At 72.4% G+C, this 54,672-nt stretch carries 56 protein-coding genes and 3 pseudogenes; 32 read left to right on the top strand and 27 right to left on the bottom strand.

Features of this window, described 5'->3' with window-relative positions; all coding sequences use genetic code 11:
• Positions 1–189 precede the first annotated feature (189 nt).
• The 3 genes from AC07A6_RS10200 to AC07A6_RS10190 all read left to right on the top strand — a co-directional run bounded on the left by AC07A6_RS10200 (position 190) and on the right by AC07A6_RS10190 (position 3,112).
• Positions 190–846 (top strand): hypothetical protein, encoded by a 657-nt coding sequence (locus AC07A6_RS10200; RefSeq protein WP_362467485.1) that lies wholly within the window; start codon positions 190–192, stop codon positions 844–846.
• A 148-nt stretch (positions 847–994) separates the two neighbouring features.
• Positions 995–2,317, top strand: coding sequence for a family 43 glycosylhydrolase (locus AC07A6_RS10195; protein WP_478776778.1), 1,323 nt, complete (start codon positions 995–997; stop codon positions 2,315–2,317).
• Positions 2,318–2,428: 111 nt separating this feature from the next.
• Positions 2,429–3,112 (top strand): GNAT family N-acetyltransferase, encoded by a 684-nt coding sequence (locus AC07A6_RS10190; RefSeq protein ID WP_478776777.1) that lies wholly within the window; start codon positions 2,429–2,431, stop codon positions 3,110–3,112.
• A 13-nt stretch (positions 3,113–3,125) separates the two neighbouring features.
• On the opposite strand, the gene AC07A6_RS10185 is transcribed toward AC07A6_RS10190, so the two are convergent.
• A complete protein-coding gene (locus AC07A6_RS10185; RefSeq protein WP_478776776.1) occupies positions 3,126–3,422 on the bottom strand; it encodes a hypothetical protein in 297 nt (98 codons plus the stop codon).
• A complete protein-coding gene (locus tag AC07A6_RS10180) occupies positions 3,422–3,853 on the bottom strand; it encodes a DUF6924 domain-containing protein (protein ID WP_478776775.1) in 432 nt (143 codons plus the stop codon). The genes AC07A6_RS10185 and AC07A6_RS10180 overlap by 1 nt, the downstream gene beginning before the upstream one ends.
• Positions 3,854–3,930: 77 nt before the next feature.
• Here AC07A6_RS10180 and AC07A6_RS10175 point away from each other — a divergent pair, with 77 nt between their 5' ends.
• From AC07A6_RS10175 to AC07A6_RS10160, 4 genes are all read left to right on the top strand, one after another.
• The gene (locus AC07A6_RS10175; protein ID WP_478776774.1) at positions 3,931–4,401 is read left to right on the top strand and encodes a hypothetical protein; all 471 of its coding nucleotides are present in this window, start codon (positions 3,931–3,933) and stop codon (positions 4,399–4,401) included.
• Positions 4,402–4,596: 195 nt separating this feature from the next.
• Positions 4,597–5,085, top strand: coding sequence for a F0F1 ATP synthase subunit B family protein (locus AC07A6_RS10170; RefSeq protein ID WP_478776773.1), 489 nt, complete (start codon positions 4,597–4,599; stop codon positions 5,083–5,085).
• A gap of 16 nt (positions 5,086–5,101) precedes the next feature.
• Complete coding sequence (locus AC07A6_RS10165) at positions 5,102–5,590, top strand: hypothetical protein (protein WP_362467492.1); 489 nt, start codon at positions 5,102–5,104, stop codon at positions 5,588–5,590.
• Between the two features lie 84 nt (positions 5,591–5,674).
• Positions 5,675–6,172, top strand: coding sequence for a hypothetical protein (locus AC07A6_RS10160; protein WP_478776772.1), 498 nt, complete (start codon positions 5,675–5,677; stop codon positions 6,170–6,172).
• 23 nt (positions 6,173–6,195) lie between these two features.
• On the opposite strand, the gene AC07A6_RS10155 is transcribed toward AC07A6_RS10160, so the two are convergent.
• The 7 genes from AC07A6_RS10155 to AC07A6_RS10125 all read right to left on the bottom strand — a co-directional run bounded on the left by AC07A6_RS10155 (position 6,196) and on the right by AC07A6_RS10125 (position 15,373).
• Positions 6,196–6,771 (bottom strand): Uma2 family endonuclease, encoded by a 576-nt coding sequence (locus AC07A6_RS10155; protein WP_125600171.1) that lies wholly within the window; start codon positions 6,769–6,771, stop codon positions 6,196–6,198.
• Between the two features lie 157 nt (positions 6,772–6,928).
• Positions 6,929–8,938, bottom strand: coding sequence for an ATP-binding cassette domain-containing protein (locus AC07A6_RS10150; RefSeq protein ID WP_478776771.1), 2,010 nt, complete (start codon positions 8,936–8,938; stop codon positions 6,929–6,931).
• A 330-nt stretch (positions 8,939–9,268) separates the two neighbouring features.
• Entirely contained in the window at positions 9,269–9,712 is a 444-nt protein-coding gene (locus AC07A6_RS10145) for a hypothetical protein (RefSeq protein ID WP_478776770.1), read from the bottom strand.
• A 252-nt stretch (positions 9,713–9,964) separates the two neighbouring features.
• The gene (locus AC07A6_RS10140) at positions 9,965–11,308 is read right to left on the bottom strand and encodes an FAD-dependent oxidoreductase (protein WP_478776787.1); all 1,344 of its coding nucleotides are present in this window, start codon (positions 11,306–11,308) and stop codon (positions 9,965–9,967) included.
• A 217-nt stretch (positions 11,309–11,525) separates the two neighbouring features.
• The gene (locus AC07A6_RS10135; RefSeq protein ID WP_362467498.1) at positions 11,526–12,746 is read right to left on the bottom strand and encodes an MAB_1171c family putative transporter; all 1,221 of its coding nucleotides are present in this window, start codon (positions 12,744–12,746) and stop codon (positions 11,526–11,528) included.
• Positions 12,747–13,054: 308 nt separating this feature from the next.
• Positions 13,055–13,738 (bottom strand): helix-turn-helix transcriptional regulator, encoded by a 684-nt coding sequence (locus AC07A6_RS10130; protein ID WP_362467499.1) that lies wholly within the window; start codon positions 13,736–13,738, stop codon positions 13,055–13,057.
• 177 nt (positions 13,739–13,915) lie between these two features.
• Positions 13,916–15,373, bottom strand: a complete 1,458-nt coding sequence (locus tag AC07A6_RS10125; protein WP_478776769.1) for an FAD-dependent oxidoreductase — start codon at positions 15,371–15,373, stop codon at positions 13,916–13,918.
• A 388-nt stretch (positions 15,374–15,761) separates the two neighbouring features.
• On the opposite strand from AC07A6_RS10125, the gene AC07A6_RS10120 reads away from it, so the two are divergent.
• The 4 genes and pseudogenes from AC07A6_RS10120 to AC07A6_RS10105 all read left to right on the top strand — a co-directional run bounded on the left by AC07A6_RS10120 (position 15,762) and on the right by AC07A6_RS10105 (position 17,772).
• Positions 15,762–16,370: an HhH-GDP family DNA glycosylase gene (locus tag AC07A6_RS10120; protein WP_478776768.1), complete on the top strand. Its 609-nt coding sequence runs from the start codon at positions 15,762–15,764 to the stop codon at positions 16,368–16,370.
• A gap of 50 nt (positions 16,371–16,420) precedes the next feature.
• A complete protein-coding gene (locus tag AC07A6_RS10115) occupies positions 16,421–16,666 on the top strand; it encodes a barstar family protein (protein WP_478776767.1) in 246 nt (81 codons plus the stop codon).
• 59 nt (positions 16,667–16,725) lie between these two features.
• Positions 16,726–17,139: pseudogene (locus AC07A6_RS10110) on the top strand (DUF4259 domain-containing protein); the annotation flags it as partial.
• Entirely contained in the window at positions 17,140–17,772 is a 633-nt protein-coding gene (locus AC07A6_RS10105) for an SMI1/KNR4 family protein (protein ID WP_478776786.1), read from the top strand.
• On the opposite strand, the gene AC07A6_RS10100 is transcribed toward AC07A6_RS10105, so the two are convergent.
• Positions 17,769–18,188 carry a MerR family transcriptional regulator gene (locus tag AC07A6_RS10100; RefSeq protein ID WP_386272270.1) on the bottom strand — a complete coding sequence of 140 codons (420 nt, stop codon included), beginning with the start codon at positions 18,186–18,188 and terminating at the stop codon, positions 17,769–17,771. The two genes, AC07A6_RS10105 and AC07A6_RS10100, sit on opposite strands and share 4 nt — an antisense overlap.
• Positions 18,189–18,290: 102 nt before the next feature.
• On the opposite strand from AC07A6_RS10100, the gene AC07A6_RS10095 reads away from it, so the two are divergent.
• The 3 genes from AC07A6_RS10095 (at position 18,291) to AC07A6_RS10085 (ending at position 20,867) form a co-directional block, all read left to right on the top strand.
• Positions 18,291–19,118 carry an oxidoreductase gene (locus AC07A6_RS10095; RefSeq protein ID WP_478776766.1) on the top strand — a complete coding sequence of 276 codons (828 nt, stop codon included), beginning with the start codon at positions 18,291–18,293 and terminating at the stop codon, positions 19,116–19,118.
• 86 nt (positions 19,119–19,204) lie between these two features.
• Positions 19,205–20,371, top strand: coding sequence for a serine hydrolase domain-containing protein (locus AC07A6_RS10090; RefSeq protein ID WP_478776765.1), 1,167 nt, complete (start codon positions 19,205–19,207; stop codon positions 20,369–20,371).
• A 25-nt stretch (positions 20,372–20,396) separates the two neighbouring features.
• Entirely contained in the window at positions 20,397–20,867 is a 471-nt protein-coding gene (locus tag AC07A6_RS10085) for an SCO4402 family protein (RefSeq protein WP_478776764.1), read from the top strand.
• Between the two features lie 64 nt (positions 20,868–20,931).
• Here the strand turns inward: AC07A6_RS10085 and AC07A6_RS10080 are convergent, their stop codons facing one another.
• From AC07A6_RS10080 to AC07A6_RS10065, 4 genes are all read right to left on the bottom strand, one after another.
• Positions 20,932–21,348 carry an NUDIX hydrolase gene (locus AC07A6_RS10080; protein WP_478776763.1) on the bottom strand — a complete coding sequence of 139 codons (417 nt, stop codon included), beginning with the start codon at positions 21,346–21,348 and terminating at the stop codon, positions 20,932–20,934.
• A 217-nt stretch (positions 21,349–21,565) separates the two neighbouring features.
• Positions 21,566–22,126, bottom strand: coding sequence for a DUF6624 domain-containing protein (locus tag AC07A6_RS10075; RefSeq protein ID WP_478776762.1), 561 nt, complete (start codon positions 22,124–22,126; stop codon positions 21,566–21,568).
• Positions 22,123–22,416 carry a hypothetical protein gene (locus tag AC07A6_RS10070; protein ID WP_478776761.1) on the bottom strand — a complete coding sequence of 98 codons (294 nt, stop codon included), beginning with the start codon at positions 22,414–22,416 and terminating at the stop codon, positions 22,123–22,125. The genes AC07A6_RS10075 and AC07A6_RS10070 overlap by 4 nt, the downstream gene beginning before the upstream one ends.
• Before the next feature lie 66 nt (positions 22,417–22,482).
• Entirely contained in the window at positions 22,483–23,016 is a 534-nt protein-coding gene (locus AC07A6_RS10065) for a DUF3995 domain-containing protein (protein ID WP_478776760.1), read from the bottom strand.
• 435 nt (positions 23,017–23,451) lie between these two features.
• On the opposite strand from AC07A6_RS10065, the gene AC07A6_RS10060 reads away from it, so the two are divergent.
• Positions 23,452–26,535 (top strand): hypothetical protein, encoded by a 3,084-nt coding sequence (locus AC07A6_RS10060; protein ID WP_478776759.1) that lies wholly within the window; start codon positions 23,452–23,454, stop codon positions 26,533–26,535.
• A 140-nt stretch (positions 26,536–26,675) separates the two neighbouring features.
• Positions 26,676–26,801, top strand: a pseudogene (locus AC07A6_RS10055) (IS5/IS1182 family transposase); the annotation flags it as partial.
• Between the two features lie 338 nt (positions 26,802–27,139).
• On the opposite strand, the gene AC07A6_RS10050 reads toward AC07A6_RS10055, so the two are convergent.
• From AC07A6_RS10050 to AC07A6_RS10040, 3 genes are all read right to left on the bottom strand, one after another.
• Positions 27,140–28,675: a S1 RNA-binding domain-containing protein gene (locus AC07A6_RS10050; protein WP_478776758.1), complete on the bottom strand. Its 1,536-nt coding sequence runs from the start codon at positions 28,673–28,675 to the stop codon at positions 27,140–27,142.
• On the bottom strand, positions 28,626–29,234 hold the full coding sequence (locus AC07A6_RS10045; protein ID WP_478776757.1) for a GNAT family N-acetyltransferase: 609 nt from the start codon (positions 29,232–29,234) through the stop codon (positions 28,626–28,628). Before AC07A6_RS10045 ends, AC07A6_RS10050 begins: the two co-directional genes overlap by 50 nt.
• Positions 29,235–29,297: 63 nt before the next feature.
• The gene (locus AC07A6_RS10040; protein WP_478776785.1) at positions 29,298–31,232 is read right to left on the bottom strand and encodes a pentapeptide repeat-containing protein; all 1,935 of its coding nucleotides are present in this window, start codon (positions 31,230–31,232) and stop codon (positions 29,298–29,300) included.
• A 152-nt stretch (positions 31,233–31,384) separates the two neighbouring features.
• Here AC07A6_RS10040 and AC07A6_RS10035 point away from each other — a divergent pair, with 152 nt between their 5' ends.
• Both AC07A6_RS10035 and AC07A6_RS10030 read left to right on the top strand, forming a co-directional pair.
• Positions 31,385–31,789 (top strand): hypothetical protein, encoded by a 405-nt coding sequence (locus AC07A6_RS10035; protein ID WP_478776756.1) that lies wholly within the window; start codon positions 31,385–31,387, stop codon positions 31,787–31,789.
• Positions 31,786–32,445 (top strand): nucleotidyl transferase AbiEii/AbiGii toxin family protein, encoded by a 660-nt coding sequence (locus AC07A6_RS10030; protein WP_386274154.1) that lies wholly within the window; start codon positions 31,786–31,788, stop codon positions 32,443–32,445. The genes AC07A6_RS10035 and AC07A6_RS10030 overlap by 4 nt, the downstream gene beginning before the upstream one ends.
• A 254-nt stretch (positions 32,446–32,699) precedes the next feature.
• On the opposite strand, the gene AC07A6_RS10025 is transcribed toward AC07A6_RS10030, so the two are convergent.
• The 5 genes from AC07A6_RS10025 to AC07A6_RS10005 all read right to left on the bottom strand — a co-directional run bounded on the left by AC07A6_RS10025 (position 32,700) and on the right by AC07A6_RS10005 (position 38,272).
• Positions 32,700–33,086 (bottom strand): DUF6009 family protein, encoded by a 387-nt coding sequence (locus tag AC07A6_RS10025; RefSeq protein ID WP_042804613.1) that lies wholly within the window; start codon positions 33,084–33,086, stop codon positions 32,700–32,702.
• Positions 33,087–33,315: 229 nt separating this feature from the next.
• On the bottom strand, positions 33,316–34,953 hold the full coding sequence (locus AC07A6_RS10020; protein ID WP_478776755.1) for a DNA primase family protein: 1,638 nt from the start codon (positions 34,951–34,953) through the stop codon (positions 33,316–33,318).
• Positions 34,950–36,092, bottom strand: coding sequence for a bifunctional DNA primase/polymerase (locus AC07A6_RS10015; RefSeq protein ID WP_478776754.1), 1,143 nt, complete (start codon positions 36,090–36,092; stop codon positions 34,950–34,952). Before AC07A6_RS10015 ends, AC07A6_RS10020 begins: the two co-directional genes overlap by 4 nt.
• A 986-nt stretch (positions 36,093–37,078) precedes the next feature.
• Entirely contained in the window at positions 37,079–37,498 is a 420-nt protein-coding gene (locus AC07A6_RS10010; protein WP_362467517.1) for a hypothetical protein, read from the bottom strand.
• Positions 37,499–37,561: 63 nt separating this feature from the next.
• The gene (locus AC07A6_RS10005; RefSeq protein WP_362467518.1) at positions 37,562–38,272 is read right to left on the bottom strand and encodes a hypothetical protein; all 711 of its coding nucleotides are present in this window, start codon (positions 38,270–38,272) and stop codon (positions 37,562–37,564) included.
• A gap of 999 nt (positions 38,273–39,271) precedes the next feature.
• Here AC07A6_RS10005 and AC07A6_RS10000 point away from each other — a divergent pair.
• The 10 genes from AC07A6_RS10000 to AC07A6_RS09955 all read left to right on the top strand — a co-directional run bounded on the left by AC07A6_RS10000 (position 39,272) and on the right by AC07A6_RS09955 (position 47,354).
• Positions 39,272–40,363 carry a hypothetical protein gene (locus AC07A6_RS10000; RefSeq protein ID WP_478776753.1) on the top strand — a complete coding sequence of 364 codons (1,092 nt, stop codon included), beginning with the start codon at positions 39,272–39,274 and terminating at the stop codon, positions 40,361–40,363.
• Positions 40,364–40,475: 112 nt separating this feature from the next.
• Entirely contained in the window at positions 40,476–40,703 is a 228-nt protein-coding gene (locus AC07A6_RS09995; protein WP_478776752.1) for a hypothetical protein, read from the top strand.
• A 406-nt stretch (positions 40,704–41,109) separates the two neighbouring features.
• Positions 41,110–41,574, top strand: a complete 465-nt coding sequence (locus AC07A6_RS09990; RefSeq protein ID WP_478776784.1) for a DUF2199 domain-containing protein — start codon at positions 41,110–41,112, stop codon at positions 41,572–41,574.
• Positions 41,571–42,236, top strand: a complete 666-nt coding sequence (locus AC07A6_RS09985; RefSeq protein ID WP_478776751.1) for a hypothetical protein — start codon at positions 41,571–41,573, stop codon at positions 42,234–42,236. The genes AC07A6_RS09990 and AC07A6_RS09985 overlap by 4 nt, the downstream gene beginning before the upstream one ends.
• A gap of 73 nt (positions 42,237–42,309) precedes the next feature.
• A complete protein-coding gene (locus AC07A6_RS09980; protein ID WP_478776750.1) occupies positions 42,310–42,642 on the top strand; it encodes a metalloregulator ArsR/SmtB family transcription factor in 333 nt (110 codons plus the stop codon).
• Entirely contained in the window at positions 42,639–43,385 is a 747-nt protein-coding gene (locus AC07A6_RS09975; RefSeq protein ID WP_478776749.1) for a DUF2071 domain-containing protein, read from the top strand. The genes AC07A6_RS09980 and AC07A6_RS09975 overlap by 4 nt, the downstream gene beginning before the upstream one ends.
• A 360-nt stretch (positions 43,386–43,745) precedes the next feature.
• On the top strand, positions 43,746–44,408 hold the full coding sequence (locus AC07A6_RS09970) for a GDSL-type esterase/lipase family protein (RefSeq protein ID WP_478776748.1): 663 nt from the start codon (positions 43,746–43,748) through the stop codon (positions 44,406–44,408).
• Between the two features lie 186 nt (positions 44,409–44,594).
• Positions 44,595–45,755: a ParA family protein gene (locus AC07A6_RS09965; RefSeq protein ID WP_362467526.1), complete on the top strand. Its 1,161-nt coding sequence runs from the start codon at positions 44,595–44,597 to the stop codon at positions 45,753–45,755.
• Positions 45,752–47,008, top strand: coding sequence for a ParB/RepB/Spo0J family partition protein (locus AC07A6_RS09960; protein ID WP_478776747.1), 1,257 nt, complete (start codon positions 45,752–45,754; stop codon positions 47,006–47,008). Before AC07A6_RS09965 ends, AC07A6_RS09960 begins: the two co-directional genes overlap by 4 nt.
• Positions 47,009–47,111: 103 nt before the next feature.
• On the top strand, positions 47,112–47,354 hold the full coding sequence (locus tag AC07A6_RS09955) for a DUF6188 family protein (RefSeq protein ID WP_478776746.1): 243 nt from the start codon (positions 47,112–47,114) through the stop codon (positions 47,352–47,354).
• A 248-nt stretch (positions 47,355–47,602) separates the two neighbouring features.
• Here the strand turns inward: AC07A6_RS09955 and AC07A6_RS09950 are convergent, their stop codons facing one another.
• On the bottom strand, positions 47,603–48,592 hold the full coding sequence (locus AC07A6_RS09950) for a helix-turn-helix transcriptional regulator (RefSeq protein ID WP_478776745.1): 990 nt from the start codon (positions 48,590–48,592) through the stop codon (positions 47,603–47,605).
• Between the two features lie 94 nt (positions 48,593–48,686).
• Between AC07A6_RS09950 and AC07A6_RS09945 the strand changes: the two genes are divergently transcribed.
• Complete coding sequence (locus AC07A6_RS09945) at positions 48,687–49,085, top strand: VOC family protein (protein ID WP_386275356.1); 399 nt, start codon at positions 48,687–48,689, stop codon at positions 49,083–49,085.
• 116 nt (positions 49,086–49,201) lie between these two features.
• Here the strand turns inward: AC07A6_RS09945 and AC07A6_RS09940 are convergent, their stop codons facing one another.
• A complete protein-coding gene (locus AC07A6_RS09940; RefSeq protein ID WP_478776744.1) occupies positions 49,202–49,402 on the bottom strand; it encodes a hypothetical protein in 201 nt (66 codons plus the stop codon).
• Between the two features lie 195 nt (positions 49,403–49,597).
• Here AC07A6_RS09940 and AC07A6_RS09935 point away from each other — a divergent pair, with 195 nt between their 5' ends.
• From AC07A6_RS09935 to AC07A6_RS09925, 3 genes are all read left to right on the top strand, one after another.
• On the top strand, positions 49,598–49,885 hold the full coding sequence (locus AC07A6_RS09935) for a hypothetical protein (protein WP_478776743.1): 288 nt from the start codon (positions 49,598–49,600) through the stop codon (positions 49,883–49,885).
• Between the two features lie 95 nt (positions 49,886–49,980).
• Positions 49,981–50,556, top strand: a complete 576-nt coding sequence (locus tag AC07A6_RS09930; protein ID WP_478776742.1) for a S1 RNA-binding domain-containing protein — start codon at positions 49,981–49,983, stop codon at positions 50,554–50,556.
• 117 nt (positions 50,557–50,673) lie between these two features.
• Positions 50,674–51,168, top strand: a complete 495-nt coding sequence (locus AC07A6_RS09925; protein ID WP_362474201.1) for a hypothetical protein — start codon at positions 50,674–50,676, stop codon at positions 51,166–51,168.
• A 200-nt stretch (positions 51,169–51,368) separates the two neighbouring features.
• Here the strand turns inward: AC07A6_RS09925 and AC07A6_RS09920 are convergent.
• The 3 genes and pseudogenes from AC07A6_RS09920 to AC07A6_RS09910 all read right to left on the bottom strand — a co-directional run.
• Positions 51,369–51,521 (bottom strand): annotated as a pseudogene (locus AC07A6_RS09920) (DUF2199 domain-containing protein); the annotation flags it as partial.
• Between the two features lie 838 nt (positions 51,522–52,359).
• Complete coding sequence (locus tag AC07A6_RS09915) at positions 52,360–53,112, bottom strand: hypothetical protein (protein WP_478776741.1); 753 nt, start codon at positions 53,110–53,112, stop codon at positions 52,360–52,362.
• Between the two features lie 425 nt (positions 53,113–53,537).
• Entirely contained in the window at positions 53,538–54,437 is a 900-nt protein-coding gene (locus AC07A6_RS09910; RefSeq protein WP_478776740.1) for a DUF6000 family protein, read from the bottom strand.
• Positions 54,438–54,672: the final 235 nt, after the last annotated feature.

Raw genomic sequence — 54,672 nt, 5'->3', positions numbered from 1 at the left:
CTCCCCTCCGCCTCTCATGACTAGATGTCACCCTCCTCCCCCCCCCCCCCCCCCCTCCCCCGCCCCCCCCCCCCCCCCCCGCGCTTTCACCGCGACTTCAAACATTGCGCGGATCCGTGATCGCCCTGCCGGCGCAGCGGGCTACGGTGGCGTCCACCTGCACCAACCCCCTCTGGCGAAAGGCAACTTGTGAGCACACGGGACGACGCTCCGCACCAGGACCTCACGCAGCTGCTGGTCACGGCCGCGGACCTGCCCGCGGCGGGCCTCGACGACTTCACCGAGCTGGCATCGCCCTCGTCCGACGAGGACCCGCCGCCGATGACCGCGCAGACCCCGGAACTCACGGCCGTGCTGAACCGGGCGTTCGGCGACAAGGCCGCGCGGGAGGTCAGGACCTCGTTCATGAACGCCGACTCCTCGATCGTCGTCGACGAAGGGGTCTCGGAGCGGGTGGCGGGTGCGGCCGCGGCCTGGATGGCCGACATGCGGCGCGTCTACACCGAGTGCGCCTCGTGGACGATGAGCATCGGCGACGACGAGATCACCGTCCAGGTGGTGGACCCGGCCGGCGACCCGAGCGAGCCGCTCAAGGTGGAGCAGCTCTTCGGCAACGAGGGCGACGGGGGCTATGAGGCCCTGATGCGCACGATGCTGGCCGGATCGCCCGGGCAGCAGGCACGGATCACCACCCTGCTGGTGCGCCACGGCGACCGGGCCCTGGAACTGACGTTCCGCAGCCTGGCGGGCGACCCGGACGGGCCCGAGGCGGCCCGCCTGGCGGCCGAGACGTCGAAGTTCCTCGCACTGGCGCCGTCGAAGTTCCTGGGCCTGCCGCCCCGCTAGGGGGTCGACGGGGTGGGGCGGTCGCGGGCCGTGCGCAACTCGTCGCGCGTCGGGGCGTTGGTCAGTGCCGACCGGCCAGACACCGAAGACCCGCAGGATCGGAGCCCCCGTGCGCCCCGTATCACCTCACCCCCTCAGGCGCCGCGTCATGCGCTGCCTCGCGCTCGTCACGGTCACCGCTGCCACGGCCCTGGGCCCCGCCATGGCCGCTCCGGTGCCCGATGCTCCGGTGCTCGACCGGGAGTTCGCCGACCCGGACATCGTGAAGGTGGGCAGTACGTACCACGCGTACGCCACCAACGGCGACGGCAGGAACGTCCAGCACGCCACCTCCCGCGACCTGAAGCGGTGGCAGGCCGGCAGCGGCGACGTCCTGCCGGTGCTCGGCGGATGGGCAGCGCCCCGGCGCGACCTGGTGTGGGCGCCGGAGGTGTACGACAGCGGCGACGGCTTCACCCTGTACTACACGGCCCATGACCGGGCGAGCGACCGGCAGTGCATCGGCGTCGCGCGGTCGCCGTCGCCGGACGGCCCGTTCCGGCCGGTCGGGGACGGGCCGCTGGTGTGCCCGGCCGCCGAGGGCGGCGCGATCGACGCCTCCACGTACACCGAGGGCGGGCAGCGCTACCTGCTGTGGAAGAACGACGGCAACTGCTGCGGCGCGGACACCTGGCTGCACCTGCAGCCCGTCTCGTGGGACGGCACCCGTACCACCGGCGACCCGGTCAGGCTGCTCAGGCAGGACCCCACCGGGGAGGGGGGCGTGGTGGAGGCCCCCACCCTCGTCAAGCGCGCGGGGCGGTACGTGCTGTTCTACTCGGCCGGCGACTACAGCGGCGACCAGTACCGGACCGGCTACGCGGTGGCCCCGGCCCTCACCGGCCCGTACACCAAGGCGGCCAAACCGCTGATGACGACGGAGACCCTCTCCGGCGCGGTGCGGGGCCCCGGCGGACAGGACGTGGTGACCGGCCCCGACGGCCGCGACCGCATCGTCTTCCACGGCTGGCGCGACGACCCGCGCCGCCGGGTGATGTACGCGGCCGACCTGGGCTTCGCGAACGGCTACCCCGTCGTGCGCGGCAGCAAGGTCGTCTACCAGGCGGAGAACGCCCTCGTGCACCACGCGGCGGTCCGGGACGCGCCGTCCGCCTCGGACGGCAGGGCGGTCGGCGGCATCGACCATGCCGACAGTCACGTGGAGTTCACGGTCTTCGCGGCGTCGCCAGGCGAGCACCGGCTGTCGGTGTGGTTCGGCAACGGCTCCCGGGACGGCGCGCAGGCCCCGGTGGAGGCCACGCACGGCCTCACGGTCAACGGCAGGGCCGCGGGCACCGTCCGCTACCGGCACACCGGCTGGGACAGCTGGGCGACGGCGGAGGCCTCCGTCGCCCTGAGGGAGGGCTGGAACACGATCCGCCTGTCGAAGGGCGAGTACTTCGCCGAACTGGACGGCGTGGAAGTGGCCTGACGAACGGCCGGACGCCCAGCGCCCCCTTATTGCAACTCACTCGCAATAAGGGCAGGCTGTGCCGTGCCAGAACGATCAGACGATCCCCCACCCGGAAAGGGGGCGTGCCCGATGGGCGGCACCTCCGCGGTTCCCGACCTCCCCCACGGCCAGGACGACACGGCCTGGGCCGTGCACGCGTGGGTCCACGGCTGGGCCGTGTCGCGCGGCGCCGCCGACCCCGTCCCCGCGCCCTGGGGCTTCACCCTCGACGTCGGCCTCCCCGGGCACGTCGCGCGCCACGTGCTGACGGCCGCGGACGAGGCGGCCGTCCGCAAGATCACCGAGAACCCGGCCGCCCCCGGCACATGGCTGAAGGCACCCGCACCGCCGGAGGAGTTCGAGTCCTGGCTGGGGCCCGGCTGGTCCCTGGCCGGCGGGCCCGGCTTCCTGATGTCCGCCCCGCCGCGCGCCGCCCGCGCCGGGGCTCCGCGGGCGGTCGCCGACGGCTACCGGCTGGACACGTGGATCCGGGACGGCGTCGCCCGCGCCCTGGTCCGCACCGCCGAGGGCGCCTTCGCCGCACGCGGCCAGGCCGGCATGGCCGGTCCCGTCTTCGTCGTCGACCAGGTCGAGACCGACCCCGCCCACCAGCGCCGGGGCCTGGGGCGCCTGCTGATGCACGCCCTCGCCGACGCCACCGCCGACCGGGGCGCCACGGAGGGCGTGCTGGTCGCGACCCCGGAGGGCCGGGCCCTGTACGAGAAGACGGGCTGGCGGGTACTGGCCCCGCTGACGGGCGCCGTCCGCAGCTGATCCGAACGGCCGCTCACAGTCCGCGGATGGCCTCCGCCAGGTCGGAGCCGTACGACGCCCAGCAGACGACCGACCCGTCGGTGTCGAGCTGCCCCATGAACCACTCCCCCTCGGCCAGCACGAGGCACAGGCCGTGGAACGAGAGGATCACCTCGGGCCGCAGGATCGCGTAGTCGCTACGCCCGTGCTCCTCGACGACCACGAGCCGGCCGAGGTCGAGCGGGGCGGCACTCCGGTCCTGCGACAGCTCGCGGATCCGCTCGATCGTCCAGCCGGCAGGCAGGTCCGCGGTCCCTGTCGGACGGTGCATCAGACCGCGCCGAAGCCGCGGAAGGTCCCCGACCCGTCGGCGGCATCGGCGAAGTCCGCGAAGTCCATGTTCGAGATGACGAGGTTCGCGGACACGTCGGGAAACCACCGGGCCGGCACCCTGAACGTCCGCCCGGGTTCCTCCCAGAGGTCCACGGCCAGGAGCGGGTGGGCCGGATCCGCCATCGTCGTCGAGTCCGCCAGAAACATATGGACGACCACCTCGCCCTCGTCCTCGTCCGCGGCGGCCTCCTCGGCCAGCAGTGCGCGGACCTCCACGCCCGCGAAGCGGGGGTCGCTGACGTAGGTGGCGTTGGAGTCGCCGCCGCCGGCGGCGGCGAGCGCGGCCCGGACCGCGTCCCAGGCCCCCTCGTCGTCGAAGTCGGTACGTACGACCAGTGAGGTCAGGTCATCGGGCTGGGGCAGCGGCATGGACGGATCCTCTCACCCGGCACCGACTTCCGGGCAGGATAGGCTGCTGCCCCACCGAGCGAGGGGAACGCACCGCCGTGCCCGAAAGACCGCGGCCGGAGGACGCCCTCGACGCGCTCCGCACCGAACTGGCGCCAGCAGCCGTACGACCGCGAACGGCCGGGGCGACCCTCCGGGACGCGTGGCCGGCCTTCGCGCGTTTCGGACGGAGGCGCTTCGCGACGGCGTCCACCCCCGACTCCGACGGCTTGCTCTTCCAGTACGGCACGTACGCCTTCAGCGGGCGGCCGATGTTCACCGTGGACCTCACCCGACAGTTCGGCATCGGCGGCGACGACGACGAACACGACCACTACATGCAGGTCCACTGCGAGTTCCGCTACGAGCCCGCACCGGACCTCGACGCCTTGGAAAGCTTCGGGTCCTGGTACTTCCACGACGCCGACGAGAACCTCGACGAGTGGTTCGCCGCCATGGCGAACCGTCTCGGACCGCTGCTACTCGACCGCACGCCCTGCGAAACCGACCTGTACGAGGAGACGCTGTAGCCCCTGGCCCCGGCACCGAACAGGCCGGCGGACATCCAGCCCCCCTTGCCCAGGTCGACCATCAGGCCGCCCAGCAGCGCCGCGACCCCGTTCCGACGACGCCGACGACCGTCAGGGGCAGGGCTACCCGCAGTGCGGGAGGCGACTGTAGCTGTTCACCCACCCGGTGAATCGCACACGCATATGATTCTGTCCATGGGACCGTTGAAGCCTAATCTCGTGGACCTGCTGGCCGCCCTGTTCTGCTTCGCGGCCGTCTTCGCCGTGATGTCGAAGGTCCTGCTCCCGCGGATCGGGAAGGCGCTCGAGGTCCGTGAGTACGCCATCGAGGGCGTGTCGGGGCTGGCCGGGGGGACCCGGCTGGAGGCAGAGCGCGTACTGGCCGTGTGCCAGGCCGAGTTGGCCGCCGCCCGGCAGGAAGCCTCGCGGATCCGGCAGACCGCGCTCGAAGAGGGTGCGGCGCTGGTCGCCGCGGTGCGCGCGGAGGGGGTGCGGGCGCGTGAGGAGCTGGTCGCCGCTTCTGCCGTGCAGCTCCAGGCGGACCGGGGGATCGCCGAGGCCGCGCTGCGCGAGGACGTGCTCGGGCTGGCCACCGAACTCGCCGGACGCATCCTCGGCGAGCCGCTCACCGACGCCCGGCGCAACCGGTCCGTCGCCGAGGCGTTCTTCGCCGAAGTCGAGTAGGGGCGGTGGGTCGCTGGTGAGCGGCGGATACGAGGAGGCGGGCTTCCGGTTCGGGTGGCGCGGCAGCCACTACCCGGGCGGGCCCGTCGAGGAGCTGTGGCTGGCGGTCGGCGGGGAGCCGGGCGGCGGCTGGTGCTTCGACGCGTACTTCATCGGGCGCACACCGCTGCCCGGCGGCGCGCCGCTGGCCGCCGCGTTCGCGCGGTGGCTGCTGGCCGCCGCGCCCGAAGGCCGGTACGAGGAGGAGTTCCTGCTGCTCGACGGTGAACCGCAGAGCGGTTCACGGCGGCTCGCGGACGGGACCCTGCTCACCGTGGAAGTGCTGTTGGGCCGTGAGGAAGCGGGCGGCCCCGAGTACCTCCAGGTGCTCCTGTTCGGCGAGGTCGGCGGGTACGCCTTCGAGGTGTGCGCACCGCTGGAATGCCGGCGGGTGGTCCGCGCCGAACTCGAAGCCGCTGCGGAGCGGCTCCTCGGCGGCACGGAACGGCCGCCGGGCCGGGCTTGAGGGCGGCTGGAAACCACGTGCTCCCAGGCCGCCTCGGGTGCGACACTCCCGTGTTGATCTGATCGTTTACGGGGGGCGCACGCCATGCACAGAGGTACCGGACTGCTGACGAGACACGGCCTGGCGGTGCTCGCCGCGGCCGCCGTCCTGACGGGTTGCGGGCCCGCCGAACCGCAGGACGGCTCCCCCGCCGGGGCATCCGCCTCGCACGCGCCCCGGGCCGCCGCGGCAACGCGTGACTCCGTCGAGGCGGACATCGTGGCCGCGCTCCGCAAGGCGGGCATCGACCCGGCGGCGGGCGGGACCACCCCGGTCCGGGGCGGGGCGAAGCGGCCGGACATGTTCGACTGGATCGGGGTCCTCAAGGCCCCTGAGGCCGAGCCGGCCCGGGCCGCGGCCGGTGCCGAGCTGGAACGCCTCGGCTGGCGGAAGGTCTCCGAGAGCGGCACGGTCCACCGGTACGAGAAGGACGACTGGAACCTGCTGTGCGCCGCCATGGGCGCGGAGGAACTGCCGTCCCTCCAGGAGGGGACCGGCGCGCTCTCCTTCACGGCCACGAAGCGCGACGGGGACGCTTCCTGACGCTCCGGCACCGGCACCGGGGCTCAGCGGACGTGGTTCTTGAGGACGTCGGTGTCGTCCAGGGTGATGTCCACCGGCGCGGGGATCCGTACGGTGTCGCCGAAGAAGAACGTCTGGGTGTGGTACCGGCCGTTGACCGGGTCGGCGTGCAGGACCAGCGAGCCGTTGTCGCGGTCGATGAGGAGGTAGACCGGGATCTCCTGTTCCGCGTACGCGCGCGGCTTGTCCTGGCGGTCCCGCTGGTCGGTCTTCGCGTCGTACGAGGTGACCTCCAGGACCATGACGACGCCGTCCGCGGCCGCCCACTCCCCCTGGCCCGCGAAGTAGCCCTTGGGGGCGAGGACACCGTCCGGGCGGGCGTTGCCGTTCCCGTACGTCTCCACGCGCAGGCCCTGCTCCGGGTACAGGCGCAGGTCGGGGCGCTGCCGCATGCAGTGTTCCAGCAGCCACATGATGATCTCGCCGTGGTCGCCGTCGGGCACGGGCTTGACTCCCAGTTCTCCGTTGATGAGTTCGAGTTTGACGTCGTGCTGTGCGGCGGCTTCCGCGATGGCTTCGAAGGCCTCGCGGCTCATCTGCGGCCAGTCTCGTGTGATCACGGTGTCCTCCCGGTAGGGCCGTGGCCAGGGTATCCAGCCGCCGTCGGGTGCGGCACGCCGCGTCGCGTCGCATCGCGTCGCATCGCATCGCGTAGTGGCCGCGGGCGTTCCGGGCAGCCGGCCGGCCGGCCGCGGGTGGTCGGCCGGCCGGGCCCGGTCAGGCCCCGGTTTCCGTGGTGCGGTAGCCGCTGGCCTGGAGGGTGAACATGGCGGCGTAGTCGCCGTCCAGGGCCATCAGCTCGTCGTGGGACCCGGACTCGACGATGCGGCCGCCCTCGAAGACGAGGATCCGGTCGCAGTCGACGACGCTGGCGAGCCGGTGCGAGATCAGCACCGTGATCTGGTCCCGGCGCAGCCGGCCGCGCAGCACCGCCTCGTACACGGCGTGCTCGGACGGCGGGTCCATGCTCGCCGTCGGCTCGTCCAGGAGCAGCAGGACGGCCTCCTGGTACAGGCCCCGCCCCACGGCGATCTTCGCCCACTGCCCGCCGGAGAGCTGCTGCCCGCCCTTGAACCGCTTCGACAGCAATGCGTTCCACTGGCCGGGCAGTGCGGCGATGACCGCGTCGGCGCCTGCGGCCCGTGCGGCGGCCATGGCGCGCCGGGGGTCGGCCTCGGTGAGGCTGCCGGCGCCGGCGGTGATGTTCGACAGGGCGCTGAACGGGAACCGGACCGGGTCCTGCAGCACGCAGGCGACGCGCTGGTGGACGGACCGGGCGTCCATCTCGCGTACGTCGACGCCGTCCCAGCTGACGCTGCCGCGCTGGGCCTCGTACAGGCCGGCCAGGAGTTTGGCGCACGTCGACTTCCCCGACCCGTTGAGGCCGACGAACGCCACCGTCTCCCCGGCGCGGAGGGTGAAGGAGACTCCGTCCAGGGCGGGCTTGTCCTTGCCGGGGTAGGTGAAGTGGACGTCGCGGACGGTGATTTCCTCCACCCGGTCCGGCGCCCGGACGTCGGAGGTGCGGGGCAGGAGGCGGCGGCTGCGTTCCTGGACGGCGAGGAGGTCGTCGACCCAGAGGGCGTGCTCGTAGACGAGGTGGGCGACCTCGATGAGCCGCGTGAGGGAGGACTGCCCCGCCTGGATGGCCAGGACGGCGCCGGCGCCCGCGGCCAGCGGCAGCCAGCCGGCGATCAGCATGGCCGCGAGGGCCGCGTAGGTGATGCCGGTGCCGGTGCCGCCCACCGCCCGCCCGGCGAGGCCCAGCAGGGCGGAGCCCACGCCGAGGCGGGTGTCCTCCTCGGCGATCCTGGTGGTCAGGCGGCGGTGCTCGGCGAGCAGGGCGCCCTGTGCGGTGTCGGAGCGCAGCTCGGCGGCCGCGTCCACGTCAAGCAGCAGCCACGAGAAGACGCGTACGCGGCGTTGCAGGGCGTTCCAGCGCTTGAACGAGCGGAAGCGGGCGCGGGCGCTGTGCACGGCGGCCACGCCCACCGGCAGGACGGACAGCAGCAACAGGGGGAGGAGGAGCGGGTGCAGGACGCCGAGCACGCCGGCGGTGCCGAGGAGGGAGAGGGCCGCTGCGGCGAGGGAGACGACCTGGCCCACGATCATGCGGGCGTAGAAGAGCCCGCGGTCGTTGGCGCGGTGGACCTCGTCGTGCCAGTCGGCGTCTTCGACGGCTTCGAGGCGCACGTGCGCGGTGAGGTGCAGGAACTCGCATTCCAACGCGGTGCGGATCTTGGGGGTGACGCGGGCCTGGGCCACGGCCACGGCTGCTTCCAGCAGGGCCCGGGCGGCGAGGAAGCCGGCCACGAGGACGATCTCGGGGACGGCGGCGCGGACCCGGTCGGGCGTCGGGCCCTCGGCGAACAGGTGCTGGAGGACCCTGACGGAGGCGATCAGGCCGAAGGCCGTCATGGCCGCGGAGGCCAGCTGGCAGAGGACGGCGGCGAGGGTGGCCCGGCGGTCCGCCTGCCAGGCGAGCCGGCCGATGAGGGCGGTGATGCGGGGGAGGCGGGCGAGCACCTGACGTACGGTGGCGCTCGCGGCGGCGCCGTCGTGGACGGACCAGTACGCCTCTTCCAGCCCGTCGGTCATGTCGCCGTCCTCCGGCCCGGCGGGCACCGCGGCCGGGGGCGGGGGCAGGGACGGCGCGGCCGGCGGGGCGGACCGCTGGCCGGGCACGGTGCGGGCCGCCGCTGCCGCCGCTTCGGTGGGCTCGCTCATGCCGCCCACCTCGTGTCCGGTCGTACGGCGCGGTGCGCGCGGATGCCGGACGGCTGTGGTCGCGCGGGGCGGGCGGCGGGGGAGGTGCGCCGCCGCTGTTCGAATCCGAGGCGGCAGGGGGCGGGTGCGGGTTCGGGATGCACGGTGTCCTCCATCTGGGCGGCCGGTTGGCACTGGTGCTCCAAGAACGCCCCGGTTCTACGCCCGTAACGGCCCCGGAAGGACGAATCCCTCGAACGCGAATACGGCCCCGGCGGGCGGGCCAGCAGCCGCCTGCCCGCCCGCCTTTGAACCCACACGTTCGAGTGGTCGGCAACGCCCGGCACCCGATCAGGGGCTTGCCTCTACTTCACCACCGGGTAAGCGGAAGTCGGCGGCATGCGGGTGGGGGGCACCGTCGGGACCGGCCCGCGGGTCGGCACGGAGGTGGACGGGCTCGCCGTCGGAACGGGCGTGGAGGTCGGGACCGACGTGCAGGCGGGGCTCGGCGCCGGAGCCGGCGGGGAGGTCGGGACGGTGGTCGGAGCCGGTACGGAGGTCGGAGCCGCCGTGGGCGTCGCAGCCGAAGTCGAGGTCGGAGTCGGGGCGTACGTCGGAACCGGCGTGGGTGTGGGGGCGTACGTCGGAACCGGCGTGGGTGTGGGCGTCGCAGCCGAAGCCGCGGCCGGAGCGGGGGCGTACGACGGGATCGGTGTGCGGGTCGGAGCGGACGTCGGGGGCGACGTCGGGACCGGCGCCATGGTCGGAGGCGGGGTCGGGGTCGGTGACGCGCACGTGGGGCTCGGGCTCGGTATCGGGTCCGGCGTCGTGGGGTCGGCCTGGGCCATGCCGGTCGCGAGCGCGATCCCGGCGATCACGCCGGACGCCGCGACCGCGGCAGCAGCCGCAGCCGTGGTCATACGGGTTCGGTGATTGCGCATGTGGTGGTTCCCCCCTGGTCAGCTTGCGGGCCGGCGCGGTCGCCGACCATGATCCAAAGCCAACACCCTCCGTCGCCGACCCGCAACAGGCTTCCCGCCGACCCCACTACGCCCCTACGTGCACCAGTGCGAGTTCCCGCGCCGTCAGGGGCGGGCCGGTGAGGGGTGGGCGGCGGGGGCCCCGTACGGCTCCCAGCAGGACGCGCGGTCTGGCCAGCGCGGCGAGCGGGGTCTGGAGGGAGGTGACGTCGGTGAGGTCCTTCACCATGGCGAAGCTGCCGCAGCTCGTCGTCACCAGGCGGTCCACGTAGCGGGCCAGGATCCTGTCCCTGCGGTTCGGGCTGCCGCCCCGCACCCCCGGGTAGAAGATGTCCTGCCCCGTGGCCAGGTCCCAGGCGGCGTCGACCCGCTTCGCCACGGCCCGCTGGACCTGCCGCGCGAGATGGGGGGCGTCCACGCCGCGGGCGCGGGCCTTCTCCCGGAGGATGGCGGCCGACTGCGCGGCGACCGACATGCCGTGCCCGTACACGGGGTTGAACGCGGCGAGGGCGTCGCCCAGGACGACGAAGCGCTCGGGCCAGTCCCGCACCTGCTCGAAGTACCGGCGCGTGTTGTGCGTGCTCCTGCTGACCGTCACGCCGGTGAGCGGCTCCAGCCGGGAGATGATCTCCCCGACGACGGGATGGCGGAGTCTGCGGGCGAAGGCCTCGAAGTCCTCGGCGGCACCGGTCGGTTCGCCCGCCCGGGTACCCGTCTGGGTGACGATCCACCGGCCGTCCTCGACCGGCAGGATGCTGGCGCTCTGCCCCGGGCACCCGCCGCGGGGGTCCGCGTGCACGCTGACGATGGGGAAGCCGGCACTTCCCGCCGGGGCGCGGAAGACACGGGTCGCGTACACCAGGCCGAGGTCCACCGCGCGCTCGGGTGCGGGGCGCACCCCCAGGTCCGCCAGGTACCGGGGCGCGCGCGAGCCCCGCCCGCTCGCGTCGACGACGAAGTCGGCGTCCAGGGTGCGGTGGCGGCCGTCCGCGCCGCGGATCCTGACCCCGGTGATCCGGGAGGCGCTGCCTGACAGGCCTTCGACCCGGGTGCCCTGGAGGAGGGTCACTCCCCCGCAGGTCAGGACGAGGTCGCGTACGACGGAGTCCAGGAGGTCGCGGCTGCATCCGATCACGAAGTGGGTCTCGCGGTCCCAACGCCTGAACCAGCCCTGCCCGCTGAGCGCGACCATGCCCGTGGGGACCGGAATGCGGTTCGCGCCGGCGGCCAGCCAGCGGTCGGTGATCCCCGGGAGGAGCGCCTCGGCGGCGCGGGCTCCCCCGCTCCAGAGCATGTGCGCGTGACGTGCCTGGGGGAGCCCCTTGCGGGGGAGCGGCCGGTTCGGCAGCTGATCGTTCTCGACGACGAGTACGTCGTCGACCGCCCCGCGCAGGGCGCTGGCGGCGAGCATCCCGGCCAGGCCGCCGCCGATGACGACGGCACGCCGGCGCACCGTCGGGACGCCGGCGCGGGCCTGGGTGGTGGTCGGCTCGGGCACGTGACTGCTCTCTACGATCTCTGCGGGCTCAACGGGCTCAACGGTCCCTGCGGGCCGCCGACGGGTGGTGTTCCCGTCGGCGGGGGCGGGGTGCGCGGGCCCGCGTCCTCGGCGGGCCGTGGCGTCGGGGTCACTCGGCCCGGCCGGAGCGGGCCGGAGGAACGTCCCTGGGGGCCGGGACCCAGGGCGGGGCCGCGCACAGCGGCCGCCGCGCGGCGGCGCCTTCGAGCAGCGCCATGGCCCGTACCGCGTCGGAGAACCGTACGAGTCCGTCGTCGCTCTCGGTCAGGGACTTGAGGCCGCCGCCCCCGTCCCCGTCGCCCTCGCCCGGCCGGGTGCGCAGGGAATCGAACGCGGCGATGACCAGTGCGGCGCGGGCCGCCGCTTCCGGTGCCAGCGCTCCGGGGCCCCCGTCGGGCGCCCGCTCGTCCGGCCCCGCCCCGGGCTCCAGGTAGGGGGCCAGGAGCCGCAGACCGTCCCGGATGTCGCAGGTCCGCCGCAGGTGGCGCCTGCTCAGGGACGACCACCAGGGTATGCGCACCAGTTCGTACGGGATCACCGCGCGCATGGCCTCCCACAGCGGACCGAGCCGCCTGTAGCGCGACCGCCGGCGCCACCACCCCACCAGGCTCTGGCCGACCGCGGGCAGGGCGAACCCGACGCATTGGAGCAGGGAGGCCAGGGCGGCCAGGGAGGGAGCCACGGTCGTGCTGACGGCATCCCAGTCGCGGCCCGCCCATCGGGCGCCGACGGCGAGGAGCTTGAGCACGGCGTAGCCGAAGTTCAGGACCCCTCCGGCGACGATGAGGACGAGCCCGGCGCGCAGCAGGCCGCCCACGTCGCGGGCCCAGCGGCGGCACAGGACGGACAGCAGGACGGTCGCCACCGCGTGCGCCAGGACGTAGAGGACGATCATCTCCCGGATGAACGGCGTGGTGGCGTAGTACGTGTCGAAGTCCCGCAGGCGTTCGTCGGGCGCGTCGCCGAGGGCGAACAGGGCGAGCAGCGCCACGATGACGGCCCCGTAGACGCCGGCGCACCAGCGGGTGGCCCTGCGGCGCTGTTCGTCCGGTCCTCCCCGCCACGTCAGCATCAGGATGATCACGCTGGCGCTCCCGGCCGTGACCAGCGCGAAGACCAGCGGAGCGGAGAAGTTGGCGACGCCCGTGAGCCGGTTGACCTGGGACACCGTCGACGGTGCGGCGAAGAAGAACACCACGGCGCCCACGGGGATCACAACGCCCACCGAGCGGACCAGCGGGTCACGCCAGTGGCGTACGAGGCCCGGCACCCGCATCGCGAAGGAGACGAGCAGAAGGGCGGCCGGAAGGTAGTAGTAGAGGTTGTTCACCTCGCCCCCCTCACGGCCGGTACGCCGTACGGCGGCGCGGGGTCAGGTGCGGGGGCAGGCCCGGGAGCCCGCGCGGGGGCAGGCCCGGGAGCCGGCGCGGGGGCCGGCGCGTGCACGTGCTGTAAGCCGGTGTGCTCGGCCACGTTCCCGTTCCTCTGTTCCACGAGGTCGCCGACGGACTGCCGAACTTCCCACTGCTCGAACACGCTTCTCCCCAATGCCCTTGTCCGCGTGAGGCGGGCGTTCGCGCCCAGGCGGATTCCACACGGCCGGTCTGCCCGGCCGCCGCACCCGGTCGGCGGCACGCCTCAGCGCGTGCCGCCGGCCGGATCCTGCTCGCCCTCGGCCGCGCGCTCGTCCATGTAGTTGTCGAGCCACTCCAGCAGCCTGGTGCGCCCCTGATCGGGCAGCAGGGCGGCGCGCAGGGCGATGCCGTCGACGCCGTGCCGCTCGTAGAGACTCGGCCGCCGGGCGCCGGCCGGGGCCGCCGCGAGCGCGCCGCGCTCGCTGTGCTCCTGGTACTCCTGCAGCAGCGTCTTCTCGACGACGGCCAGTGCGCAGCTCAGGGCCTCGGTGTCCTCCGACTGGAGGAAGCCGGCCGGGCGCCCGAAGAAGCGTTCCAGGCGCGCGCAGTGGTCCATCGTCGGCCGGCGGTCCCCGCCGAGCATGGCCTGCACCTGCTGCCGGGAGATGCCGCTCTGCCGGGCGATCTCGCCGTGCGAGAACTTCCGGCCGTTCTCCTTGAGGTACGTCTCGTGGAGGAGGTCCAGCCGCTGCCGGAACCTCTTGTGGATGTCCGGCTCGCCCGCCGGACGCCCCTGGAGGAGTGCGCGCACGACGTCGAGGGGTACCCCGGATGCGCGGTGGAGCTCTTCCGGGACCAGCACCTCGTCCCGGGTCCGGCCGAGCTTGGCCCCCAGGTCGACGATCCGCGCCGCGGCCTCGGCCGACTGCGAGGCGGTCGCCGCGGATACGGAGAAGGCTGCTGTCACCGGCTGGTCTCCCGAAGTCGCGCAGGACGGATCACCCACCCCGGTGTGCCGGGGAGGCGGAGCCGCCGCCGGAGCGGCAACTGCCGCCCCGATGCTGCCACAGCCGTGGCAGGTGCACATAGGCCTCCGGGCAGACTGCCACAGCGGTGGCAGCGGTTCGGTGGCGGTACCCGGCCCTCACCCGACCCGGGAGGAAGGATCCTGGCTGGGCGCTGCGGCGGCCTCGCGTTCGGCGGCGGTCAGCGGGGGTTCCTGGAGGTGCGGCTTCTTCGGGCCGAAGAGCATGGGGACCAGCACGTCGGGGGAGAACAGCCGCGTCGCGGGCTTCGACAGGCTCATGACGTCCAGCAGGGCGCCGAGCGCCCGGGGGCTGCGGGCGGCCGTCTCGACGGCGCGGTCGACGAACCGGGTGAGGAACCGCTCGACGGCCCTGGGCGGTGTGGCACTGGCACCCGGGTAGCAGGCGTCCTGGCCCACGGCCAGGTCCCACGCGGCGGAGACAGGCCGCGCCGCCGCGCGCTGCACGCGGCGGGCCGTGCCGGGGGCGGTGAGGCCGGAGGAGGCCAGTACGCCCCTGAGGGCGAGGGCGGACTGCGCGGCCACGGTGAGGCCGTGCCCGTAGACGGGGTTGTAGCCGGCGACGGCGTCGCCCAGGACGACGAACCCGTCCGGCCAGTCCTTCATCTTCTCGTAGTAGCGGCGCTGGTTGGCGGTGCTGCGCGTGGTCACGACGCCGCCCAGGGGTTCGGCGTCCCTGACGAGTTCGCCGATGACGGGGTCGCCCAGGCCCAGGGCGAAGCCGGTGAAGGCGTCGGGGTCCTTGGTGGGTTCGCCGCCGCGCGAGCCGGAGAGGGTGACGATCCACCGGCCGTCCTCGACGGGGAGGATGATGCCGCCCTGGCCGGGGGCCTTGGCCGGGTTGGCCTGTACGTTGACCAGCGGGAAGCCCTCGCCGGTCGTTCCGGGAGCCCGGAAGGTGCGGGTGGCGTAGGCGACTCCCGCGTCGACCTGCCGCTCGGTGACGGCGGGCAGGCCCAGGGCCCGGAGCCAGGCCGGGGCCCGTGACCCGCGCCCGGAGGCGTCGACGACCAGGTCGGCGGTCAGGGTCCGCGTCCCGGTGCCGATCCGGGCGGTGACACCCGTGACGCGGCCCGGTCCGCCTTCGAGGCGCTCGACGGCGGAGTCCTCGTGGACGGTGATGCGGCTGTCGCCCAGGACGCGCTGGCCCAGTACGCGCTCGCGCAGGACGTGGTCGAGGAGGTTGCGCGAGCACACGAGGATCCGGTGGGGGGTGCCGCTGCCGCCGCCGCTGCCGAAGCGGCGGAACCAGACCTCGTTCGGGGCCCGGGAGACCATGTCACCCATGATGGGGACCAGCCGGCCGCCCTGGGCGACGACGCCGTCGACGAAGCCGGGGAGGAGTTCCTCGAAGGCCCGTACGCCGCCGCTCCAGACGAGGTGCGCGTGGCGGGCCTGCGGGACCCCCTTGCGGTCCTCGGGGCCGGCGGGCAGCGTGTCGCGCTCGATGAGGGTGACGTCGGCGAACTCGGCGAGGACGGAGGCGGCGAAGAGACCGGCGGCACTGCCGCCGATCACGAGGGCGGTGGGCCGACCTGAGTTGGCTGTGTGTGACATGTGATGCTTTCTGTCGTGGCCGCCTGCCGGCGGATCCTCGCGGCGGTCCGGGTGCGGTGGAGCGCGCGCGAGAGCTCGTGGGTGTGGCCGGTGACGTCCGTGATGCCGGTGATGTGTTGGTGGTAGCGGTGGTGGCTGTGGTGCCGGCCGGGCCGGGGCTGCCGCCCGGCGGGGACGGGACCCCGTCCGGCACGGCATCGACGCGGGCGGGCCCGGTCGTCGATGGACTCCTCGGGCGCGGCAGCGCCGAGCGCTCCCCCAGCGCCCGGGAACGGATGCTGCTGCGATCACCGAGTTACGTGTAGTCACCATACGTGCTGTGGCCACCTTTTGGGTCGGCAAGGGCGTTCGGCTGACGAGCCCAGGGGCAGGGCGTCACCATGGCTCCATGACCGCCCCCAGCCCTGCCCAGCGGCTCGCCGACCACGTTCAGCACCTCCTCGGCGAAGGGCCGTTCCCGCGGCCCGGCGGATGGACGCACATGGGTGCCGTCATCTGCGACGTCAGCTTCCAGCCCCGCTGCAACTACGAGACGACCCTGCGGCCGCGGCTCCTCCGGCTCCAGGCGGACTGGCCGGACGCGAGCACGGTCCGCGGGTTCCGGAGCCGTCTGGCCACGGAGGACCTCGCCGTCGCCATGAGGTTCAACCACGCCCGGAAGGTCGCGACGGCCCGCGCCCTCACCGACCTCCTGGCTGACCACGGGGTCGACACCCGCGAAGACCTCCGCACCTGGCTCGGCCACCAGGCCAACCGCGCCGCCCTGCGCACGGTGAAGGGGGTGGGGCCGAAGAGCGTCGACTACATCGGCAACCTCGTCGGCCGCTCGCAGGTCGCCGTCGACGTCCATCTGCGCGCCTTCGCCGCGGACGCCGGTGTCGCGGGCCTCCCCTACGAGCGGCTGCGCGCGGTGTACGAGGAAGCCGCCGCACTCCTCGGGCACGACGAGGCCGGACTGGAGCACGCCGTGTGGCGGCACGGGGCGGGAGCGGCCTGACCGACGCCCCGGACCCGGCGCCGCCCACCCCGGCCGTACGAGGATCGGCCATGGACACCACCACCGCCGCCCCCGCCCCCACCCTCACGGAGCGCCGGTCGCCCTGGGTCGTCTTCACGCGCCGCGACGACCCCTGGGTCACGGACGGGACGGCCGCACTCCGGGAACGGGGCGGCCGGGTCTTCCGGCTGGACGGCCGCGAGATGCGGGAACCGGCCCCGCTGTTCGCCGCCTTCGCCCAGGCCCTGTCCTTCCCCGGCTACTTCGGCCGGAACTGGCCCGCCCCCGCACCCTGACGCGCCCGTTGTCAGTGCCGGCTGGCACCATCCCTGAGCACCCCATCTCAAGGAGCACCATGGGTACCTGGGACGTCGGCCCCTTCGACAACGACACCGCCGCGGACTTCTGCGGCGACCTCGACGAGGCCGCCGAGGCGGAGCGGTCCGGCCTCGTACGGGACGCGCTCGTCCGCGTCCTCGACGCCGAGGACCCCCTCGACCAGCGCCCGGCCGTCGAAGCGGTGGCGGCAGCGGCGCTCGTCGCCGCACAGTGCCCCGGAGGGCGGCCCGTCACCAGCGCGTACGGACCGGACCTGCCCGTCCCCGAGCTCCCGGCAGACCTGCGGGACCTCGCCGTACGCGCCCTGGACCGCGTCGCGGCCGAGCCTTCCGAGCTGCGCGGACTCTGGGCCGACACCGACAGGTACCCGGACTGGCTCCGCAGCCTGGACCTCCTGCTCAGGGTCCTGACCTTCCCCGCCCCGCAGCCGGTGGCCCGTTCCTGGGCCCGGATCGATGCCTGGACGCGCCGGCACGCCCCGGCCTCGTACGCCCTGCTCGCGCCACCGGCCGACCCCTTCGAGGTCGAGGCCGCGCAGGAGGCGATGGGGGTCCGCTTCCCCGCCGACCTCCTGGAATCACTGGCCTGCCACGACGGGATCACCGCATGGACGAACCTGCTCCCCGTCCAGCCGCCGATGTCCGTCGCGGGGATGGTCGCCCACTGGCGGATGTGCGTCGAGATCGCCGGTGACGACCCCGACCTGACGGAGCCCCACGGCGACGGCGAGGGGGACGAACCCTGGTGGCACCCGCAGTGGATCCCCTGGGCGCAGAGCGACGGCGACTCCCAGGTCATCGACATGCGCGAGGGGCCCGGCCGGGGCCGCCTGGGCAGTGCGGGACACGACGGCACCGGCGACTTCGGCGACGGCTGGCCCTCCCTGGCCGTGTACCTGACCGCGGTCGCCGACGCGCTCGACCACGGCGGAGAAGCGGACGGCATGGCTCCCTACCTCACCCCGCAGGGGGAGCTGTGGTGGGACTTCCCGGGCGAGACCGAGCTGAACGGCGACCCGCTCACCCCCGCCCCTCCGGCGGACGGCGCTCCCGGCCCGCGCTAGGCCGTCCCGGGCTCCGGGCGGGACGACGGGTTCCAGAGGCGGTCGGCCTCGCCGCGGGCGATGTGCTCCTCGTAGATCCGCACCTTGTACCGCATCACGTCCAGGGTCTCGCGCAACTCCTGGATCTGCGCCTCCACCTGGCGCTCGTGCCGGCGCAGCAGTTCCAGCCGCTCGTGTTCGTTGCCCGGGCCCTGCCGGGCCAGTTCGACGTACTGCCGGATCACCGGCAACGGCATGCCGGAGGAGCGGAGCTTGGTGCAGACCGCCAGCCACTCCACGTCCTCCTCGTGGTAGACGCGGCGGCCGTTGGACAGGCGGCGCACCGGGTTGGCGAACAGGCCCTCCCGCTCGTAGAAGCGGAGCGCGTGCACGCTCAGCCCGCTGCGCCGCGCCACCTCACCGATGCTCAAGTCCACGAGTGACCCCCGTCACAAAGCTGTTGATCTAGACCCGACTCTAGCTCCTAGCCTCGGAGCACCAGCCAGTCAGCACGTCGGACGATCGGATTGCGGGAGAACATGGGCGTTTGGTTTGTCACCGGGGCATCGCGCGGGCTCGGCGCGGAGATCACCCGTGAGGCGCTGCGCCGGGGGCACAGCGTGATCGCCACGGCGAGGGACGCGTCGGCGCTGCTCAAGGCGTTCCCGGAGGAGCCGGACGGGCTGCTGGCGGTGAACGCGGACGTGACCGAGCCGGAGCAGCTGGCGGCCGCGGTGGAGGCCGGTCTCGCACAGTTCGGCCGGATCGACGTCGTGGTCAACAACGCCGGCTACGGACTCGTGGGCGCGATCGAGGAGACCTCCGACCGGGCCGCCCGGGACCTCTTCGACGTCAACGTGTTCGGCGTCCTCAACACGCTGCGGGCGACCCTGCCGACGCTGCGCGCCCAGCGGTCGGGACACGTCGTGAACATCGGCTCCGTGGGCGGCTTCGCCACCGCGCCGGCGGTCGGCCTGTACGGCGCGTCGAAGTTCGCCCTGGAGGGCATCACCGAGGCGCTGCACGGGGAGCTCTCCCCGCTCGGCATCCGCGTCACGATCATCGAGCCGGGCGGCTTCCGCACCGACTTCCTCAGCGGCTCCAGCCTCCGCGTCGAGCCGGCGGCCATCGCCGACTACGCCGTCGGCGCGGGGCCGGTGCGCGAGGCGCTGGCCGCGAACGACGGGCTCCAGCCGGGCGACCCGGTCAAGGGGGCCAAGGCCGTCGTCGACGTCACCGAGGCCGCCGAGCCGCCGCTGCGCCTCCAGCTGGGCGCGGACGCGGTCGAGCGCGTCGAGGCGAAGCTGGACCTGGTACGGCGTGAGCTCGACCAGTGGCGCGGCACCTCCCTCTCCACCGCCGTCTGAGGGGTCGCCCGCGCGGGGAATAGGAACCGTGGGGCGGCGGGTTGCCCGGACTGCAAGATCGACATGCGGTTCGGGAGGGGTTGGGCATGGCAGTCCAGGGCACGGCGGTCCAGGGCACGGCAGTCCAGGGCACGGTGGCCGCCGGTTTCGAAGGGGTGCGGGCGGAGTTCGCCGCCTTCCTCGCGGGCGAGGAGCACGCGCCCGGCGCGCAGCTGGTGGTCCACCGGGGCGGCGAGCGGGTGGTCGACCTGTGGTCGGAGGGGGTGGGCGCCGAGTCCCTGCTCGGCGTGTTCTCGTCCACCAAGGGCGCGGCGTACCTGGTGACGGCGCTGCTGGTGCAGGACGGCCTGCTGGACCTGGACCGGACCGTCGCCTCGTACTGGCCGGACTTCGCCGCGGAGGGCAAGGGCGGGGTCACGCTGCGCGAGTTGCTGGCCCACCGGGCCGGGGTGATCGGGCTGGACGCCGGGTTCACGATGGCGGAACTGGCCGACGACCGGGCGATCGCGGCCCGTCTGGCGGGGCAGCGCCCGTTCTGGCAGCCGGGTCGGTTCTTCGGCTACCACGCCGTCGTGATCGGCGCCCTGGTCGGCGAGGTGGTGTTCCGGGCCACCGGGCGGACGCTGCAGGCCTGGTTCGAGGAGCGGGTCCGGGCCCCGTACGGGCTGGACCTGTGGCTGGGGCTGCCGGAGTCCGAGGAGCCGCGCTTCCTCAGCACGCTGCCGATGCTGCCGACGCCGGAGCAGGCGGCGGAGATCGAGGCGGCCGCCGCGAGCCCGTACGGCCTGGGCGGGATCGCCTTCAACGAGCACGCCCCCGGCAACGTCGACCTGTACGACTTCCCCAACTCGCGTGCCGTGCGGGCCGGGGGCCAGGCGTCGGCGGGCGGGATCGGCTCGGCTCGCGGCCTGGCGGGCATGTATGCGGCCGCCGCCTTCGGTCTGGACGGGCGGGGGCCCCTGCTGAAGCCGGACACGGCCGCCGAGTTCGCCCGGATCCACTCCGAGGGAAAGGACCTGGTCAGCGGCACGGCCAAGGCGTTCGGTCTCGGCTTCCAGAGCTACGGCCCCAACTTCCCCGTGCTCGGCGCGGGCGCCTTCGGCCACAGCGGCGCCGCCGGTTCCCTCGCCCTGGCCGACCCCCGGCAGGGCTTCGCGTACGGCTACACCCGCCGCCGGTACGCCTTCCCGGGCGGCGCTGCCCCGGAGAACGGGCGCCTGCTGCGGTCGGTGGTCCGGGCCCTCGCCGCCTGAGGGGGCGGGTACGTACGCTTGGCCCGTGACCGACCACGGCATCGCCCTGCCCGCCTACCGCCTCCATGTCGTACCGGCGGTGGTGGCGCTGGCCAGCCCGACGTGGCAGCGGGAGGTGTGGCTCGACCCGGATCGGTTCGAGGACCTCGGCTACACCGTGCGCGTGCTCTTCGACGACTTCTGCGACGCGGACGACCCTCTGCCCTGGCTGGGGCAGAGCCTCCGCAGCGAGGAGGAGGCCGAGCTGATGGCGCGTCTCGGTGCCGCCTACGGGGCGGTACAGGACGCTGTCGGCGCCGAGGCCCGTGACGAGGTCTACCTGGACTCCCCCGGCTGGTCCGCCGTGGTCGCCGCGGCGGCCCGGCTGGCCCAGGTGCTGGTGGCGAACGACCAGTTGGCGTCGGTCAGGGCGCACGACGCCGTCCGTGCCGGGGCCGGGGCGGGCGGGGCCGAGCCGGCCGGGGCAGGCGCGGACGACCGGCACGCCGGCTCCTGAGCCGGGCCGCCACGACGACGCTCCCGGCGGCCCTGCGCGAACGGCTGCGCCCGGGCCGCCCGCGTCACCTCACCCCGGGCATGCGCAGGGCGTCGGCCGCCGCGGGCGACAGCATGGAGTCCCGCAGCTCCGCCACGGGGATCCAGCGCGCCGCGTCGGTCGAACCGTCGACCTCGGCCACCGTCGGCGCCCCCGCGTCGAGTTCGACGGCGTAGAACAGCGCGGTGAGGCTCCAGCTCACGCCCCGCCGCCGGACCGCGTACGTCCGCGCGTCGAGCAGCCGGGCGGCGGCGAGTCCGAGTCCCGTCTCCTCCCGCAGCTCACGGGCCAGGGCTTCCACGGGCTGCTCGCCCGGATCGATGCCGCCGCCCGGCAGGTGCCACAGTCCCGGGGCGAATACCGGCGACTCGTCCGACAGCCGGGCCAGGAGCAGCCGGTCATCCTCCACCGCGATGGCGTACACCGAAACGCGCGTCCGCACGCGGTCCTCCACGGCCACAGCCCCCACCCCTCCCACGTCGACGGCGTCCTCCCTAGGCGAGAACTCTAACCCCGGCCAAGATCGGCCCCCTGACGGGCGTGGCGGTCGGACTACCACTGGACCGGGCGGCCTGCGGTGTCGGTGAAGTAGAACGCCGCGTAGCTGGTGGCGTTCGCGACGGTCTTGACGTACTGCTCGGGCGGCAGCCAGGTGCCGGTCATGCGGGGGTCTCCTTCTCCGTGGGGGCGTACGCCGCGCGCAGGCGCCGGGCGTACGCGGCCGCCGGCTCCAGACCCATCGCCGCGCGGCGCTCGTCGAGGCGTTCCGGGTCCTGGACGGGGTGGGGGCGGAGGCCGTCGGCGTCCGTGCCGGTGTACTGCGTTCCGTAGAGCTGGGGGCGGCCGGAGTTCACGCGCACCCGGTCGGTGAGGTACGCGAGGTGCGGGGGCGGGGCGTCGGCGGCGCGGACGGCGGCCTCCAGGAGCTCCAGGGCCTCGCGCTGGAAGCCGGGGTCGCGGTCGGCGTGCGGCACGAGCAGCCATGCGGCTTCGGCGCCCTCCTCCCCCACCAGCGCGAAACCGGGCCGGCCGTGCTCGGCGACGACGCCCGTCAGCCATGCGGTGTTCTCCGCGTCGATGCGGTCGAGGTGGACGCCATGGCCCGGCTCGTCGTCCGCGAGCAGCCGCCGGCGGGCCGCCTGGTCGGAGGCGGCGCGTCGGCGCAGCTCGGCCGCGATGGCCGGGCGGGCCGGGTGGGCCGGCCGCTCGTTCGGGTTCATGCGGTGACCTCCACGATCAGCGTCCCGATCGTCTCGCGGTCGGGGTGGAGTGCCGGTCCGTGCGGGCGGCGCCACGCTACAGGGGCGCCGTCGGCCGTGGACGCGGAAGACGGAAAGTGCCCTTCCCGCGGGCGCGCTGCGGGTGCGCGGTCGGGGCGCAGGAGCTGTGGTGGGGTGTCCAGGCCCTGGTGGACGGGGGCCTGCGCCGGGACACGGAGTGCGGCTGCCCGGTCGGCGGTGTCCGGGATGGCCGTGCTGAGCGGGGTATCGGCGGGAGGCTGCTCGGGCATCGGCGCCGTTGCCGATCGGCCGCCACTGTCCTGAGCCGGACGTCCGGACGCCCGGGCCGCGCGAGGTCAGCGGGACAGGACGCCATGTTCCTCGCCCGCGCGCAGCCGCGTCCAGGCGGCCCGGCCGAGCATCAGCCCCCACAGGACGAACAACCCGTACCAGAACAGGCCCCAGGCGGCCTGCGGGTGGGCGTCCTTGGCGGCGAAGGCGGGGGCGGAGACGACCCGGCCGGCGGCGAGCAGGCCCTGCATCGCGAAGTAGGTGAAGCCCCACAGGGTCATGCCGGCCGAGGCGGTGAGGGACAGGGCGCAGAGCGTACGGCGCGGCAGCCGGCGGCCCCAGGGCCGGACCAGGGCGAGTGCGACGACGGCGCCCGCCACGGCGACGGCGCCCATGACCCAGTACCCGATGGCGGCTTCCCAGGTGCCGTGCGGCGCGGAGGCGAAGTCCCCGGGGAACGTCGCGCCGACTCCCGCGCCCCACCAGAAGTGCGGAGCCGCGTACGCGAGCGCCGCACCCGCCGCCACGTAGCCCGCCCAGGCCTGGCGTCCCGCCGCCTTGGCCGTCCTGGCCGTCGTAGCCGTCGTAGCCGTCGTCATGTCTTCCCCCGAGGTCCGGTTCTGGTTTCCCGTCCGGCACGCCCACCGCGTCCCGTCCGGGAAAACTCTGCCCGTCCGGCACCCGTGGGCACGTCGGCCGCCGGGACCGACCCGCCTCCCCCGCACGGGGGAGACCCCACGGTCCGATCAGAGCCTGCGGTCTCGTACCCGATCGTCTTCCCCGGCCCGGTGAGCGGCCGGTGACGCGGCGTCCGCCCGTGAGGCGCCGCGGGCCTCGCCGGGTGCGGGCGCTGCGGGCGTTCCGTTGAGCCGGGCGCTGGTTTTGGCCAAGTTCCTTTAAGTATGACGATGTTGTTAACGGGCTGTGTAGTTTCGAGCGGTCCGGGAGGCGCCGTTTCACCTAGGGGTCAGGTGCGCGCAGTCCTGGCTGCCATGCCGGCATCTCCCTCATCCTTTTCGCAGACGGGAATCGTGATGACCACCCCGAGCACCGGAACCCCTGCCACCACACCAGCGACGGCACCGACGACGACCCCGGCGAGTACGTCGCCCGGGTTCGAGGTCGACAAGGCGATGCTCGACGGCGCGACGCCCAAGGACCTGCTTCCGACCACCGGCAACTACCCGGTGGAGATCGTCCGGTACCGCTCGGTGGTGCTCACCGACATCCCCGGTGCGAAGCCGGCACGCAAGCTGACCGGCGCCATCGACCTCGGCGAGGAGAACCTGCCGTTCTACGACCGCCCGGCCGAAGGCATGATCGTCACGACGGAACAGAGCTGGTCGGCCCAGGGCGTCACTCTCGGCCGGCTGCTGCACAGCCTCGCGCTCGCGCCCGGCGAGAGCACCAAGGTCGCGGTCGTCGACTGGCAGCGCAGCACCAAGGCCACCGGCACCGAGACGACCGCGGAGAACGACACGCTGTCCGGCACCAGCGACCAGAACCGGTCGATCAGCGAGGTCGCGAACGCGATCGCCCGCGAGGAGCAGTACGGCACGTCCCGGGGTTCCCAGGCGAGCAGATCGTCCAGCTCCGGCGGCAGCGCCGGAGTCGCGCTCTTCGGACTCGGCGCCGGCGGCAACTGGAGCGAGTCGTCGAACTCGGGCTTCACGACCGCGGTGTCGCGCTCGACCGGCGTGAAGTCGGTCGCGGCCGAGGCGACGCAGCGCATCAGCGAGCGGACCCAGCAGGTGGCGACCGCGGCCCGCAGCCGGAACATGACGGTCGTGCGCGAGACGGCGCAGTCGGAGAAGGACCAGGTCGTCACCCGGGTCGTCACCAACTACAACCACATGCACGCGATGTCGGTGCAGTACTACGAGGTCGTCCAGGTCTACAACGTGACGACCAAGCCGACCAAGTTGGAACGCTGTCTGTTCATCCCGTTGCAGGAGCTCACCTTCAACTACACCAGCCTGCAACGGTACAAAGAGGTGCTCGCGTCGGTGGCGCCGGCCGACTGGGCGGCGAAGATACGGGCCGCCAACCCGTTCGACACCACCGTGCGCAAGCTCGACGCCTGCACGGCGCCGGAGACACCGACGGGCGCCATCTTCGACGGGGTGGAGCTGGCCGACATCGCCGCCTCGGCCATGGGTGTGTACGGGGTGCGCAGGTTCGACGGCACCCCGGTCCGGTTCGATCCGGTGGCCCGGCAGTGGAACCCGCTGCCCACCACCGGACTGGACGGTGAGCTGATCCGCATCGCACCGGGCAAGAACGTCGTGTGGGCGCTCAGGGCCGACAACCTGCTCGTGCAGTTCGACGGGACGGCCTGGCGGCGCGACCCGCAGGGTTGGGCGGGGCGGAACCTCGCATGCGGCACCGACGGCTCGCTCTACCTCATCGGTATGAGCGGTGCGATCCACCACCGCTCCCCGAACAGCGCATGGCAGGACACGAGCATCCTGGCTGACGACGTCGCCGTCGTCGGCAAGGACAAGGTGTGGTACTGCCGGGACGGGCGGACCTGGGAGCGCAGCGGGACCACCTGGCTGGAGCGGACCCCGGCGCCCAACGTGAAGCGCCTGTCCGCCGGCCCGGACGGCGCACTCTGGGGCATCACCGCCAACGGCAAGGCTCTCGTGGTCGAGGCCGGAGCGACGACCTGGACCCCTCCCAAGAACGAGATCATCGCCGGGCTCTCGTCGGTGACGGACTTCGTCTCATCCACCAGCGGGGACCACTGGGCACTTCTGAACAACGGACTCATCTTCCGGCTCCTCACCGTGGATCGAGAGGCGCCGATAGCCTTCGACGCCCCGCCGAAGGCCGACTCCCCCTACGCGTCCAAGATCGACGTCTGGTATGACGAAGCCGGAATCCGCAGCATCCAGGTGGTCTTCCAGGGCCAGGTCTTCCGCTGCGGCGACACCCGCGGCTCCGGCGTGCAGCAACGTTCGTCCTACACCTTCGGAGGCGCCGACAAGCTGCTCTCCGTCGACGCCTGGTTCGGCACGGCCGCCCGTGGCAGCCTCGCCGGGCTGCGCCTGACGATGGACTCGGGCGTGGCCGGCTTCGGGATCGCCGCGACCACCACCGCCGCGCCCGACATGACCGAGGACGCCGGCGGCGCGGCCATCTGCGGGCTGTTCGGTACGACAGTGAAGTCCGGCAACCGCACCTATGTCGCGTCGCTCGGCTTCCACGTGCGCGGCGGGAACGTACCGCAGGCGGTCCTGGACCACCTGAACGACAACCGCCGCCACTACAGCCAGGCTGTCTGGGCCAACGCCGACGAGCTTACGCTCAGCCGCATCCTCGCCAACTACTCCTACACACCGGCGGGTTCGAACGCCGCGCCGGTTCTGCTCGGCACCCTGCTGGACCCCAAGCCGATCGCCGCCACCGGCAACTACCTCGGTTTCCGCTGGAACTTCGGCAGCGAGCAGGAAAGAGAGGCGTGGACCAAGGCCCGCCAGCCCGGCGACGCCACGTTCGGAACGCCGGTGACCAACACGATCGCCATCGCCACCAAGGGCGTCTTCGCCGAGGCCGTGCTCGGCCGGGCCAACTCGGCCGAGAAGATCGACCTCACCCGTTTCTGGAACTGGAAGGACTCGCCCATCCAGATCACGCCGGCCGACATCGCGCCGGTCGCCACCGGAACACGCGCGAAGGATCTCGACACCACGGTGGCCGCGTTGGGCGCCACCCAGGCGAAGTACTCGTCGCTGTCGGCCATGCCCGACCCGGTCGGCCTGAAGGCGGTGGAGGCCATGACGACCGCGAACCTGTTCCGCGACATGAGCGGTCTCAGCACCATGGGCCAGGTGCTCACCAAGGGCATCGAAGCCGCCGCCGGCAACGACAAGGCCGCCGGCGAACGCGCCCAGGAGGCCCTGAAGACCGCCACCGAGCACCTGCAGAAGATGGCCCAGATCGCCGTCGACGCCGCCGGCAAGGCGGCACCGGCCCTCACCGGCGGCGGCAACCTGAGCGCCCTGGGCGGCATGCTGAACCAGGACACCAAGGCCGGCTCGGACGCCAAGTCGGACGCCAAAGCCGGCTCGGACGCCAAGGCCGGCCCGGACGCCAAGTCGGACGCCAAGGCTTAGGGGCCGTCCAACAGCGGGTCCGCGGCGAGGGCCCGATCACCGCACCGCGCGGGTCCGGGCCGCCACCCGGACCCGCCCCGTGAACCCAACAGCAACACCCATCACGTGGGCATGCCGGAGGTCCACGGCTCGCACATCCTCGAACCGGCGTTGCCTGGCGCGACGTCCCCGCCGACACCGTGGGCTGCTCCGGCGTCACGGCCTGGCGCCGGCTGCGGTACTGGACCGAGGCCGGAGTCTGGCCGCGCCTGCGCAACGCCCTGCTGCAACGTTCACCACCCATAGCGGGCCGGGGCAAGGCCCCTCGGCCGTGACAAGACGCGGCCCGCTCCTACCCCGGCAACCCAGGCCGTCCCGCACTCGGGACACATCACCCGGCCCGACCCGTTCAACTCCGCCAGAACCCGGCGCCGCAACCCACGACCCCGACGCCATGAGCCGGCACGACACGCCGTCGAGCAGAACAGCGCGTCCGGCCGCGCAGCCGGCCTCAACCGGTCACCGCAGCCCCCGCACACCCGCTCTCCGGGCCGCCCGCAACCCTCGGACACCACTACAGGCCAGAGCCCCAGGCCCCTCGAAACCCGGGATATGGATCAGGCACTCAGCGCACCTGGGTCCGCGACAAGGAAATGCGACGGCGCGCGCGGTCGACCTCGATGATCTTCACGGTGAGGGGGTCTCCGACCTCGATGGCGTCTCCGGAGGGTTCGTCCAGCTCGCTGGTGTGCACGAGCCCCTGGAAGCCGTCCTCCCGGTCTTCGATCCGGACGAAGACGCCGAACGGCTCGATCCTGGTGACCGGCCCGGTGACCACCTGGCCGATCCGCTGCGCCATCTGCGGCCACGGGTCCTCCTGCACTGCCCGGAGCGACAGCGGCACCCGTTCCCGGGTCATGTCGACGTCGAGGACCTCGGCCGTGACCTCTTGGCCGACGCTGACGACGTCGGACGGGTGGTCGAACGGGCGCCAGGACAGCTCCGGCATGTTGATCATGGCGGTGAAGCCGCCGATGTCCACGAAGGTGACGCCGAAGTCGGCGATGGCCGTCACCGTGCCGGTGACGACCTGGCCGCGCCGCAGGGTCTTCAGGAACGCCCAGTCCCGGTCGCTCGGCGTCGGCTCGGTCTGCCAGCGGGCGCGCAGGACGCCGTCGCCGTCGGGCAGTACGGCGGTGAACAGCGGGAGGTCTTCACCGGCGTACATGGACACGACACCGGCGGCACGCGCGCCGGCGAGCCGGGCGGTCACCGCCTCGAACTGGGTCTCGTCCACGACCGTGCTCGTGATCTGCCCGTCCTCGTCCTCCCAGACGATCTCCACGAGGCCTTCGTCGGGCAGGGCGGCCACGGCCTCGTCGACGTCGGTGAGCAGGTCCGGCCAGACCGCCAACTGTGCGCGGGGGGCCAGCCGGGAGCGGACGGTCTCGATGCCGTCCCCCGTCAGGCGGTGCCACCGGGAGGCGTTGCCGGCGAAGACCTCCTCCAGGAACACCGCGCGGTGGACACTGACGGTCCGGCGCAGGCGGGCCCAGAAGTCGGCGTCGGCAGGCCGCTGCACGTACGCGGGGTCGTCGGGGGCGAAGTCGTACGGCGAGGCGTCCATGCGTTCCGGGAACAGGCCGAGCGCGCGGGTGCGGGCCAGCGCCGTCTCGCAGGGCAGGCTGCTGCCGATGTAGAGGTACTGGTCCCAGCCGACGTGCACGGCGAACGCTCCCTCCGTCTCCAGCCTGCACCAGACGCCCGTGTCCCGGAGCATGCACCGGACGAGTTCCAGGCCGACGGCGATCGGCACCAGCGCACCGTCGTGGAACCCGGCGGGTCCGGCCGGGAACAGGCCGGCCAGGCCGTGCAGGCCGTGGCCGTCGAGCGGTGGCTCCAGGCCGAAGTGGGCGAAGCCGCCGAGTTGCGGCTCACGGACGGCCAGCCGGTCGACGCCGGTTTCCTCGGCGAAGGCGGCGACGGCCCGCAGGTAGGCGGCCTCGACCGGCCCGTGGTCGCTGGTCGCGGGCTCGGTGCCGGCGTAGTGCCCGTGCCGGTCGCGGTCGGAGGGGTCGTACTTGGTGACCTGGTAGACGTAGGGCAGCAGGTCACTGCCCTCCGGCGGTCGGTGGTCCGGACGCCTTCCGGGGGCGGGCAAGCCTGCCCGTGGTCCCCGCGGCCCCCTTGGCCCCGGCGGCCCCGGCGGCCCCCGGCAGGCGCATCATGAAGACGTCGACCGGGTCCTGGGCCTCCACGACGAATCCGTGGCGCTCGTAGAGCCGACGGGCAGCGCTGCCCTGCAAGACGTTCAGACCCACGGTCATGCCCTGCGCGTCCGTCCCCGCAAGCACCGTGCGCAGCACGGCGGATCCGAGGCCCCGGCCCTGCCAGTGCGGAGCGAGGTAGAAGTGCTCCAGCCACTGTCTGCCTTCGGCGGGCCGGACCGTGACGCAACCTGCCAGTTCACCGCCGGCCATGATGACCGACGTGTACTGCGGGGAGAAGGAGTCCCGCAGCCGCTGCCGTGCCCGGTGCCCGTCGTAGCGCCCGAGGCGTTCCAGGTCCGCGCGCATGACCGTGGCCCGCAACTCCGCGATCACCTCGACGTCCGCCGCCTCCGGGGAACGCAGCACCCATCCCGCGGCCTGCGCCGACATCGTCCGCGCGGACACTGCCGTGCCCGACCGCGCGCCGCCCCCCACCATCCCGGCATCCATGGCCGGAGTATCTCAGGCCGCCGGCCCCGGGCATGATCCACCCCGGCCTGCCCGATCCCGCCGCTACCGCTTCAGCCGGCTCCGGACGGCCAGGACGGCGAGTCCGAGGAGGGCCGGCTCGGTGAGGCGGGACGCCATCTCGGTGTAGGTGCCGGCGGTGGTCAGGTTCTGGCCGGAGGAGCGGAAGAGCACCGAGTTGACGACCACCCGCAGGGACTTCTCGAACCGGTCGGCCGTCAGGCGTGCGCGGTAGGGGCCGTCCGGGTTGGCCGGGCCGGGTACGTCGGTGGTCATCGTGATGCTGCGGCCGGCCACCGTGCCGGTGGTCCTCGGCTTCGGGTCGTTCTGCGGCAGGCCCCACAGCATCATCGCCAGCACGGTGACGGTCATGGCCGCCAGGAGCCAGCCCAGGGCGCGCGAGGCCCGCTGCCCGTAGCCGGACAGCGCCCAGTACGCGGTGAGCAGGCTCCGCTCGGCCCGGGGGATGTCGTCGGCGTGGCGGCGCATCTCCATCTCGCCGTAGTAGAAGTCGGCGGCACCCGGTTCGTGCCTGCCGTCCTCGAAGGCCTTGCGCAGCTGCCGGTACACCGGTGCCAGGGCGGCCGGCTCCTGCACCTCCTCCCCCGCCGGCGCGGGCGTCCAGCCGTCGGCCGCCCGGCCGCGGGAGGCCCGCCAGTGGTGCTCCTCGGCCAGCGTCCGGCGCGGGGTCCAGCGCGCGGGCCGTATCCCGCGGCGGCGCAGGCCGGCGGGGGCGGCGGCGAAGGTGTACTTCCCTTCGAGGCGGAGCTGGTCGAGGTGGACGGTTCCGGCGAGCAGGCAGTCGGTGAGGTCCACGCCGGTCAGCACCAGGTGCGCGGCGTCCACTCCCCGTAACGACATGATCCGCACGCCGGCGTCCGGGCGGCGGCCGGCTCCGTCCGAGAGGAGGGCGGTCTCGGCCAAGGTCCCGGCCGAGGTCTCGGCCAAGGTCCCGGCCGAGGTCCCGGCCGAGGTCCCGGCCAGGAGGCCCCCTCCGTCCGGTTCTCCGCCGTCCACGGCGAACGGGCGGGCCCGGGCGGTGATGCTCAGCGGGCTCTCGACGACCGCGTCGCCGAGGTCCACGGCCGCGTACCGCAGCCGCAGCGCCGCCGTGGAGGTCCACCGCGTCCGCCGGCACCGCACGGCTGCCGCTGCGGCCTCCAGCGTCATGGCAGAACCGAACACCGCCTCGGACAGGTCCAGCGTCCCCGCGCAGACGAGCGGGCCGAGCCGTGCGGCGCCCTCGAACTCCGTCCCCGGGAACGACACCCGGCCACCAACCGTCAGCCCGCGGAGCGTGGTGACGCCGCTGATCCGGGCCCGGTCGAAGTGGCCGTCACCGCCGATGCGGGCCTGGTCGAGGGAGAGGAAGCCGCCGACCTCCATCCCCTTGAAGCTCGCGTCCCGCCCGGTCCTCAGCCCGTCGAAAACGGCACGGCCGCCCACGCGCATCCGTTCGAACGAGGCGCTGCCGCCGGCCTCCGTTCCCTCGAACACGGCACGCCGGCGGACCGTCATCCGGCCGAAGCAGGCGTCCCCGCGGATCCTCACCTGCCGGAAGAGGGCGCGGCCGCCGATCCCGGCCCGGTCGAACGAGACGTCGCCGGCGATCTCGGCCCCGTCGAAGACGGCATCGCCGTCGATCCGCACCAGGTCGAAGCGCACCGCGCCGTGGAACACCGCCTCCTCGAAGCGGGCCCGGCCGATGGCCGGCCCGGGCGTGGAGGGCTCGGTGAGTGCGGTGAGGAGTTCCGCGAGCAGCGCTTCGGTGAAGTGGGTGCCGCGGTGGTCGAGGCCGGCGCCGGGCCGGAGTCCCGCCAGGTGGGCGGCGCGTTCGGCGTCGGGGAGGTGGGCCAGGCATACGGCGTACGGCTCGACCCGCCGGCCCCGGCATCCGGCGCCGTCCGGCAGGGCGTCGGCGCAGTGCGGCCATGACGGTACGTCCGGTGCGGTGCGGGGGCGGTACGGGGCAGCGGTCATGTCCATGAGACGTGGGGTGGCGAGCGGGCGGTTGCGGCGAGCGCGTAACGCGGTCGCCGGGGGTTGAGTGCCGGGGCACGCCGGGCCCACCACTGAGCGGCATGACGCGTCTGCGGTACCGGGGGCGGGCGGGACGCGGGATAATCGGGGGCATGGTCACGCCGTACTCCCCCACCCCCGGCCCGTCGGCGGCCGAGGTGCTGCGCGCCCGGTACGCGGGCAGGCTGCCCGCCGCCCTCGACGAGCTGGCGGGCCCCGGGCACGGCGTGGTCGAGCTGCCCCTGCACGTCGCCTGGTCCGGGCTGCGTTCGTACGACCTGGACCGGCCGCGCCTGCGGATGGGCCTGTACCGCACGGTCCTGGCCGAGGGGCAGCACGAGGACCTGGTCAAGCTCCTCAACCGCGACCTGCTCGCCGCCCAGTGGCCGGTGCTGCGCACGCTGGTCAGCCGGCACGTCCGGCAGGTCTGGGAGGACACCTTCCCCGAGCTGGCCCCGGCATCGGCGTCGGCATCGGCGTCGGCGTCGGCGTCGGCGGCCGGGTCCACGGCGGCGTGAGGCTCAGCGGTCTGCACCGCCGGCTCCTGGACGCGGTGATCGACATCGGCTCGCCGTACCCCCTCGTCCTCGCCGGCGGGTACGCCGTCCAGGCCCACGGCCTGGTCGAACGCGTCAGCCAGGACCTCGACGTCGCCACCGAGAACCCCGCCCCCATGGCCGACATCGCCGCCGGCCTGGAGCACGGCCTGGCCGCCCGCGGCTGGCGCGTGGAGACCATCGCGGTGGACCCGCTCTCCGCCCGCCTCGTGGTCACCGATCCCGACACCGGCGAGCGCTGCGAGGTCGACGTCCTCAAGGAGCACTTCTGGACCCCGCCGGCCCGGACCGAGTACGGGCCCGTCCTCGCCCTCGACTCCGTCATCGGCACGAAGGTCCGGGCGCTGGCCGACCGCGGCACCGCGCGCGACCTCATCGACGTCCACGCCGCCTCCCGGCACCGCACCCGGGGCGAACTGGAACGGCTCGGCGAACGGCACGGCCGCGACGAGTTCCGCCTCGCCGACCTCCGCGACCGGCTCGCGGGCGCGGAATGGACCGACGACGAGGAGTTCGCCGCCTACGGCCTCACCGGGCCCGAGACGGCCGCGCTCCGCGCGTGGGCACTGGACTGGGCCACCGACCTCGACCGGCGCCTCCACGGCGACGACCTCTGAAGGACCGGCTGCTCCGGACCGGCTGCTCCGGACCGGCTGCTCCGGACCGGCGGACACAGGCGGCCCCGCGCCGGATCGCACAGTCGGCGCCTGAAAGCGCCGGGGCCAGGTACGGCTCCCGCTGAGCCGGACCCTGGCGTTCCCTTTCAGTCCCTGCCCGTTCCTGCAGGTCAGAGCGTCGGCAGGGGCGGCTCAGGGACTGAAGGGACCGAGTTTTCGAAGTACGTACGTGCGGGCGGGCAGGCGGGGCCGCGTCAGGCGACGGTGCGCGTGGCGGCGCCCGCAGCTCCGCGCTGGGAGCGCTCCGTCTTCATGCCGACGTGCCGCGGCTCGACCGTGCGCGGGTCCACCGCCTCGCCGGGGGCGCCGGCCCGGTACAGGCCGTCCGGTTCGGCGTCGCGGTCGTGCGGGAGGAGGTAGAAGACGCGTCGCTTCTGGAGCCCGCTGTCGGGGTCGGCCTCCGCGCTGTCGCAGAGTTCGGCGAAGCCGACCATGCGGCCGTCGCGGTAGTAGCGGGGCTTGCCGCGCCTGCGCGGGGTCTTGTCGAGGGCCTGGCGTACGTAGTCGAGCTGTGCGGGGTCTTCCAGCCACACCACCTTGTCCTCGTGGGTGAGATCGCTTGCTTGAAGTAGCGAGCTCATGGCCTTGGTCCCTTCTCGGTCTGACGACGTACCTGATGCGCGGTCCGGAGTGACCACGCTACCGGGCGCCGGGCACGGGTTATCGCGGTGTGCGGGGCGGCTTCCTGCGGCCGGCTCATTCGTTGCGTGTCCATGGTAGGTGGCCGGATGCGGTGGCGGACAGTAGGCCCGGGCGGTTCACCCCCGGGCTGCCCCGTTCGCCGGGCGCGCGCGCCCGCCTCGTACCGGCTCATCCGGACTCGTCCGCGAGCAGGGCGAGGCCGGGGTAGAACTTCTGGCCGTTCGAGCGGAGCATCTCGCCGGGCGAGGAGATGCCGACCTCGGCGCGGATGCGCGTCGCGAAGGCGCGGGTGGTGGCGGGGCGCAGGCCTTCGCCCTCCTGGCACCAGGTGCTGTACGCGCGGTACAGGGCACCCTGTTCGACCTTGAAGTCGCGCGGCTCCTCGGCGCCGTCGCCGGTGGTGCAGCATTCGGCGAGGAAGCGGCCGATGTGGTCCTCGGTGGTGGCGTACGCCTGGGTGGCGGTGCGCACGACGGTGGGGCCGGTGAGGGACGGCTTGGTCCGGAGGTAGGCCATGGCGCCCTGGATCATCCAGTGGAGGATGCCGGGCCCCTCGTGGTTGACGAGTTCCTCCGCCAGGTTGTCGATCTTGCGGTGGTCGGGGACGACCTTGTCGAACGGGATGAGGCGGATGCGGCGCCAGAACGCGTGTCCGCCGGTGCCGACTTCGGGACGGTGGTTGCCGAGCAGCCAGAGCTTGTGGGTGGGCTCGAAGCTGAAGTAGTCCTGGCGCATGCGGCGGGCCTTGAGGCGGTCGCCGCCCGTGAGGAGCTTGACGCGGGCCTCGTCGAACTTGTCGTGGGGCTTGAGCTCGCTGCACACGAACAGGCGACGGCCGTGGAGTTCGGTGAGCTCGGTGGAGTGCTCGTTGAACTTGCCGCGCTCCATCAGGAAGCCGGGCGGGGCGACGTCCGCGTAGTCGCCGAGGATCTTGATGACGATGTCCATGAGGGCGGACTTGCCGTTGGCGCCGATGCCGTAGAGGAACGGCAGGACCTGGCCGCCGACGTCGCCGGTGATGGAGTAGCCGAGCAGGAGATGGACGAAGGTGATCATCTCCTTGCCCTTGTCGTCGTCGCCGAAGGTCTCCGTCAGGAAGCGCGCGAAGCGGGGCGTGGGGCTGGCCTCGGGCGCGAGGTAGGTCGCGCGCGAGTGCAGGTCCCTGAGCGGGTCGGGCTTGCGGAGCTCGCCGGTGCGCAGGTCGACGACGCCGGCGGGCGTGCAGAGGGCGTACTTGTCGCCGTCGAGGGTGTCGGGGTCCAGGGCCAGCTCCGGGGAGGCCTTGGCCTGGGACAGCATGGCCTTGACCCCGGAGGTCGACATGGCGCGCTTGCGGTGCTGGACCAGCTCGCGGTCGGTGAAGTGGCCGCGCGGGTCGTGCAGCGGCATCTCCTCGGCCATGTCGCCGGCGGCCCAGATCGCCGCCTTCTCGCCGCCGGTGCGCTTCCAGCGGTACTCGTCCCACACGTACCAGCCGAGGCCTTCGACGTGGCGGAAGCGGTGGTTGTGGAGGTGGGCGAAGAGCTTGGCGTTGCCCCGGTCGGTGAGGTTGACGAGCAGGCCGGCCTGTACGAAGTCGTCGGGGCGGGGCTGCGTGGTCGCGGGCGTGGAGACCTGCTGGGCGGGCAGCTGGGCGCTCTCGGCTCCCCCGGCCGTGTTCCCGGGGCTCGCGGCCGTCGCGGCCGTCGCCGCCGTCGTCGTGGCCGTCGTGGCCGTCGTGGCCGTCCCGGCCGTCTCCGCCGCGAAGACCGCGAGCTGCTCGGCGGCGGCGTGCGCGTCGAAGCCGGTGCTTCCTGCGCTGCTCATGAACGTCCCTTGGGGTGGATGGGGCGGTGGCTGCCGGCGCGGAGCGCGGAGTCGATGACGAGTCGGTTGCGGCGCGCCCGGGCCGGGCGGGCCGCGTCCGCGGCTTCGGCGAGGAGGCCGGCGCATTCGGGCAGCGTGATGTGGCCCCCGGCCGCGAGGCCGCCGGCGGTGAAGGCCGCCCGGTTGAGCTTCTCGCCGAAGGCGGTGCCCGAGGGTGCGCGGGCGCAGTCCCGGACTTCGGCGAGGAGGGGGCCGAGGATGCGGTGGGCGTCGTCGGACCCGGTCCTGGAGCCGAATCCTGCCCCGGGTCCGGGTCCGGTCATGGTGGTCCGGGCCCCTGCGGCCCGCTGCGGCCCCGGCTGCGACTGCGGCTCGGGGAGGGCGGGGTGGTGGCCGGTGCGGGCGAGTTCGGCGCCCAGCCAGAGCGGCAGGGGCGCGGGGGTCCGGGAGCCGGGCAGGGCTTCGTAGGTGCCGTGGGCCGTCCGCGTACCGGGCGCGACGATGTAGCCGCCGGTGGCCCGGACGTCGACCTGCCAGGCGAGGGCCGTACGGCTGCCGGTGCCGGTGGAGGAGCGGACGGCCGGGCCGCCCAGGGGGGCCCGGTACCAGATGTGCAGGCCGCCGCTGGGGGTGCGCACGCGCAGGGTGCCGGTGTCCTGGGCCGGGTCGGGCCGGCGGCGGACGGCGGCCAGGAGGGCGAGGGTGTCGTAGCCGGAGCCGAGGCCGGTCAGGTCGACGCGGTCGTCGATCGGGATGCCGGGCAGCAGGCGCCCCCGGTCCGGCAGCTCGGCCGGGTGGGTGTCGACGTCGATGACGACGAGGCCGGCCGGGCCGCAGGACACGGCGACGCCGAACCGCGGCTCCTGGCGCCACCAGTCCCTGATGACGGCCGCGTCCGTGGTCGCGGCGTGGAAGCCGTGGCACCACCGTCCGCGCGCCGTGCAGGGGCAGTCGGCGGGGGCGTGCCGCTGCTCCCGGCAGGCGGCGCAGTTCCCGGCGGGCGTTTTGGTCCCTGGGGCGAGGGGATGGACGGGCATGCCCCTGGCCGCCAGCCAGAGCGCGACCTCAAGGCCGTGCCCGTGCCCCGTGCCCGTGCCGACGGCTGCCGCTGGTGGCGGCGTTGCGCTGTGGGCTGGCACGTGTGTCTTCCTTGGCGGTGCGGCTGGGCTTGGTTCGACTGTGTGGGCTGGTCCGGGCGTTGGCCCCGGTCCCGGCAGGGACTGAAGGGACCAAACTTTCACAATGCCGGAGCCTAGCGCAGCGACACGCCGAAGCGGCGCAGGCTGCTGCGACTGTTTTGATTTTTCAGTCCCTTGAGTCCCTCCGGGCGGGGTGGTCGACCGGAGGAGGGTCTGAGAGCGGCCAGACGGCGACCTCGGGGCACGCGCAGGGTCTGCGCGGCGGATTGCCATGGATTGCCTGTTATGGCCGAGTCTCGGGTCAGGGACTGAAGCAGGAGGGACTCCTGAGGCCCCCTCCCCCCGTATCCCCGCTCCCCCTGGGACAGGGTCGGAACGGCCATCAGTCCCTGTTCCGTCCCTGTCCCTTCGGTCACTGACAAACCTGCAGGTCAACGGGCTCACCTCGCCGGTCACAGGGACTGAACAGGGACCGAAGGGACTCAGTTTTCTAGTTATGACGTGAATATGAACCAGTACTGCTTACGCCCGCGCATACACGCACGCACGTAAAGGCTGGAAGAGTGAATTCTCAGTCCCTTCAGTCCCTGTCCTTCTTGGTGGATGCCCTCTGACCTGCGAAAACGTCAAGGGACTGAGGGACCGAGGGACTCAGGGACTGAAAGGTGGATCCGGGCGGGCTTCCAGGGACCCCCCCCCCGGGGAGCAGGTTGGAGCGGGACACCGCTTCGGTCCCTGGGGCACCAGAGGCCGGACGCAGGGACCGAAAGCCGGTCGGCCGGCTGCAACAGGAGGGCAGGGACCGAGCCACCGGGCCGCCGACGACGGTCTCGGTGCGGCTGTGCTGCGCGCCTCCCGGTTCGGCCGCCCTGTCGGGGGCTCGACGGATATAGTGGGGGGACGAGTTACTCAGGCGCGAGGGGCCCTCCACGATGTGGAGGGCCCCTCGTCTTGCTCCGGCTCCGGCTGCCGGGGCTGCGTGCGGCTCAGGCGACCTGGAGCTTCGGGCGGCCCGTCGTCGGGGTGGGCGGGGCCTGGTGGTACGTCGGCAGCTTCAGGTTGGGCAGGTCCCCCGCCTGGATGCGTACGAGGGCCGCACGGAAGGCCGCTTCCATGCTTTCGGGGCTCTCGTACTTCGCCGCCAGCGGGTGGAGCCGGTAGGAGTTCCCGTTGCGCTCCTCGCTGCGCGGCCTGAGCACGATGTTCAGCTCGCACAGCGGCGCCATGAGCCCGCTGACGGCCTGCGGCGTGACCCCGTACTCGGCCGCCATGTCCTTCTGCCGGACCGCCAGCGCTCCCCCGAAGTCGCTGCGGGAGACCAGGTACTGGAGGAACTTGACGGCGGACCCTGACAACGGCAGGGCCCAGATGCGCTCCGCGACGATCGGAGACATGACGTTAGCCATGGGAGAGCCTTCCTCGTGAGCGGTGGCGGTGGTCCCTGGTGGAGGACGGGCCTGGCAGCACTATCACCCGGTACGTTTCCTTCCGCGGTAGTCGGCCGCAGCCCCGAAGTCGAGGTCGAGTTCCTCCTGATGGGCACCTTGAGGGCCCACAGCGTAGGGGAAGGCCTCGACGTCGTGCTCGTGCCGGTCGGCGATCTCGGCGAGTACGTCGTGCTGTGCGGTGCTGTTCCCGTGGAACCACAGGCGCACGTTGAGCTGGATCCGGCCCCTGCCCGCCTTCTCCACCCAGTTGTAGCCGCACAGCGCCTGCACGGCGCGGTTGACGGTGGAACGCGTGATCATCTTGCCGCCCTTCTGAGCGGCGATCTTGTTCAGCCCGTCGGTGATCTCCTGTTGCGTGTACGGGGTGACGCCCGTCCCCGGCACCTGGCCGCCGGCCACGAAGAGGAAGACGCAGAGCTGGGACTTGGTGATGCTGTTCGCGACGGCGAGCTGCGCGAGAAGCTGGGTGAACCAGTTGCTGGCCAGGCTGTAGCCGGAGCCCCCGGCCATGTCGTGGACGGCCTTCGGATCGGCCGCGTACTCGAAGTGCACGCCCTTGAGCCGTCGGCGGCCCCCGGGGTCGGCCGTCGCCGCGACCTCGGCGACCTTCTCCCCGAGCTGCTGGCCCAGGACGGCCAGGATGTCTCCGTACTCGGCCTCGTTCCCCGCGGAGGTGGGTGCGGGTACGGCCCGGGGCCCGCGCCGGCGACGGGCGGGCGGATCAGATGTCACGTGACCTCCTCGTTACTCAGGCGGTCCGAGAGTATCCAGAAAATCAACCTGTGCTTGTCTTTTGACGCGGCGACGCGCCGGGAGCGGCCTGTGGGCACCGCCGTGTTCGAACGCGGCGCCGAAAGTACACGGGGCGTGGAGTTTCCGGGCCCGTGGCCGCCGAAAGTACACGCCTGCTTGATTTGGGTTGCCGCGATGACGGCACGTACGTGCAGCTGCCACGCATGCCGGCGGGCGGTCCGGGGCGCCAGGCCCAGCGCGCTGACCTGCGGCTCTCCAGAACTGCAGACTGCCCGTCAAAAATCAACGGGTGCTTGAGTTTTCCGCCGAATGTGCCCGCCAGGTACACACTCGGCGCTCCCGAACGTGTCCTCCAGGACACACAGCCTCGGCCAAAACCGCAGGTCAGAGCCCTGAAATCGCGGCCGCCTCTTACTAAAAGAGCAACCCTCCGAACGGCGCCCGGCCCAGTCCCTCTCCCTCCCGGGCCCTTCGGCAGGTCCCCGCACCTCACTCCCGGACCCTGACCCTGCCCCCCACCACCCCTTCCTTCGGTGCCCGCCCCCACCTGAAACGTCGGCCGACACACCCTCAGCACCTCCTGCCCGCAGTCGGCATGTCGGCCCCTGCCTCCCCCACCCCGGCCACGTCCGGCATCGGCCCCGATCCGCCCGGGCCCTCGTGCCCAGTGAGGGCGCCCAGCGCCCGAGGGGTGCACCGGCGACCGTCAGGGAGCCGGGGCAGGGCGCGAGGGGGAGCGGGTCCAGGGCGCCGGAGCGCCTGGCGAGGGGGTCTGGGGGGCGAGCAGCCCCCCATGCTGCGGCCGGTCCAGCGCGGCCAGGCGCTGGCGGGGTCCAGGGGCTGGCCCCTGGGATCGACGACCCGCGCCCGCCGACGGACAAGACCCCCGGCAAGAACCCGGAGGGCCTTGTCAGAGGAGCCGCTTAGGGTGGCGACGAGTTGGGATCGGGATCGGGATCGGGATCGGGGGACGCGTCGGTGAGTTGGTGGACCAGGAAGCCGCTGGAGGAACGGGCCCGCTGGGTGCTCGAACCCCTGGTGGGGGTGGGGCCGTTGCGCTTCGGGATGGACCCCGAGCAGGTTCGGGCGGCGTTGGACGGGGCGCACGTATCGCCGTCCCAGACGTCGGGCGGCAGGCTGGCCTGGCAGCGGTACCCGGACGTGGGCGTGACCGCGATCTACGGGCACGGGCCTGGGGCCGGGCCCGAGTCCGGGCCGTGCCTGGCCGCGGTGGCGGTCGATCCGTGGTGCGGGCCGCTGGTGCGGCTGGAGGACGTCGAGCTGGTGGGCCGGCTCCCCTCCGAGGTCCGCGCGGACATCCGCGGTCTCGCCCGGCTCGCGGGGGTCTCGGTAATCTCGAACTGGAGCGGCGATCCGGAGGTGGCGGCCTGGGGGTTGTCCATGGGGGCCGCGCAGGACTGGGGGTCTGCGGCCGGGGAATGGACGCGTGAGGACCGGGTGATCACGCATGCCCTGCTGGTCGGCCCCGAGCTGGCCGCGGACCCGTACGTGACCGCGCCGGTGATCGGTTGGCACGACGTCCGAGAGGCGAGGACGAACCCCGGGGTAGCGCCGCTGACTCCGCAGGCGCGGCCCCGCTGGGCCTGGAAGCCGCTGGAAGGGGTCGGACCACTCCGGTTCGGGATGACCGTGAACCAGGTGTCCGCCGCACTGGACGGCGAAGCGCCGGCCGCCCGCCGGGGATGGAACCTGTGGGCCGGACGCGGGGCCGGACAGTGGTACCTGAGGGAGGAACAGTTCGACGGGGCCGGGGTGACCGCCCACTACTGGTCCCCCGAAGGCCTTCCCACCCTGGCGGCCGTCACCGTGGACGGGCGTACGGGGCCCCAGGTCGACTGGGACGGCATCCGGCTGATCGGCCGGCCCGTCTCCGAGGTCGACGCGGAGGTGATCCGGAGCATCGAGGAACGCGGCCTGGGCTGGATGGTCCACTGCGACGGCGGCCCGGGTCCGGAGGAGCTCAACATGCACGTACGGGCCACCAGGGCCGGGGACACCGTCGTGAGCGGGGCACGCTTCTTCGCGCCGGACTGGGAGGACCACGGCTAGCCGACCGGGCGTCCTCCGGTGCGACTGCGCCCGAGACTGCATCCTTCGGCCTACCGCTACTTCGGTCCTGCGGAGGACGCTTCCGAGGTCCCGGCCGCGAGAGGGTTGGTCCGTGCGAACAACCATCGGATACACCATCGAAAGCAGCGGCTACGTCATCGGGGCCCAGGGGCTCGTCAGCTTCGCCTCGCGGACCTTCTTCGGCACGGAGTGGGGCTGGATGCACAAGATCGTCGACCTGCCCTCCACCGCCTACCTCGGTGTCATCGCCGTGGGGCTGGCACTCGTCGCCGTCGGGGTGAAGACGCGGAGGGCACCCGGGAGCCAGGAGGCGGTCTGACCGCCGGACACCTCCCCCGGACGCTCACGGGCACACCAATGCAGCGACACGGCCCGTTTTCCGGCGCAACGGACAAAAAACGACCGACAGAACAGCCCCTCTGGGCGCCGATCCCGACTCCCCCGGTGTCCCGCGACCTTCCCGGCCCTCGCAGGCCGCCAGCGGGCCGCACAGGGCTTTTTGGCGAAGGTGGATGGCCCCCAGGGGCCCCTCGGGGGGCGGTGGACGTCACCTCGTTGTGACTGAGCGCGCTACTGGGTCCGTGAGCGCTATAGCCGGCCCAAGGTGGGGGCCGGAGGGGAACCGCCCGCGATGGGGCCGGGGCCCGTGACTAGGCTTCAGCACCATGACCAGCGAGATCGGTTTCACCTGTACCTGCTGCGGGGCCCACCATCCTGAGCTGCCGATGAACTACACGGCCGAGGCGCCGGCGGTGTGGGATCCGGCGTTCGCCGACGCCGATGACTGCCTGCTCTCCTCGGACCAGTGCGTGGTCGGCGGGCAGTTCTACTTCATCAAGGGCTTGATAGAGATACCGGTCATCGGCAGCGATGAGGTGTTCTCCTGGGGGGTCTGGGTCTCGCTGAGCCGTGAAAGCTTCTCCCGGGCTGCGGAGCTGTGGGACACCCCGGGGCGCGAGGCTGAGGAACCGTACTTCGGCTGGCTCACCACCGACCTGCCGGTCTACCCGACCGCGACCCTCAATCTCAAGACGCACGTACACACCCGCCCGGTCGGTGAGCGCCCCTTCGTCGAGCTCGAACCCACCGATCACCCCCTCGCCGTCGAGCAGCGCACGGGCATCACCCTGGACCGTGTACGGGAGATCGCGGCAGCCGTTCTCCACTCCGGTGACGGCGAGCGGCGGTGACGGCCCACGACCAGCAATCGGCCGTCCCGGTCGGGCCCGCCGGCCTGAGCCGCAGGGCGCAGAGGTTCGTCGAGGCGGACGGCATCCGGCTCCGTCGACAGGACATCAGGCGACACCGCGACGTGTGGACCGGGCACGGGATCCCCGTCGCCGAGGTCGAACGGGCGGCAGCCTTCCAGGACCGTTGGGGCGGCCTCGCCCTTCCGCCGGCCCCGTTCTACGAGGGCGGCCCGGGGGTCCTGGACGCCGACTGCCCCGAAGGGTCGGACGCGGCGGGCTGGTCCTTCCGGGCGGGGGACTGCCGTGTGTCGATGGCCTACGGATTCATGATCGGCCCCGATGGGGCGTTCGGGATCGACGCCTGCCACTGGACACCCCTGCACGCGAGCACGGACGGCTGGGTGGAGTCCCTGGCGCTCGCCGCGCACGCCCGCGGCCGGGCCGAGACCGTCACACGGCTCAGGGGCAGTGCCGTCGCGGCGTTGGACCTCGGCGGCTTCGAGCCGGTGCCCGAAGTGCAGGGCGTGACCGATACCTGGTGGCGGGGCAAGGACTCGCTCGTCGCCGTGTACCGGGGCGAGGCCGTGGGCCTTGACGCCCCGCAGTGCCTTGAAGCGCACGTCTACGGGGGTCTCGACGAGTGGGGTCTCCACGGCGGCTGACCCGAGCGGACTTGAGCGGCTACTCTCTCGGCCCCCCTTGTTAGATGTTTAGCTAAGCTGTTAAATACCTGGCATGACAGAAGCTCAGGACGAGGCGGGAGCCTTCCGTGCGCTCGCCGATCCGACGAGGCGCCAGATCCTTGAGGACCTCAGGGGCGGCGAGCTCGCGGCAGGTGAGATCGCGGCCAGGTTCGCGATCAGCGCGCCCTCCATCTCACGGCATCTGGGCGTGCTCAAGGGAGCCGGACTGGTCACCGAGCGACGGGAGGGGAACCGAATTATCTACGCACTGGCCGAGGATCGCCTGGCGGCCAGCATCGGCCGGTTCCTCAGCGCCGTCTGCCCCGAGCAGATCGTGCTTCGCCACACCACATGGCGCCGCAGGGCGCAGAACGAGGGATCATGAGGCAGCCACGACTGTCCAGTGTCGTTGAACGACGGCTGCTGGTGAACTACCGAGTCGCCCCGGACATCGCGGAACGCCTGCTCCCCGCGCCACTTCGCCCGCAACTCGTGCATGGCCATGCGGTCGCGGGCATCTGCCTGCTGCGACTGGGGAGTGTCCGGCCCGCCGGGACGCCCAAGGTCCTCGGACTGCGGAGCGAGAACGCGGCGCACCGCATCGCCGTCGAGTGGGACGGACCGGACGGCGTCGAGACCGGCGTGTACATCCCGAGGCGCGACACGGCCTCGCGGCTCAACGTCTGGGCCGGAGGCCGCCTCTTCCCCGGCGAACACGGGCGCGCCGACTTCGAGGTGCACGAGACGCCCGGTCGGATGAGCGTCGCGCTGGCCACACGGGACGGCGACACCCGAGTCGACGTCACCGTCGAGCTGTCCGACGAACTGCGCGGCAGCGCACTCTTCGCCGATCTCGCCGAGGCTTCCTGTTTCTTCCGGGACGGGGCGAAGGGCTTCTCGGCCACCAGCTCCGGCCGTCACCTGGACGGCATGGAACTGCAGACCGATGCCTGGCACGTGGAGGCCTGCCGGGTCCGCTCCGCCGTATCGTCCTTCTTCGACGATCCGGAGCGCTTCCCGCCGGGGAGTGCGACCCTGGACTGCGCTCTGGTCATGCGCGACGTCCCGGTCAGCTGGCGGCCGCTCCCGGCAATGGTTTCCGAACGTGGTGCTCAACTCGCCTGCTGAAGCACTGGAGGCTGCCTCACCCCCGAACTCGCCGTCGTCACCCTGGGAGGTGAGGGGCAGGACGAGGAGGAGTGGTTCCGCCACCACCTGATCGACGTGCGAACGGGCACGCTCGACGGCGAGATCGTCGTCGAGGCTGAAGTGCGCGGTTCGGAACCCTGCTGAGTCGGGCGTAGTAGCCGTCACGCAGACGCGGCCAGAGCTACCCCCGGGCTCAGTGACCGCAGGCGTCAGGACTGCCGGAAGCTGTCAGAGGCTGTCGGGCTGGTGTCGGTGGGGTGTGGGTGGGGCGTCGGTGGGGTCTGGGACCTTTCGAGGGTCCCTCCCCCGCCTGAGCCCCGCCGACTTCGAGGAGCGCGCATGACGATCACCATCCGGCCCGGAAGCACCGTCATGTTCACCGGTGATTCGATCACCGACTGCCAACGGCTGGAGAGCGAGGACGGCCTCGGGTTCGGCTACCCGCTGCGCGTCGCGGGCGAGTGGGGACTCCGGCACCCCGACCGGGCCGTCACCTGGCTGAACACCGGGATCAGCGGCCACAAGGTGATGGACCTGGAGGCCCGCTGGCGGACGGACGTGCTCGACGCGCGCCCCGACCTGCTGTCGATCCTGGTCGGCGTCAACGACATGGGCTGGCACACGATCGACCCTGAGGGACACGTCATCCCCGTCGAGGAGTTCGAAGCGGGTTACGACCGGCTCCTCGCCCCCCTCGCCGAGGCGGGCACCGAGCTGATCCTCATCGAGCCGTTCCTCCTGCCGATCCGCGGCGTCGTCGAGGCCGGTGCCGCGCGCATCGGGGAGCGGGAGCGGAGGCAGTGGCGCACCGACCTGGACCCGAAGATCCAGGCCGTGCGCAGGCTCGCCCGCCGGTACGGCGCGCATCTGATCGCTGCCGACGGCATGTTCGCCGAGCTCAGTGCGAGGACCGTGCCGGAGCACTGGGCCGCGGACGGCGTACACCCGACGCCGGCCGGCCACGCCGCACTCGCGGCGGCCTGGCTGCGCCTGGTCGCGTGACGGCCCGTCGTCCCTGACGGCCTGAACCGGTCGTCAGGGACGACAGGTGCGCCGGTACTTCCGGTCGGCAACGGGCTTCCAGGCCAAGGTAACCGGTGATCTTTGACAGCAATCCGCCCTATACCAGGGCAACATATTTCGGTGTGCCTCTTCGCCTTCCCGTCAGAAGGTTAGTAAGGTACCCGCATGACCGCCCCATACGATCCGGAAGTCAGGGAAAAGGTAGTTGCCAAGCTGCCGGCGCCCCTGAGGCAGGAACTCAAGGTCCGCGCAGCCCAGTTGGGCGTGGACATCCAGGACGCCGTCACCGAGGGCATCCACGCCTGGCGCGCCGACGCAACGGCCGCCACCCCCGTGGACACCTCCGGCTCCTCCTCCTTCTCCACCTACCTCCCCACCGGCCTGTACGGGGATTTCAAGGACGACTGCCGTACGCGGGAGATCCCGTACAACCAGGGCGTCGCCCAGTCGATCCGGCTCTGGCTCGACACCCACCCCTCCCCCATGGGCCGCCGCCGGCCGGCCAACGAGGGCGCCCGCCGGGTCGTGGTCTGCAACCAGAAGGGCGGTGTCGGCAAGAGCGCCATCAGCAACGGCCTCTCCCAGGCCCTCGCCGAGACGGGCGCGCGGGTCTGCGTCATCGACTTCGACCCCCAGGGCCACCTCACCCGCCACCTTGGTGCCGAGATGCTCGGCATCAAGGAGCCCAGCCTCGCCAAGCACATGCTGGGGGAGATCGAGGGCCGGGTCCGCGACCTCCTCGTACCCATCGAGCACGGCGTCTTCGCCGGCCGCCTCTTCCTCCTGCCGTCCTGCAAGGACGCCTTCCTCCTCGACGCCCGGCTGGCCACTACCCGCCACGTGCGCACCAAGGAGACGGCGCTGGAGAAGGCGCTCGAAGAGCTGGAGAAGGAGTTCGACTACATCGTCGTCGACTGCCCGCCCAGCCTCGGCTACACCATGGACACCGCCCTCTACTACGCCCGTACCCGCGAGGGCGAGGCCCCGAAGACCTCCGGCATCGTCGTCCCCGTCCAGGCCGAGGACACCTCCGCCGACGCGTACGACATGCTCAGCGAGCAGCTCGAGGACCTGATCGACGACCTCGACATCGACATCGCGCAGCTCGGTTTCGTCGTCAACCTCTACGACAGCCGCAAGGGCTACGTCGTCACCTCCTCCCTCAACAGCTGGAAGGAGTTCGGGGACCCGCCCGTCATCACCGTCATCTCCGACCTGAAGGAGCAGCGCGAGGCCGTGCGCGTCAAGCTGCCCCTGCTGCACTACGCGCCGGAGTGCGAGCAGTCCGAGGCCATGCGTGAGATCGCCCGGAGGATCGCGGTATGAGCAAGAGCGACCTCCTCGGCACCGGTGCGGCCTTCAGCAACGCCCGCCGCGCCGGCGGCCGCAGCGAGCGCGGGCGGGCCAAGGCCATCGCGCAGGGCGACGTACCGGCGTACGAACTGATCCGCGTCCCCCTCGACCAGGTCTCCCCCACCCCCCTCAACCCGCGCCGCAACTTCGGCACGGACGAGGACAAGACCCGCTTCGGCGAGGAGCTGCGTCAGGCGCAGCTCTCTGCCTGTGTCGTCGTCGGCCGTGAGGCCTACCTCGGCCTGTGGCCGGACCACGCGTCGCGGATCGGGGCGGCCGCGTACGTCCTCATCAACGGCGAACGCCGGTTCCGCAGCGCCGTGCACGTGGGGCTGGAGTCGCTGGACTTCGTCGTGCGCGACGACCTGGCGGTGTCCCGCGCGGACTTCATCGACCACCTCCTCGCGGAGAACCTCGAACGCGAGGACTTCGACGTCATCGAGCGCGCCCGCGGCGTGCAGCAGCTCGTGGACACCTGCGCGGAGCAGGGCCGGGAGCACGGGGCGAAGTCGCGGGCGGCGGAGCGGCTGGGGAAGTCGCCGTCGTGGATCACCAACCAGCTGGTGCTGCTGGAACTCCCCGAGGAGATCCAGGCCATGCTGAGCTCCGGCGACATGCCCGAGCGGGACGGACGCCTCCTGGCGCGCGCGGCGAAGGACCGGCCGGGCGCGGACGCGGCCTCCCTGCTGGACCTGCTCCAGGAGAACAAGGCACAGGAGGCCCGGGCGAAGGCGGCCCAGCGGGAGATCCTGCGCGAGGCCCGTGAGCCCGCGCCGACGCCGGTCCCGGTGCCCGTACCGGCCTCCGACCCCGCCCCCGCCCCGGTGGTGGCCGCCGAGCCGGGCCCCGCGATCGTCGCCGCCCCGGAGCCCCGACTTTTGTCCGCGGACAAAAGTCGGGAGCCGGAGCCGGAGCCGGAGCCGGAGCCGGAGCCGGAGCCGCAGCCGGCAGTGGTGGTGGAAGCCCCGGCTCCGCTTGCCGTGAGCCCCACTCCCCTGCCGGAGCCGGTCATCGCCGAGGCCGAGCCGGAGCCGGAGCAGGAGCCGGAAGCCGAGCCGGAGATGGCGATCCCGGTCCAGGCGAAGAGTACGGCGGCGGCCCCGGTCGCGTGGGGCGACCCCCAGGCGGTCTTCGAGGCGATCCGCCAGAACATGCCGCCGAGGCAGCGGGCGGAGCTGACCATGCTCCTCATCGACAGCAACGGCAGGACGACTGCCAACCGCTGAACCACACACCCCCTAAGGCAGAAGGCCCCATTTTGGGCAGCGAAAAAAACTCGGGCCGTCGTCATGAGAGCACCCTGGCTGGTCGTGCGCCGAGTTGTCCTACGTGGACGAGGTGCACGGACGCCGTAGGCGTCCGCTGCGGGACTGCGTGACGAGCCGGTTCGAGGATGTGGCTCCGGTGCGTACGTTCCGCTGGTCTCGCGGTGCGCGCCACTTCCACCTGACCTGCTCGCCCGATCCGTCCTTTGAAGCCTGGCAGGTCACGGGCCCACGAGGATGGCGCTTCGCGTCGCTACCTGGCGGAGACCTTGCCGTCTGGCCTGGCTCAGGAGCGAGCGAGTCCTAGCCGCGACTGTCCCGTCTCAAATGATCTGGTCCGGATCCAGGGCAGTGACCTGCGGCGACCAGATCAACTGAGATGCCGGACCGCCGACAATCTCAAGCGATCTGGTCCCGGAAGCCTGGATGCCGGGTGTTGTCCCAGTTGATCCGGTCCGGCCCTGATGTCCCGGCGCCCCGGCGCCCCGGCGCGTGCGGACCCGAGGCCAGTGACTTGGGAATCCGCAGCTGGGGCTCTCGCAGTGGGCAGCGACGTCAGGCTTGGCGGGCAGAGGCTGTGAACCGGTCGGCGAACGCGATGGCAAGGTCTCGGAGTTCGTCCGGTCGCTCGATGACGAACGGCCGGTCGAGCGAGGCGAGTACAGGAGGCAACCAGTCGAGCCGCTCTGCCCGCAATTCGACGTGGATCCAACGCTCGGTGTGCGGATCTGTGCCATCCACGGGCGCGGGCTCCTCCACGCTCGCGACGCTGGCAGGAAGCCGGGTGCGGATCTGCTCGACCGTCCCATGGATCCGCAGGGTCACTTCGTGCTGGTACGCGGCCTTGGCGAGCCCTGACAGGACGCGCTGTGCCGGATCGAGTCCGGCGGGCGGCTCGAACGAGCCGGGCAGGGTCCTGGCGTCCGATATGCGATCGAGCCGGAATGTCCGGTCCTGGCCGATCTCGGGATCGGTGCCCGTGACATACCACCGGCCCGCATGGGTGACGATCCCGTACGGGTGCAGCGTGCGTTCGCTTCGTCGGCCGTCTCGGGCGGTGTACCTGATCGAGATCGGGCGGCGATGGCGTACCGCATCGGCAATGGCGAGCAGGACCCCGGTCTCCGGGGTAGCCAACTCGCCGGCCGGAGCCGTGAAGGCGAGGGCTTCCATGACAGCGTCGAGCCGACGGGCCAGACGCTCGGGCAGAGCCCGGCGAATCTTGGCCGCTGCCGTCTCACCCGCGGTCTCGGTCGCCGTTAGCAACCCCGTCCTGCGGCCGGCGACGAGCCCGAGCAGCACGGCGAGCGCCTCGTCGTCGTTGAGCATGAGCGGAGGCAAGCGGTACCCGGGGGCGAGCCGGTACCCGCCATAGCGGCCACGGACCGCCTCGACAGGGATGTCGAGATCGACCAGGTGGTCCACATACCGCCGCACGGTGCGCCCGTCGACGCCGAGCCGGTCGGCGAGTTCGGTCACCGTTCTGATGCCGCCCGACTGCAGGAGTTCCAGGAGAGCGAGCACGCGGCCAGTAGGTCGAGCCATGTCCACCAGCCTAGCCCTGATACCGGACGGATTCTGTCCACTATTTGCTCTAGCGTCCGAAGCGCAGCGAATCCACCAACCTGAGGAGAGCACCATGGACTTCGTTTCGATCCGGATCATCACAGGCGACGTCGCGCGCCTCGTCGACTTCTACGAGCGAGCCACCGGAGTGCGGGCGGACTGGTCCACCGAGGACTTCGCCGAACTGCGGACCGCCAGTGGGACCCTCGCGATCGGCAGCACCCGCACCGTGGCACTGTTCGCACCGGGCTCCGCCCATCCTGCCGACAACAACACCGTGATCACTGAATTCCTCGTCGCCGACGTGGACGGCGTGTACCGGAACCTGGCCGATTTCGTCGCCGACTTCGTGACCGTGCCCACCACGATGCCCTGGGGCAACCGGTCGCTCCTGCTCCGTGACCCCGACGGCAACCTCGTCAACTTCTTCACCCCTGTCACGCCGGCGGCCATCGAGAAGTTCGCTCGTTGACGACAGCGCGGCCGCCTGGGCAGGGGGCAGTCCCGGCGGCACGCTCCATAGGGACCAGATCGAATGAGACGGGACAGCGACACGCATTCCGGCAGGCACGAGTCCTGCAGTCCGTCTCAGCGAACGAAGTCCACGTGGGGCTCGGAGCACGCGTACGCGCGCAGGTCGTCGATCCGGCCCTGACGCTCACGGACCCTGGCGAGCAGGCCGATGGCCGCATCCGGGTCGAGGACCCGGCAGCACCACGGTTCCTTGCAGCGGTGCCCGACGGCGCCCGCACGGCGTGCACCACCCGGTGGCCGCGTGCGGGCGAGCACCTCCATGCCTCCTGCCTCCCTCCCCAGAGGGGGCGACTTTTGTCCGCGGACAAAAGTCGGGGTCACTCGTCGGCGGCCAGTACCTCTCGGGCGCGCAGTACGAGGGCTTCGCCGGCGTCGAGGAGGCGCTGTCGGTCAACCCCGTTTCCAGCGGCAGCCTTGCTCCGTCGGCCTGGAGCCGAGGATGCTGGGGCGATGCCAGGACAGCGGAAGAGGAAGCGCCGACGTCAGGACGAGGCGAGGCGGAGCGCTGAGCGCTTCGCACCCGACGCGGGCCGATGGGAGGTGCTCTTCGAGACCCAGGACGCCTCGGAGTTCCGCGCCTACGTCCGGCGACTCCGAGAGTCGGATCCGGAGATCGACTGGAGCGCCGTCCGCGTGGACAACTTCTGCGGGCGCCTGATCTACCCGGACACGTACCGACTGAGCCTCTTCGTACCCGATCCCGCACCCGCTGCAGGGCGAATCCCGGGCGAGCGCTGACCCCCGACTTTTGTCCGCGGACAAAAGTCGGCAGCGGGCCGTTGTGGGTGCCCCGCCCGCGAGGGCCCGTGACACGGGTCATAGGGTGGCGGGCCATGGACATCGCAGAGACACCGGGGCTCTGGGAGTTCCTCAGCTCCCTCGAACTCGGCGAACGGATCTCGGGCCGCGTCGCCTCCATCGAATCCTTCGGCGTGTTCGTCGCCCTGGACGACGGCCCCGCCCACCCGGTCTTCCCGGGCGTCGGGTTCATCTCGTACGTCGAACTGGCCTGGCAGCGCTTCGACGCGGCCACGGAGATCGTCAGGGTGGGGGAGCGCGTCACATGTGAGTTCCTGCAGTTCGACACCTGGAACGGAGAGGCCCGGCTGTCCCTGAAGGCCACGCAGCCCGACCCGTTCCAGACCTTCGCCGACGACACCAGCGTCGGGCAGACGCTGCCGGGCCGGGTCACCGAGCTGGTTCCCTTCGGCGTCTTCGTCGAGGTCGCCAAGGGCATCGAGGGACTGGTTCCGCTGCTGGAGCTCGCCTGGACACCGGTCGAGACGCCGGAGGAGATCGTCCGGGTCGGGGACGAGTTCCGGGTCGTCGTCACGGAGGTGGACCGGCAACACCGCCGGCTCGTCCTTTCCCGACGACGGGCGCTGCGGCGCCGGCAGCAGCCGGGCTGATGTGGTCCGGCGCTGGTGGATGCCGAACCTCGTCTCAGTTGATCTGGTCCGCCCCCTCCTGCTGTGGGCGGTGCCTGATCTACTGCCTGCCGACGAACTGGAAGCTGAGAGGAAGCAATGGGCGCTCTGACTGACTACTTCCGCGCGGTGGATGCGGCATCGGTTGTGGAGGTGCTTGAGCGGGCGGATGGTGGGTCCCCGCTCGGCGCAGGGCCCCCTGTCTTCGATGGGGTCCAGGCCAAGCACGTGGATCCGACCGTTGTCCTGGCGCTGCTGATTGCTGCCATCCGTCAGGTTCAGTGGCGAGTGGACCTGGTCGAGGAGGTGACCGTGTGGCCGGCCTCCCCAGTACCCGGCCCGGACGGCCCCGAGGACGAGGACGACCCGTGGGTGACGGGACCGTGGGTATCCGAACTCAATCCCCTGGTACGGGACACTCTGGCGGCTGTGCGCGACTCCGAAGTGCCAACCATCGTCGCCAGGTGGGTGCAGGCGGAAGAGCTGCACGGAGCGCGGGTCGAGGACATGCAGCCGGTGGCTGAAGAGATCATCCTGCTCGCCAGGCGGGCCCTCGAAGCCGGCGAGCAGCTCTACTGCTGGATGTGTCTGTGAGGTGGCCCAGCCTGGATGTCCGGTCCACAGCTGGCGAGCCACGTCACCTGAGACAAGAAGCGAATCGGACCAGATCACTTGAGACGGGAACCAGATCCTTCGAGACGGGACACGCGGACAAAAGTCGAGGGGGCAGCGCCTGGGTGTCCTGTCTCAACGAAGTTCGACCGGACTCGGTGAGCTTCGACCGACGCTGCCAGTCAGGCCGGGTGCAGCACAGCCATGGCGATCTCACGAATGCGGTCCTGCGTGATTCCGGTGCGCTGTTCGACAGCGAGTGGGTGGTCGGTGGGCTCCAGCTCGATGAACGGTCGCTTGCCGACCGGTCGAGCGTGGGCGTTGGTCTTCAAGCTCGGTAGTCGGTGCCTGCCTGGAACCGTGGCGGCGGTAGTAGGAGATGGTGACAGCGGCGAGCAGGGGGCCCCAGAGGACCAGTGGCTGGTAGAGGATGCCGACGACGAGGTTGCCCGTGTCCGTCATGTCATCGTGCGGGTACGTCCACCACCAAGGGAGGTCGGCCCAGAGCAGGGTCAGTGCGATGGCGCCAAGGGCTGCTGGGACGACGGCGGCCATGGGGCGGACGGCGCGCCCCCCGATCAGCGGTATCCAGCGCGGCACGACCTCGCCCCAGGGCCGCACCAGTCCGATCGTCAAGAAGGCCAGGAGCTCGCAGACCACACTGAGCGTCAGCATCTGGATCTTCGCGACGGGTGTATCGAAGGGGATGAAGCCCTCGTCGGTGTAACCGGCCTGCCATCCCAGCACCATGGCGATGCGCCACAACCCGCTGGGCAGTACGACCAGCGTGGTCAGGTGCGCTGCCCATACCGCCCAACGTGGGGGCGGCGTAATGGAGTTCGTGGTCACGTTGGCTACTGGGCTGGTCATGCAGCTCATCGTGGCGTGCCGCTGACCGAGTTTCGTCAGACTGTACGCCGGACTCGGGTAGCCCCGGAGAACAGCACTTGGACGAGAGGCTCCCCCGCGTGGCGGAGTCGACGTCATCCTCCGGGACGACGCAGCCACTCCGTTCGCACGCAGTGCGCTGTCCGGGACCTGCCCACGACTGTGTTCGGCGACAAACGGGCTGGATTCATTGGCAGCGGACACACGCCGTGGGGCCCGGACTTTTGTCCGCGGACAAAAGTCGGAGCCGGACCGGGGGAGGGGGGCCGATGGTCGGCGACGGTGTCAGACGGATTCCGCCCGCATGTAGGCGAAGACCCTGCCCAACGCTTCGTCCCGGTGCGGAGTCGCCCCGTCGGAGAACGCTGCCCGGGCGCGGTCGACGTCGTCGCGGCGGACGGGGCTCGGTACGTGCGGGGTCAGCCTGATGACAAGCGGGGCGATCCCCGCCTGCTGGTACGCGGCGAGCTTGTGGTGCCCGTCGAGGAGGTAGCCCACCCAGCTGTCGGCGGTGGGGAACAGCGCGACCAGCGCCGGCAGGTCGCCCCCGGCGCGGATGCGGTCGCGGTACCCGCGCACCGCCCGGTGGTCGCGGGGCGGCCACGTGTCGGTGGTCACCAGCGCCAAGTCCTCGTCGGGGTACCAGTGCTGGACCTGGAGGGCACGCGGGTGGACCACCCGCAGGTGGTGCGGAGCGACTTCGGCCCTCATCACGTACCGCCCGGGGGCGAGCAGCGACAGCAGCGGCCGCAGACACTCCGGATCCGGCGGCTCGACCCGTCCGGTACGCGGATCGGGCACGAGGCCGGGCGCGCTGAGCCACTCGCCGAGGTACTTGACCTCGTCGAGCCCGGGCCCGCCCGCTCCCGCCCGAGCCGCCAGCCAACCCACACTGCCGCAGCCGTCGTTGCCCTCCAGGAACACCGGATCACCGACGAGGAGGAGCAGGCTGCCACCCGCGTCACCGGTCACTTCGATGACGCCGTGCCCGTCGGGTACGTCGACACACACGGAGGGGGAGGGCTGCCGTCTGCTCATCCGCCGATCCTACGGCGGGTGTTCGCGGTCCCGGGGCACCGTGACGGGCGGGGCCCTGTCGTGAGGGCTGCAGGGGGAGAGGTGGGCTTCTACCCCCAGGTAGCGCCAGGCCGCGGTGTGGAGGACGAGGACGGCGGGACCCGTCACCCGGTTTGTTCAGGGCGCGTGTGACCATCTCGGTATGCGCCTGATAGCTGACGGAGCCACGCCGATCCCGCGGATGGTGCTGGTCGAGGACCTTGAGACTGACGACGGTTATGTATTCGAGCCGGCCGAGCCGCTCTTCCTGGCCGCCGGAGATCGCATCGCCTTCGAAGGGGACGGGCTCATCGTCGTGAGAGCCTCCGGCGGGAGGCTGGCGCCCCCCGGCAGCTGGTCCACTCGCTGCCGGCTCAGGGCTGATGGGCCCGACCGTCCGGCGGCAGTCAGAGCGCGCAGGGCCAGAGACTGACGCGGTCTCGTGCCACGCGGACCTCGACCCATGCTCCATCTGCGCCGCTCTCCGGCGGTGGTGGCGGCCCGGTGAGATCGAAGAGGATCGAGGTTCCGCCCAGGTCCAGGGCGACACCTCCGTCTTCGAAGAGGCTCAGCTGTCCCCGAAAGACGATGCGGTCGCCGTCTTCCCGTAGTGCAGGAGCAGCAGAGGCACTCGGCCAGGCGTTCACGGTCCAGACGATGTCCTCGTCCACGGTCCACTCCACGTGGTGTTCCCGCCCCACTGCCTCGGCAGCCCCCCGCCAGAGCACCTCAACGGTGCCCAGCGGCGAGTGGACCCGGACGACCCCCGAGGAGGCGGGCCGCACCGCCTCTACCCTGACCAACATCCCGCCATCATCTCCGACGGACCGTCCGGGCGAGCCGCGCGGGTCGGTGCCGAGGCGGGTGTCGAGGTGGAGGAGGGCGCCGAGGGCGGCCCCCTGGTCGTAGTCGAGGCCGGTCTGCGGCAGGTAGCGGTCCAGGTACGCCGCGAGGATCCCGGCGTCCTCCGCAGTGCCGAAGCGCGCCAGGGCGAAGCAGTAGCCGCTGCCGGCGTAGCAGACCTCGCTGTCCAGGAGCAGGGTGCCGATGCGCTCGCGGAACGTGGTGCGCAGGCCTACGCCGATCAGCCAGGCGGCGGTGACCCGTGGCCGCCAGCCGCCTTCGAGGAGGGTCTCCAGGTCGGCGTCGGTGATGGAGGCCGCGTCTTCGATCAGGCTGCGGGCGAAGCGTTCCCGGTGGGGCCACTGCGGGCGCAGGCAGCGCCAGTTGCCGAGTTCGAGGTAGCGGGGGTAGTCGGAGTCCGTCGCCAGCATGTAGCGGTCGATGACGCGCCGGTCGATCGGCATGCCGGACCTCGCTTCCCGTTCCGGGGCGGCTCCCTTCGCGGCGCCGCGGCTTCGATGCTCGCAGGGCGTCGGCCGGCCGGCACCTGGATTACGCGGGGGAGGGCGCCGACCCCGTTGGCCGGCCACCGCCGCTGGGCCGCCCCGGGGGGGGGGGGGGGTGGCGTGGTCTTCCCCTTTTTGCGGGTTTTCCTGGGAAAAAAAGAAAAAGACGCCTCCCCCCGGCTTTGGGACCTCC

The sequence above is a fragment of the Streptomyces sp. NPDC044002 genome (genome assembly GCF_056434525.1).
Note: the sequence above shows the minus strand (reverse complement) of the source record. Positions and strands in the feature narration are given on the sequence as shown.

Bases quoted from the DNA above. Each gene is read 5' to 3' on its own strand.
- AC07A6_RS09950 (WP_478776745.1), bottom strand. From the start codon at position 48,592: ATGGCTCGACCTACTGGCCGCGTGCTCGCTCTCCTGGAACTCCTGCAG.
- AC07A6_RS09930 (WP_478776742.1), top strand. From the start codon at position 49,981: ATGGACATCGCAGAGACACCGGGGCTCTGGGAGTTCCTCAGCTCCCTC.
- AC07A6_RS09945 (WP_386275356.1), top strand. From the start codon at position 48,687: ATGGACTTCGTTTCGATCCGGATCATCACAGGCGACGTCGCGCGCCTC.
- AC07A6_RS10075 (WP_478776762.1), bottom strand. From the start codon at position 22,126: ATGAACCCGAACGAGCGGCCGGCCCACCCGGCCCGCCCGGCCATCGCG.
- AC07A6_RS10120 (WP_478776768.1), top strand. From the start codon at position 15,762: ATGACCGCCCCCAGCCCTGCCCAGCGGCTCGCCGACCACGTTCAGCAC.
- AC07A6_RS10020 (WP_478776755.1), bottom strand. From the start codon at position 34,953: ATGAGCAGCGCAGGAAGCACCGGCTTCGACGCGCACGCCGCCGCCGAG.
- AC07A6_RS10190 (WP_478776777.1), top strand. From the start codon at position 2,429: ATGGGCGGCACCTCCGCGGTTCCCGACCTCCCCCACGGCCAGGACGAC.
- AC07A6_RS10010 (WP_362467517.1), bottom strand. From the start codon at position 37,498: ATGGCTAACGTCATGTCTCCGATCGTCGCGGAGCGCATCTGGGCCCTG.
- AC07A6_RS10140 (WP_478776787.1), bottom strand. From the start codon at position 11,308: ATGCTCGCCGCCAGCGCCCTGCGCGGGGCGGTCGACGACGTACTCGTC.
- AC07A6_RS10045 (WP_478776757.1), bottom strand. From the start codon at position 29,234: ATGGATGCCGGGATGGTGGGGGGCGGCGCGCGGTCGGGCACGGCAGTG.
- AC07A6_RS10150 (WP_478776771.1), bottom strand. From the start codon at position 8,938: ATGAGCGAGCCCACCGAAGCGGCGGCAGCGGCGGCCCGCACCGTGCCC.
- AC07A6_RS10195 (WP_478776778.1), top strand. From the start codon at position 995: ATGCGCTGCCTCGCGCTCGTCACGGTCACCGCTGCCACGGCCCTGGGC.
- AC07A6_RS10065 (WP_478776760.1), bottom strand. From the start codon at position 23,016: ATGACGACGGCTACGACGGCTACGACGGCCAGGACGGCCAAGGCGGCG.
- AC07A6_RS10170 (WP_478776773.1), top strand. From the start codon at position 4,597: ATGGGACCGTTGAAGCCTAATCTCGTGGACCTGCTGGCCGCCCTGTTC.
- AC07A6_RS10070 (WP_478776761.1), bottom strand. From the start codon at position 22,416: ATGCCCGAGCAGCCTCCCGCCGATACCCCGCTCAGCACGGCCATCCCG.
- AC07A6_RS10035 (WP_478776756.1), top strand. From the start codon at position 31,385: ATGGTCACGCCGTACTCCCCCACCCCCGGCCCGTCGGCGGCCGAGGTG.
- AC07A6_RS09990 (WP_478776784.1), top strand. From the start codon at position 41,110: ATGAACTACACGGCCGAGGCGCCGGCGGTGTGGGATCCGGCGTTCGCC.
- AC07A6_RS09960 (WP_478776747.1), top strand. From the start codon at position 45,752: ATGAGCAAGAGCGACCTCCTCGGCACCGGTGCGGCCTTCAGCAACGCC.
- AC07A6_RS09910 (WP_478776740.1), bottom strand. From the start codon at position 54,437: ATGCCGATCGACCGGCGCGTCATCGACCGCTACATGCTGGCGACGGAC.
- AC07A6_RS09965 (WP_362467526.1), top strand. From the start codon at position 44,595: ATGACCGCCCCATACGATCCGGAAGTCAGGGAAAAGGTAGTTGCCAAG.
- AC07A6_RS10090 (WP_478776765.1), top strand. From the start codon at position 19,205: ATGGCAGTCCAGGGCACGGCGGTCCAGGGCACGGCAGTCCAGGGCACG.
- AC07A6_RS10185 (WP_478776776.1), bottom strand. From the start codon at position 3,422: ATGCACCGTCCGACAGGGACCGCGGACCTGCCTGCCGGCTGGACGATC.
- AC07A6_RS10160 (WP_478776772.1), top strand. From the start codon at position 5,675: ATGCACAGAGGTACCGGACTGCTGACGAGACACGGCCTGGCGGTGCTC.
- AC07A6_RS09970 (WP_478776748.1), top strand. From the start codon at position 43,746: ATGACGATCACCATCCGGCCCGGAAGCACCGTCATGTTCACCGGTGAT.
- AC07A6_RS09980 (WP_478776750.1), top strand. From the start codon at position 42,310: ATGACAGAAGCTCAGGACGAGGCGGGAGCCTTCCGTGCGCTCGCCGAT.
- AC07A6_RS09975 (WP_478776749.1), top strand. From the start codon at position 42,639: ATGAGGCAGCCACGACTGTCCAGTGTCGTTGAACGACGGCTGCTGGTG.
- AC07A6_RS10125 (WP_478776769.1), bottom strand. From the start codon at position 15,373: ATGTCACACACAGCCAACTCAGGTCGGCCCACCGCCCTCGTGATCGGC.
- AC07A6_RS09935 (WP_478776743.1), top strand. From the start codon at position 49,598: ATGCCAGGACAGCGGAAGAGGAAGCGCCGACGTCAGGACGAGGCGAGG.
- AC07A6_RS09925 (WP_362474201.1), top strand. From the start codon at position 50,674: ATGGGCGCTCTGACTGACTACTTCCGCGCGGTGGATGCGGCATCGGTT.
- AC07A6_RS10180 (WP_478776775.1), bottom strand. From the start codon at position 3,853: ATGCCGCTGCCCCAGCCCGATGACCTGACCTCACTGGTCGTACGTACC.
- AC07A6_RS10025 (WP_042804613.1), bottom strand. From the start codon at position 33,086: ATGAGCTCGCTACTTCAAGCAAGCGATCTCACCCACGAGGACAAGGTG.
- AC07A6_RS10040 (WP_478776785.1), bottom strand. From the start codon at position 31,232: ATGACCGCTGCCCCGTACCGCCCCCGCACCGCACCGGACGTACCGTCA.
- AC07A6_RS10115 (WP_478776767.1), top strand. From the start codon at position 16,421: ATGGACACCACCACCGCCGCCCCCGCCCCCACCCTCACGGAGCGCCGG.
- AC07A6_RS09915 (WP_478776741.1), bottom strand. From the start codon at position 53,112: ATGAGCAGACGGCAGCCCTCCCCCTCCGTGTGTGTCGACGTACCCGAC.
- AC07A6_RS10095 (WP_478776766.1), top strand. From the start codon at position 18,291: ATGGGCGTTTGGTTTGTCACCGGGGCATCGCGCGGGCTCGGCGCGGAG.
- AC07A6_RS10060 (WP_478776759.1), top strand. From the start codon at position 23,452: ATGACCACCCCGAGCACCGGAACCCCTGCCACCACACCAGCGACGGCA.